General features: G+C 69.7%; 51 protein-coding genes (1 of these 51 running past the window's edge). 16 read left to right on the top strand and 35 right to left on the bottom strand.

Annotated elements, in window-relative coordinates; all coding sequences use genetic code 11:
* From N798_RS05120 to N798_RS05055, 14 genes are all read right to left on the bottom strand, one after another.
* Window positions 1-880 carry the 5' portion of a CaiB/BaiF CoA transferase family protein gene (locus N798_RS05120; RefSeq protein WP_035946787.1) on the bottom strand. Its footprint begins 293 nt before the window's first position, so 880 of the gene's 1,173 nt are visible here — the first part of the coding sequence; the start codon lies at window positions 878-880; its stop codon lies off the left edge, out of view.
* Between the two features lie 134 nt (window positions 881-1,014).
* Window positions 1,015-1,623, bottom strand: coding sequence for an HAAS signaling domain-containing protein (locus tag N798_RS05115; protein WP_035946785.1), 609 nt, complete (start codon window positions 1,621-1,623; stop codon window positions 1,015-1,017).
* Entirely contained in the window at window positions 1,620-1,964 is a 345-nt protein-coding gene (locus N798_RS05110; protein ID WP_035946783.1) for a PadR family transcriptional regulator, read from the bottom strand. Before N798_RS05110 ends, N798_RS05115 begins: the two co-directional genes overlap by 4 nt.
* A gap of 57 nt (window positions 1,965-2,021) precedes the next feature.
* Window positions 2,022-2,498, bottom strand: a complete 477-nt coding sequence (locus N798_RS05105; RefSeq protein WP_035946782.1) for a nucleoside deaminase — start codon at window positions 2,496-2,498, stop codon at window positions 2,022-2,024.
* Window positions 2,499-2,502: 4 nt separating this feature from the next.
* On the bottom strand, window positions 2,503-3,357 hold the full coding sequence (locus N798_RS05100) for an NmrA family NAD(P)-binding protein (protein WP_035946780.1): 855 nt from the start codon (window positions 3,355-3,357) through the stop codon (window positions 2,503-2,505).
* Between the two features lie 4 nt (window positions 3,358-3,361).
* Window positions 3,362-5,344, bottom strand: a complete 1,983-nt coding sequence (locus tag N798_RS05095; RefSeq protein ID WP_198030711.1) for a hydantoinase B/oxoprolinase family protein — start codon at window positions 5,342-5,344, stop codon at window positions 3,362-3,364.
* Window positions 5,341-7,440 (bottom strand): hydantoinase/oxoprolinase family protein, encoded by a 2,100-nt coding sequence (locus tag N798_RS05090; RefSeq protein ID WP_035946778.1) that lies wholly within the window; start codon window positions 7,438-7,440, stop codon window positions 5,341-5,343. Before N798_RS05090 ends, N798_RS05095 begins: the two co-directional genes overlap by 4 nt.
* 196 nt (window positions 7,441-7,636) lie before the next feature.
* On the bottom strand, window positions 7,637-8,569 hold the full coding sequence (locus N798_RS05085) for a carbon-nitrogen hydrolase family protein (protein ID WP_035946777.1): 933 nt from the start codon (window positions 8,567-8,569) through the stop codon (window positions 7,637-7,639).
* On the bottom strand, window positions 8,569-9,237 hold the full coding sequence (locus N798_RS05080; RefSeq protein ID WP_035946775.1) for an SRPBCC family protein: 669 nt from the start codon (window positions 9,235-9,237) through the stop codon (window positions 8,569-8,571). Before N798_RS05080 ends, N798_RS05085 begins: the two co-directional genes overlap by 1 nt.
* On the bottom strand, window positions 9,234-11,627 hold the full coding sequence (gene cutA, locus N798_RS05075) for an aerobic carbon-monoxide dehydrogenase large subunit (RefSeq protein WP_035946773.1): 2,394 nt from the start codon (window positions 11,625-11,627) through the stop codon (window positions 9,234-9,236). Before cutA ends, N798_RS05080 begins: the two co-directional genes overlap by 4 nt.
* A complete protein-coding gene (locus N798_RS05070) occupies window positions 11,624-12,145 on the bottom strand; it encodes a (2Fe-2S)-binding protein (RefSeq protein ID WP_035946771.1) in 522 nt (173 codons plus the stop codon). Before N798_RS05070 ends, cutA begins: the two co-directional genes overlap by 4 nt.
* Entirely contained in the window at window positions 12,142-13,035 is an 894-nt protein-coding gene (locus N798_RS05065; protein WP_035946770.1) for an FAD binding domain-containing protein, read from the bottom strand. The genes N798_RS05070 and N798_RS05065 overlap by 4 nt, the downstream gene beginning before the upstream one ends.
* A gap of 84 nt (window positions 13,036-13,119) precedes the next feature.
* Window positions 13,120-14,631, bottom strand: coding sequence for a uracil-xanthine permease family protein (locus N798_RS05060; RefSeq protein ID WP_035946769.1), 1,512 nt, complete (start codon window positions 14,629-14,631; stop codon window positions 13,120-13,122).
* Between the two features lie 165 nt (window positions 14,632-14,796).
* Window positions 14,797-15,945 carry an ROK family transcriptional regulator gene (locus N798_RS05055; protein ID WP_035946768.1) on the bottom strand — a complete coding sequence of 383 codons (1,149 nt, stop codon included), beginning with the start codon at window positions 15,943-15,945 and terminating at the stop codon, window positions 14,797-14,799.
* 120 nt (window positions 15,946-16,065) lie between these two features.
* Between N798_RS05055 and N798_RS05050 the strand changes: the two genes are divergently transcribed.
* Window positions 16,066-17,352 carry a DUF1479 domain-containing protein gene (locus N798_RS05050; RefSeq protein WP_035946767.1) on the top strand — a complete coding sequence of 429 codons (1,287 nt, stop codon included), beginning with the start codon at window positions 16,066-16,068 and terminating at the stop codon, window positions 17,350-17,352.
* 116 nt (window positions 17,353-17,468) lie between these two features.
* Here the strand turns inward: N798_RS05050 and N798_RS05045 are convergent, their stop codons facing one another.
* Window positions 17,469-18,839, bottom strand: a complete 1,371-nt coding sequence (locus tag N798_RS05045) for a PucR family transcriptional regulator (RefSeq protein WP_035946765.1) — start codon at window positions 18,837-18,839, stop codon at window positions 17,469-17,471.
* A gap of 35 nt (window positions 18,840-18,874) precedes the next feature.
* Between N798_RS05045 and N798_RS05040 the strand changes: the two genes are divergently transcribed.
* The 4 genes from N798_RS05040 (at window position 18,875) to N798_RS05025 (ending at window position 23,655) form a co-directional block, all read left to right on the top strand.
* Window positions 18,875-19,570, top strand: a complete 696-nt coding sequence (locus N798_RS05040; RefSeq protein ID WP_084100137.1) for an oxamate carbamoyltransferase subunit AllH family protein — start codon at window positions 18,875-18,877, stop codon at window positions 19,568-19,570.
* Window positions 19,567-21,063 carry an FdrA family protein gene (locus N798_RS18640; protein ID WP_035946763.1) on the top strand — a complete coding sequence of 499 codons (1,497 nt, stop codon included), beginning with the start codon at window positions 19,567-19,569 and terminating at the stop codon, window positions 21,061-21,063. The genes N798_RS05040 and N798_RS18640 overlap by 4 nt, the downstream gene beginning before the upstream one ends.
* Window positions 21,060-22,502 carry a YlbE family protein gene (locus tag N798_RS18635; protein ID WP_052116935.1) on the top strand — a complete coding sequence of 481 codons (1,443 nt, stop codon included), beginning with the start codon at window positions 21,060-21,062 and terminating at the stop codon, window positions 22,500-22,502. Before N798_RS18640 ends, N798_RS18635 begins: the two co-directional genes overlap by 4 nt.
* A gap of 289 nt (window positions 22,503-22,791) precedes the next feature.
* Window positions 22,792-23,655, top strand: a complete 864-nt coding sequence (locus N798_RS05025; protein WP_035946826.1) for a bifunctional methylenetetrahydrofolate dehydrogenase/methenyltetrahydrofolate cyclohydrolase — start codon at window positions 22,792-22,794, stop codon at window positions 23,653-23,655.
* 190 nt (window positions 23,656-23,845) lie between these two features.
* On the opposite strand, the gene N798_RS05020 is transcribed toward N798_RS05025, so the two are convergent.
* The 5 genes from N798_RS05020 to N798_RS05000 all read right to left on the bottom strand — a co-directional run bounded on the left by N798_RS05020 (window position 23,846) and on the right by N798_RS05000 (window position 29,669).
* Entirely contained in the window at window positions 23,846-25,312 is a 1,467-nt protein-coding gene (locus tag N798_RS05020) for a S8 family peptidase (RefSeq protein ID WP_229708608.1), read from the bottom strand.
* A 204-nt stretch (window positions 25,313-25,516) separates the two neighbouring features.
* A complete protein-coding gene (locus N798_RS05015; protein WP_035946762.1) occupies window positions 25,517-26,560 on the bottom strand; it encodes a glutathione synthetase in 1,044 nt (347 codons plus the stop codon).
* Window positions 26,557-27,726: a flavohemoglobin expression-modulating QEGLA motif protein gene (locus tag N798_RS05010; RefSeq protein WP_052116934.1), complete on the bottom strand. Its 1,170-nt coding sequence runs from the start codon at window positions 27,724-27,726 to the stop codon at window positions 26,557-26,559. Before N798_RS05010 ends, N798_RS05015 begins: the two co-directional genes overlap by 4 nt.
* Complete coding sequence (locus N798_RS05005; RefSeq protein ID WP_035946760.1) at window positions 27,723-28,544, bottom strand: N-formylglutamate amidohydrolase; 822 nt, start codon at window positions 28,542-28,544, stop codon at window positions 27,723-27,725. The genes N798_RS05010 and N798_RS05005 overlap by 4 nt, the downstream gene beginning before the upstream one ends.
* A 135-nt stretch (window positions 28,545-28,679) precedes the next feature.
* The gene (locus N798_RS05000; RefSeq protein ID WP_035946759.1) at window positions 28,680-29,669 is read right to left on the bottom strand and encodes a malate dehydrogenase; all 990 of its coding nucleotides are present in this window, start codon (window positions 29,667-29,669) and stop codon (window positions 28,680-28,682) included.
* 96 nt (window positions 29,670-29,765) lie between these two features.
* On the opposite strand from N798_RS05000, the gene galE reads away from it, so the two are divergent.
* Window positions 29,766-30,779, top strand: coding sequence for a UDP-glucose 4-epimerase GalE (gene galE, locus N798_RS04995; RefSeq protein WP_035946757.1), 1,014 nt, complete (start codon window positions 29,766-29,768; stop codon window positions 30,777-30,779).
* 57 nt (window positions 30,780-30,836) lie between these two features.
* Entirely contained in the window at window positions 30,837-31,310 is a 474-nt protein-coding gene (locus tag N798_RS04990) for a GNAT family N-acetyltransferase (RefSeq protein WP_198030710.1), read from the top strand.
* Window positions 31,311-31,402: 92 nt separating this feature from the next.
* On the opposite strand, the gene N798_RS04985 is transcribed toward N798_RS04990, so the two are convergent.
* Together N798_RS04985 and aqpZ are read right to left on the bottom strand one after the other, a co-directional pair.
* Window positions 31,403-33,613, bottom strand: a complete 2,211-nt coding sequence (locus tag N798_RS04985) for an NADP-dependent isocitrate dehydrogenase (RefSeq protein ID WP_035946755.1) — start codon at window positions 33,611-33,613, stop codon at window positions 31,403-31,405.
* A 147-nt stretch (window positions 33,614-33,760) separates the two neighbouring features.
* A complete protein-coding gene (gene aqpZ, locus N798_RS04980; RefSeq protein ID WP_371870453.1) occupies window positions 33,761-34,597 on the bottom strand; it encodes an aquaporin Z in 837 nt (278 codons plus the stop codon).
* An 85-nt stretch (window positions 34,598-34,682) separates the two neighbouring features.
* Between aqpZ and N798_RS04975 the strand changes: the two genes are divergently transcribed.
* Complete coding sequence (locus tag N798_RS04975) at window positions 34,683-35,849, top strand: nucleotide sugar dehydrogenase (protein WP_035946754.1); 1,167 nt, start codon at window positions 34,683-34,685, stop codon at window positions 35,847-35,849.
* A 25-nt stretch (window positions 35,850-35,874) separates the two neighbouring features.
* Here the strand turns inward: N798_RS04975 and N798_RS04970 are convergent, their stop codons facing one another.
* From N798_RS04970 to N798_RS04935, 8 genes are all read right to left on the bottom strand, one after another.
* Window positions 35,875-37,185, bottom strand: coding sequence for an O-antigen polymerase (locus N798_RS04970; protein WP_229708745.1), 1,311 nt, complete (start codon window positions 37,183-37,185; stop codon window positions 35,875-35,877).
* Between the two features lie 249 nt (window positions 37,186-37,434).
* A complete protein-coding gene (locus N798_RS17225) occupies window positions 37,435-38,655 on the bottom strand; it encodes a lipopolysaccharide biosynthesis protein (RefSeq protein WP_188450429.1) in 1,221 nt (406 codons plus the stop codon).
* 59 nt (window positions 38,656-38,714) lie between these two features.
* Window positions 38,715-39,761: a glycosyltransferase family protein gene (locus tag N798_RS04960; RefSeq protein WP_035946748.1), complete on the bottom strand. Its 1,047-nt coding sequence runs from the start codon at window positions 39,759-39,761 to the stop codon at window positions 38,715-38,717.
* The gene (locus N798_RS17720) at window positions 39,758-40,921 is read right to left on the bottom strand and encodes a glycosyltransferase (protein WP_188450430.1); all 1,164 of its coding nucleotides are present in this window, start codon (window positions 40,919-40,921) and stop codon (window positions 39,758-39,760) included. Before N798_RS17720 ends, N798_RS04960 begins: the two co-directional genes overlap by 4 nt.
* Window positions 40,922-40,971: 50 nt before the next feature.
* The gene (locus N798_RS04950) at window positions 40,972-41,610 is read right to left on the bottom strand and encodes an acetyltransferase (protein WP_035946744.1); all 639 of its coding nucleotides are present in this window, start codon (window positions 41,608-41,610) and stop codon (window positions 40,972-40,974) included.
* A complete protein-coding gene (locus N798_RS04945; RefSeq protein WP_035946743.1) occupies window positions 41,610-42,221 on the bottom strand; it encodes a sugar transferase in 612 nt (203 codons plus the stop codon). Before N798_RS04945 ends, N798_RS04950 begins: the two co-directional genes overlap by 1 nt.
* Window positions 42,218-43,363, bottom strand: a complete 1,146-nt coding sequence (locus tag N798_RS04940) for a DegT/DnrJ/EryC1/StrS family aminotransferase (RefSeq protein WP_084100132.1) — start codon at window positions 43,361-43,363, stop codon at window positions 42,218-42,220. Before N798_RS04940 ends, N798_RS04945 begins: the two co-directional genes overlap by 4 nt.
* Window positions 43,360-45,060: a polysaccharide biosynthesis protein gene (locus N798_RS04935; protein WP_415751852.1), complete on the bottom strand. Its 1,701-nt coding sequence runs from the start codon at window positions 45,058-45,060 to the stop codon at window positions 43,360-43,362. Before N798_RS04935 ends, N798_RS04940 begins: the two co-directional genes overlap by 4 nt.
* Before the next feature lie 261 nt (window positions 45,061-45,321).
* Between N798_RS04935 and N798_RS04930 the strand changes: the two genes are divergently transcribed.
* Window positions 45,322-46,794 carry a tyrosine-protein kinase domain-containing protein gene (locus N798_RS04930; RefSeq protein WP_229708621.1) on the top strand — a complete coding sequence of 491 codons (1,473 nt, stop codon included), beginning with the start codon at window positions 45,322-45,324 and terminating at the stop codon, window positions 46,792-46,794.
* 6 nt (window positions 46,795-46,800) lie between these two features.
* On the opposite strand, the gene N798_RS17715 is transcribed toward N798_RS04930, so the two are convergent.
* Window positions 46,801-47,385 (bottom strand): arsenate reductase/protein-tyrosine-phosphatase family protein, encoded by a 585-nt coding sequence (locus tag N798_RS17715; RefSeq protein ID WP_084100130.1) that lies wholly within the window; start codon window positions 47,383-47,385, stop codon window positions 46,801-46,803.
* 294 nt (window positions 47,386-47,679) lie between these two features.
* Here N798_RS17715 and N798_RS04920 point away from each other — a divergent pair, with 294 nt between their 5' ends.
* Window positions 47,680-48,354 carry a NeuD/PglB/VioB family sugar acetyltransferase gene (locus tag N798_RS04920; RefSeq protein WP_035946741.1) on the top strand — a complete coding sequence of 225 codons (675 nt, stop codon included), beginning with the start codon at window positions 47,680-47,682 and terminating at the stop codon, window positions 48,352-48,354.
* Window positions 48,355-48,363: 9 nt separating this feature from the next.
* Complete coding sequence (locus N798_RS04915) at window positions 48,364-49,173, top strand: exodeoxyribonuclease III (RefSeq protein WP_035946739.1); 810 nt, start codon at window positions 48,364-48,366, stop codon at window positions 49,171-49,173.
* A 1-nt stretch (window position 49,174) separates the two neighbouring features.
* Here N798_RS04915 and galK read toward each other — a convergent pair whose 3' ends face one another.
* Window positions 49,175-50,329 carry a galactokinase gene (gene galK, locus N798_RS04910; RefSeq protein WP_035946738.1) on the bottom strand — a complete coding sequence of 385 codons (1,155 nt, stop codon included), beginning with the start codon at window positions 50,327-50,329 and terminating at the stop codon, window positions 49,175-49,177.
* Between the two features lie 31 nt (window positions 50,330-50,360).
* On the opposite strand from galK, the gene trpS reads away from it, so the two are divergent.
* From trpS to N798_RS04895, 3 genes are read left to right on the top strand one after another with little or no spacing between them, the layout of a single operon-like run.
* On the top strand, window positions 50,361-51,407 hold the full coding sequence (trpS, locus tag N798_RS04905) for a tryptophan--tRNA ligase (RefSeq protein WP_052116930.1): 1,047 nt from the start codon (window positions 50,361-50,363) through the stop codon (window positions 51,405-51,407).
* 10 nt (window positions 51,408-51,417) lie between these two features.
* Window positions 51,418-51,930, top strand: coding sequence for a 2'-5' RNA ligase family protein (locus N798_RS04900; RefSeq protein ID WP_035946733.1), 513 nt, complete (start codon window positions 51,418-51,420; stop codon window positions 51,928-51,930).
* 2 nt (window positions 51,931-51,932) lie between these two features.
* Window positions 51,933-53,105, top strand: coding sequence for a YihY/virulence factor BrkB family protein (locus tag N798_RS04895; protein WP_035946731.1), 1,173 nt, complete (start codon window positions 51,933-51,935; stop codon window positions 53,103-53,105).
* Window positions 53,106-53,124: 19 nt separating this feature from the next.
* Here the strand turns inward: N798_RS04895 and rfbD are convergent, their stop codons facing one another.
* Window positions 53,125-53,979 carry a dTDP-4-dehydrorhamnose reductase gene (gene rfbD / locus N798_RS04890; protein WP_035946728.1) on the bottom strand — a complete coding sequence of 285 codons (855 nt, stop codon included), beginning with the start codon at window positions 53,977-53,979 and terminating at the stop codon, window positions 53,125-53,127.
* Complete coding sequence (gene rfbB / locus N798_RS04885) at window positions 53,979-54,986, bottom strand: dTDP-glucose 4,6-dehydratase (RefSeq protein WP_035946726.1); 1,008 nt, start codon at window positions 54,984-54,986, stop codon at window positions 53,979-53,981. The genes rfbD and rfbB overlap by 1 nt, the downstream gene beginning before the upstream one ends.
* Window positions 54,987-55,050: 64 nt before the next feature.
* On the opposite strand from rfbB, the gene rfbA reads away from it, so the two are divergent.
* Together rfbA and N798_RS04875 are read left to right on the top strand one after the other, a co-directional pair.
* Entirely contained in the window at window positions 55,051-55,929 is an 879-nt protein-coding gene (gene rfbA, locus N798_RS04880) for a glucose-1-phosphate thymidylyltransferase RfbA (RefSeq protein WP_035946724.1), read from the top strand.
* Window positions 55,929-56,528 (top strand): dTDP-4-dehydrorhamnose 3,5-epimerase family protein, encoded by a 600-nt coding sequence (locus tag N798_RS04875; protein ID WP_035946723.1) that lies wholly within the window; start codon window positions 55,929-55,931, stop codon window positions 56,526-56,528. The genes rfbA and N798_RS04875 overlap by 1 nt, the downstream gene beginning before the upstream one ends.
* Here the strand turns inward: N798_RS04875 and N798_RS04870 are convergent.
* A partial coding sequence (locus tag N798_RS04870; RefSeq protein ID WP_035946813.1) for a D-alanyl-D-alanine carboxypeptidase family protein occupies window positions 56,519-57,671 on the bottom strand: 1,153 nt, incomplete at its 5' end. The genes N798_RS04875 and N798_RS04870 overlap by 10 nt on opposite strands.

Genomic DNA, 57,671 nt, shown 5'->3' with positions numbered 1-57,671 from the left:
CCTCGTTGAGCGTCGCGGTGACGCGGTCGCGGTTGGCCGTGCGCTCGCGGTTCGTCGCCATGCCGGGAGCGGCGGGGTCGATGCCGAACGCCTCGGCGAGCCTGACCCACAGCGACTCCGAGCCGCACGCGACCTGCACGTCGCCGTCGGCGCAGTGGAAGAGGCCGTAGGGCGAGAGGGCCGGGTGGTGGTTGCCCTGAGCGTGGCCGACGTGACCGGCGACCGTGTATGCCGTGCCCTGGAACGCGTGCGCCCCGACGACCGCCGCGAGCAGCGACGTGCGCACGACGCGACCGGTGCCGGTGGTGTTGCGCTCGTGCAGCGCGCTGACGACGCCGTAGGCGCCGTACATGCCGGCGAGGAGGTCGCCGATCGGCACGCCGATGCGCTGCGGCGAGTCGGCATCGGGCCCGGTGACGGACATGAGCCCGGCCTCGCCCTGCGCGATCTGGTCGTAGCCGGCGCGCCCGCCCTGCGGCCCGTCGTGCCCGAACCCGCTGATGCTCAGCACGACGAGGCGCGGGTTGAGCTCGTGGAGGCGGTCGTTGCCGAACCCGAGCCGGTCCATGACGCCGGGGCGGAAGTTCTCGATGAGGACGTCCGCGCGCTCGACGAGCCGGGTGAGGACGTCGCGCCCGTCGTCGGACTTGAGGTCGAGGGTGATCGACTCCTTGTTGCGGTTGGCGCTGAGGAAGTATGTGGAGATCGGGTCCTCGTCCGGGCCCACGAACGGCGGGCCCCAGCCGCGGGTGTCGTCACCCGTCGGCGACTCGACCTTGATGACGCGCGCGCCCATGTCTCCCAGCATCATCGCCGCGTGCGGGCCGGCGAGGGCGCGGGACAGGTCGACGACGATGACGTCCTGCAGGGGTCCACTCATGTGCCGAGCCTAGGGAGCCGCGTCCGCCGGGGGTTCGGTGCATCCGTGGTAAGACGCGGCAATCGTGGTGTCACCTTCTGCCAAAGCCCGTGCCCCGTATGCCGGCCCGCGCGGAGCGTGCGACCCGCACCTCCTCAGCGCAGTGCGCTACGACCCAGGCGGACGAGCACCCACGACGCGGTGCCGAGGATGGCAAGGGTCGGCACGAGGTTGACGATGTGCGGACCGATGAGAGCCATCATGAGCCAGACGACGAGCGAGAGGGCGAGGATCGTCGCCGGGAGGAGGCCGATCGCCGCCGCCTTCTCACGCGAGGTCCAGCGTGTGCTCGTCGCGGTCAGGACGGACACCACGACCCAGGGAAGCGCGACGATCGGCAACGCCATGAGGATCTCGGCGGCGTGGAGCGCGCCGAAGAGGACCGGCAGGAGCAGCAGCACGATGCAGAGCGCGTTGACCGCCACCGCGACCATCGCGGGCAACGGAGACCCGGGGTGACTCGGGGTGACGGCGAGAGGTGGGCGGCCGGCATACGCCTCGTCGGCGACCGACTCGGGTGACCCGAGGTCGGCGAGCACGCGGCGGACGTCGGCGTCGGTCGACCCGGGTGGCAGGGTCGCGTCGAGGTGCTCGTGCACCCCGGCGAGGACCTCGGCGCGCTCGCCCGGCTCGACGCCGTGGAGCATGAGCTCGAGGTCGCGCAGCCAGGCGGCGACGAGTGGATGCGTCGTGGCAGGAGTCATGCTGGGCCCCCTTGGATGGCGGAGTCGACCGCGTCCCGGAACGGCTTCCAGGTGCGGGTGAAGGTGTCGAGGGCGGTGCCCCCGTCGCGGGTGAGGGAGTAGTAGCGCCGGGGCGGTCCCTCGGCGGACTCGCGCCACGTTGTGTCGACGAGCCCGGCCTTGCGGAGCCTCGCGAGGAGGGGATAGAGCGTGCCCTCGCCGGAGAGGAGGATCCCGTCGGTGCTGAGCCGGCGGGCGATGTCGAGGCCGTAGAGCTCGTCGTCGCGCAGCATCGCGAGCACGCAGTACTCCAGCGCACCGCGTCGCAGGTGTGTCAGGATGGCGTCGTCGCCGGGTACCATGCGACACAAGATAGCGCACCAAGGCGAGGCGCGGCAGGGTCCTGCGGGGGAGTGGCGTCAGTAGTCGGTGCGGTCCGTGGTCCGGGCCCAGGCGTCGAAGGGCTCGTGCGACCGCGGCGTCGGCACGTGGAGCCGGCGCAGCGGCCAGGCGGCGAGGTCGGGCGTGGGGTCGAGGAGCCCGTGGAAAACGGCGTCGTCGAAGCCCGCCCCTGCCGCGGCGTGCCGGTCGGCGGCGTGGACGACGGCGTCGACCCGCGCCCACAGGGCGGCGGAGAGGCAGAGCGGACAGGGCTCGCACGACGCATAGACCGTGGCGCCGACGAGCGAGAAGTCCCCGGCAGCGCGGCAGGCGGCGCGGATCGCGACGACCTCGGCGTGGGCGGTGGGGTCGAGGGTCGCGGTGACGCGGTTGGCCCCCTCGCCGACGACGACGCCGTCCCTGACGACGACCGCGCCGAACGGGCCACCGCCGTCGGCGACGTTGGCGATCGCGAGGTCGACCGCTCGGTCGAGGAAGGTCTGGTGGTCGGTCACCGGCTCATGGTGCCACTGGCTCCGACGCGGCACGCATGAGGACCTCACGCCAGGTGTGCGGCTCGCGACCGAGGAGCGCGCGCAGGGCGGCCGGGTCGCCGACGAGCCCCTCGCGGTCATAGCTCCGGAACATCGCGGTCAGGTCGTCGCGGGCCTGCTCGGGCAGGGGAGCGCCGGCGCCCTCGAGCCACTCCCGCAGCGGCACGACCACTGCCTCGACGGGCCGCCCGAGAACCTCGCCGGCGACCGAGGCCATCTCGCGGACGGACAGCCGCTCGGGCCCGGCCAGCTGGTGGGTCGCCCCCTCGTGCCCGTGCCCCGTGAGCACCCGCCATGCGACCTCGGCGACGTCGTCGAGGTCGACGTTGGTGAAGGGCGTGTCGAGCGAGTAGGGGACAGAGATGCACCCCGCGAGGGCCGCGTCGACGAGGTTCTGGTGGTAGGCCGCGGGGCGCAGCACGGTGGCCGTCGGCAGCACCTCGCGGACGACCCGCTCAGCCTCGCCCTTGCGCACGTGGTGCGGCATCGACGCGTCGTCGGGGTGCAGCACGGAGTGGAAGACGAAGCGCGAGATGCCCTCTGCCGCAGCGGCTTCGACGACCCGGCGGGCCATGCCCACCTCGTCGGGGTGGACGTTAGGCGCGAGGTGGTAGACCGCGTCGACACCCGCCACCGCGACCGGCAGGCCGGTTCCCGACACGAGGTCGAGAGGCACGACGTGGACCGACGCGCCGGCATACGGCGTGCTCGTCGACCCGGGACGCACGGCAGCCCGCACGACGACACCACGCGCGAGCAGGGCCCGCGTCACGGCACGGCCCGTCTTGCCGGCCGCACCGATGACGAGGACCTCGCTCACGTCGTCACATCCAGTCGAACTCGCTGGCCGTCGCACCGTCCGGCGCGAGCTGCGCGTAGCCCGGTCCACGGTCGAAGAACGGCTCGTCCGAACGCTCCTCGCGCATCCGAGCGCGCAGATCCTCGCTCGCCTCGACGTCGATGCTCACGACGTCCTTCTCGCCGGACGCGACGACGCCGTATGCCGTCCGCGCACCCTCGAGGGACACCTTGCCCCAGCGCAGGTCGCGCTCGACCTCGTCGAGGGGACGGTCGAGGGGGTCGCCCCAGCCGCCGCCGCCGGTAGTGCGGATGCGGATGACCTGTCCGGCCTTGACCGGCTCAGCGTCGGCGAGGGCCTCGACGACGCGCTCGTCCGGCCCACCCACGTCGATGGTGACGTGGAACGGCATACCGGCCTTGCCGCCCTTGACGCCCCAGCAGGCGAGGATCGAGCGGTCGGCGATCGACATGAAGTGCGCGTCCTCGAGCATCCGGATGTGCTTCTCGTAGCCGAGGCCGCCGCGGTAGCGACCGGCACCGCCGGAGTCGACCGCGAGGCCGAGGCGCTCGACGATGAACGGGAAGCGCGACTCGGTGAACTCGGTGGGCAGGTTGCGCGAGTCGGGCACGACGTGGATGGTGTCCTCGCCGTCGGCGTAGTAGCGGCCACCGGAGCCGCCTCCGAGGACCTCGCGCATGAGGTAGTCGTTGCCGTCGCGGTCCTTGCCGTAGACGCCGGTGTAGCGGATCGTCTCCTGGTCGGCGGGCATCTGGCCGTCGACCGCCTTGGCGACGACGCCGGCGAGCACACCGAGCAGGCGCAGGATGACGAAGGTGCGGGCGTTGGTCGGTGCCGGGTAGATCGGCGTGAGGAGCGTGCCCTTCTCGGGGAAGCGCATCTCGATGAGCGGCACGATGCCCTCGTTGACGTCGAGCTCGGCCATCCGCTCGGGGGTGTCGGCGAGGTTGCGCAGGATCGGGGCGAGCCACTTCTTGAGGAAGTTGCCGCCGACGTAGTCGCCGCAGTGGTTGATGGGTCCCTTGGCCTGGGGCGCGGTGCCGGTGAAGTCGACGATGAGGCGCGGGCCGCCGCGGAAGTTCGTCTCAGGGTCGGCCGGGGCGTCGTCGACCTTGGTGAGCGTGATCCGCTGTGTGTGGAGCTGAGGCTCGTCGACGCCGTCGTGCTCGGCGTAGTCCTCCCAGACGTAGGTGCCGGCGGGGATCTTCGACAGGATCTCTCGGCGATAGGTCTCGGTCGTGCTGTCGAGGATCGCGTCGAACGCGGCCTCGACGCTGTCGCGGCCGTACCGAGCGAAGAGGTCCGAGAGTCGGCGGGCGCCCATGAGGCAGGCAGAGCACTCGGCGTCGAGGTCGGCGGCGAGGCTGTCGGGCATGCGCGAGTTGCGCGTCATGATGCGCAGCGCGGCCTTGTTGGGCACGCCGGCGTCCCACAGCTTGATCGGCGGGACCGAGAGGCCCTCCTCGTGGACGCTCGTCGCGTTGCTCGGCATCGACCCGGGGACGGCGCCGCCGATGTCGTCGTGGTGGCCGAAGGCCTGGACGAACGCGACGACTGCACCGTCGTGGAAGACGGGGACGGTGACGCAGAGGTCGGGCAGGTGGCCGATGCCGCCCTCGGACTCGTAGACGTCGTTGTGGAAGAAGACGTCGCCCTCGCGCATCTCCTCCAGCGGGAAGTCACGCGCGATGGGGTGGACGAGCGCGCTGTAGGAGCGGCCGGTGAGCTTGCGCAGCTGGCGGTCGTGGATGCCTGCGCGGAAGTCGTGGGCGTCGCGGATCATGGGGGAGCGCGAGGTCCGGGAGATCGAGGTCTCGACCTCCATCTCGACGCTGGCCAGGGTGCCCTGCACGATCTCGACGAGGATCGGGTCGACGGCGCTGCCGGGGTCGGTGAGCCGCTTGCCGTGCTCGTATGCCGTGGGCAGGCCGGCCGGGTTGACCGGCGGTCCCGACGGGGCCTGGGGCGCCTGAGCCGTGGTGCTCACTTGTCCTCCTTGGTGATGACGAGGTTGCCGTAGGTGTCGACGCGGACGACGAAGCCGGGGTGGACCGGCACGGTGGAGCCGAACTCCTCGATGATCGCGGGGCCGGTGACGACGTCGCCGGCGGCGAGGTCGGGGCGCCACCAGACACCGGTGTCGACGTAGCCGTCCTCGGCGTCGAAGCACACCTGACGGGTGGACCGGTGGGCGCGCTCCTGCGCCGATCCGCCTTCGGCAGAGGGCAGCTCGCGCAGCTCGGGCCGGGTGATCGGGCCGACCCCGGTGACGCGGAGGTTGACCCACTCGACCTGCTGGCTGGGGTCGTTCCTGAAGTCGTAGCCGTAGAGCTGGCGGTGCTCGTCGTGGAACGCCTCGGCGACCTTGGCGGCATACGCGTCGTCGACGGTCGCGTCGGCCGGTGCGGTGACTCGCACCTCGTAGGCCTGGCCGAAGTAGCGCAGGTCCACCGTGCGGGTGAACTGGTGCTCCTCGGCCGCGAAGCCCTCCTTGGCGAGGGCGGCCGCGGCGCGGTCGGTGAGCGAGGCGAAGGTCTTCTCGATCGCCGCGTGGTCGAGCGCGGTCTGCTTGGCGACCTGCGTCTGGACGTAGTCGTTCTTCACGTCGACGGTGAGCAGGCCGAAGGCGCTGACGTTGCCGGGGTTCGGCGGGACGACGACACCGGCGAGGTCGAGGATGTCGACGAGGCGGCAGGCGAGCAGCGAGCCGGAGCCGCCGAACGTCGTGAGCATGAAGTCACGGACGTCGAGGCCGCGCTTGACGCTCACCTGGCGCAGGGCGTTGGCCTGGTTCCACGCCGAGATCTCGAGGATGCCGGTGGCGCAGCGCTCGAAGTCGAGGCCGAGTCGCTCGGCGAGCGCGGTGATGCCCGCGCGGGCCGCGTCGACGTCGAGCGGGATCTCGCCGCCGAGGAGGTGCGGGGGGATGCGGCCGAGGGTGACGTGGGCGTCGGTGATCGTGGGCTCGGTGCCGCCCTTGGCGTAGCAGAGCGGTCCCGGGTCCGCGCCGGCCGAGTGCGGACCGACCTTGAGCGCTCCCTCGGGCGAGACCCACGCGATCGAGCCGCCGCCGGCGCCGACCGTGACGACGTCGATCATCGGGATCTTGCTCGGGTAGGCGCCCACCGTGCCCTCGGTCGTGAGCGTCGGCTCGCCGTCGAGGACGACGGAGACGTCGGTCGAGGTGCCGCCGCCGTCGCAGGTGAGGATCTTGTCGAAGCCGGCCTTCTGGGCGATGAGCGCGGCTCCGAGGGCGCCGGCGGCGGGACCGGAGAGGACGGTCGTGATCGGCTGGTGCACGACCTCGTCCGCGGAGAGGACGCCGCCGTTGGACTTCATGATGTAGAAGGGGATCTCGCGGCCGGAGCCCTGGGTGAAGCCGTCGAGCCGCTCGTGGATGTTGGTGACGTAGCGGCTGACGTTGGGCTTGACCGCGGCGTCGACGAGGGTCGTCATCGAGCGCTCGTACTCGCGGTACTCGCGCAGCACCTCGCTCGAGATCGAGACGACGGCCTCGGGGTGCTCCTCGCGCAGGATGTCGCGCATCCCCAGCTCGTGCTCGTCGTTGGCGTAGGAGTGCAGGAAGCAGACGCCGATCGTCGTGATGCCGTGCTCCTTGAACCAGCGGGCCGCGGCGACGGCGCCCTCCTCGTCGAAGGCGCGGATCTCGTTGCCCTCGAAGTCGAACCGACCACCGACGGTGCGCACGGCGTCCGCGGGGACGATCCGCGCGGGCTTCACCCAGAAGTAGGAGTTGCCGTAGCCGTCGGGCACGGCCTGGCGGGCGATCTCGAGCATGAACTCATAGCCCTCGGTCGTGATGAAGCCGAGCTGCTCGACCTTGCCCTCGAGAAGCTTGTTGGTCGCGACGGTCGTGCCGTGGCAGACGGCGGTGATGTCGTCCCCGCTCGCGCCGAGCAGGCCGAGAACCTTGTCGATCCCGTTGATGAAACCGTCGGCGGGGTTGCTGGGGGTGCTCGGCGTCTTCGTCGTGACGAGGTCGCCCGAGTCCTCGTCGAAGGCGACCACGTCCGTGAACGTGCCGCCCGTGTCGATGCCGATCCGAATGCGTCGCGAAGCCATGGCAGAGATTCAAGCCCGGTATGCCGGGGCCTCGCCTTGTCAATGAATGCCAACGGATCGCGGGTATCGCCTCAAACCCCGCCAACCGCCCCGCGGGTCCCCGGGAGCACCTCCCACGACTCATTGCGCAGGAGCGACGCGAAGGCCCCGGATCCGGGGTCCCTGGCGTCGCTCCTGCGCAATCAGTCGGGGTCGGTCAGTCGCCCTCGGGGACGTGGTCGGGGCGGGGGCCACCGTGCGGGAACGACGTCTTCGCCGGCGACTCGAGCTCCTCGCGGTGGCCGCGGATGAGGTCGAGGTTGCGGTCGCGCAGGTGGTCGAACCCCTGGTGGATGTTGGACCCCGGTGTGAGCGACGAGAGCGCCGTCTCAGGGTCGAGCCGCGCCGACACCCAGCCCTCGTGAGAGGCCGCCTTGGCGACGATCGTCGCGTTGGGCGTGACGATGTGGCTGTTGCCGAAGTAGATGACGCCGGCCGGGTCGATGCCGGTCGCGTTGGCGCCGATGACGAAGACGTGGTTGTCGTAGGCCCGTGCCCGCGACGTCAGCTCCCAGATGTCCGCCGAGCGCAGCAGCGCCGAGGGGCGGCAGATGACCTCCGCGCCCTGCACCGCCTGGATGCGCGACAGCTCGGGGTAGTCGCCGTCGAAGCAGATGATCATGCCGATGCGGCCGAGTGCGGTGTCGGACACCGTGACCGTGTCACCGGGGGTGACCCAGCCGCCGCCGGAGACGGCCTCGGTGCAGAACGGGTGCGTCTTGCGATAGACACCGAGCAGCGAGCCGTCGGTGTCGCAGAGGATCGAGGCGTTGTAGACCACCCCGCGCTCGGGTCCGCGCTCGTAGGTCCCGACGCAGAGGACGATCCCGAGCTCTGCCGCCAGGTCCTGGAAGGGCTGCGACATCGCGCCCGGCAGCTCGCTCACGAGGTCCCAGAGGTCCTCGACCGAGCAGTCGGGCGTGAAGCCGGTCGTCGCGGACTCCGGCAGGACGACGAGCTCGGCCCCGGTCTCGGCGACGCAGCGCCGCACGAAGTCGAGGCAGCGCTCGATGTTGGCCTCGACGACCTGCGGGGTGAGCGACCCGCGCACGGGCGCGACCTGGATGGCAGCAGCAGTGAACGCACGCATCAGCGCCGACCTCCGATCAACCAGCCGACGACGACGCCGGCGAGGGCGACGCCCGCTCCGAAGAGGGCGCCCTGGACGAAACCCGGTCCGGAACCGGCGCCAGCGCCGGAAGCCGCGGACCCGGCATACACCGCCGTATGCCGGCCGCCCACCTCCGCGGGCGCGGCACCCGGGGCGCCGACCGCGGAGCCAGCGACACCCGCTCCGACGGGTGCGGCGGCGGGGCGCTCGCCGGCGATGTCGGCGTCGAGCGCGGCGAACATCTGGCCGGCCATCTTGCGGGCGACCCCGGCGAGCATGCGCTGGCCGACACCGCCAACCGGGCCGCCGACGGTGGCGTCGGCCTCGTAGGCGATGGCCGTCCCGCCACCCTCACCGGGCGCGAGCGAGACGTCAACGGTCGTCGCGATGGTGCCCGGCGCACCCGCGCCCTCGGCGCGCATCGTGAAGGCACTCGGCTCGGTGACGTCGGTGACCTCGACCTCGCCGTCGTAGGAGCCCTTGATCGCGGCGACCCCGGCGACGACCGTCATCGCGTAGCGGCCGGGCGCTTGCTCACGCAGCGACTGGCAGCCGGGGATGCACCGGGCGAGGACGGCCGGGTCGTGGACCGCGGCCCACACCTGCTCGGGGCTCGCCTTCATCGTCGCGTTGCCGGTGATCTTCATGCGGTCTCCTGGTTGGTGCGTGCGTGCTGGCGCCTCAGGTCCCACAGCTCGGTGGGGCTGATCGGCATCGAGCGGATGGGGAACCCCTCGGCGTCCTCGATGGCCGAGGCGATGACGGCGCTCACGGGGATCGTGCCCGCCTCGCCCGCGCCCTTGATGCCGAGCGGGTTGAGCGGGGAGGGCGTCTCGAGGTGGTCGGTCTCGATGTGCGGGACCTCGGAGGCGTAGGGGATGAGGAAGTCCATGAACGAGGCGTTGAGCAGCTGCCCGGTCTCGTCGTAGGCCATCCGCTCGTAGAGCGCGCCGCCGACCCCCTGCGCGACGCCGCCGTGGACCTGGCCCTCGACGATCATCGGGTTGACCACGGTGCCGCAGTCGTGGATGACGCAGTAGCGCAGGATCCTGATCTCGGCGGTGACGGGGTCGGTCTCGACGATCGCCGCGTGCATGCCGTTGGCGAAGGTCGCCTGCGTGGGGGAGTAGAAGTCCTTGCCCTCGAGCCCGGGCTCGTCCTCGTCGGCGACCGGCGGCTTGTCGGGGTCGAACGCGCCGGCGAACTGCGTGGCCGCCTTGGCCGACTCGTCGAAGGCGTAGCGCAGCGGGTTCGACATCACCGCGACGGTGGAGAGCGCGATCGACGCGTGCGGCGCGCCCTTGACGCTGATCGTGCCCTCCTCGATCTGGAGGTCGGCCTCGCTCACCTCGAGCGCGTCGGCAGCGATCCGCAGCGCCTTGGCCCGCACCGCGCGAGCGGCCAGCGCCACCGCGTTGCCCGACATGACGGCGCCGCGCGACGCGAACGTCCCCACGGCATACGGCATCCGGCGCGTGTCGCCGGTCGTGACGTAGACGTCCTCGATCGAGACGCCGAGCTCGTCGGCGACGATCTGGGCGAGGATCGTCTGATGGCCCTGCCCCTGCGTGGTGAGGCCGGTCGCGACGTTGACGCGGCCGCTCGTCTCCACGTGGACGTGCCCGCCCTCGTAGGGGCCGACGCCGGTGCCCTCGACGTAGCAGCCGATGCCGAGCCCGACCTTGCGCCCCTCGGCCTCCGCCTGCTCCCTGTATGCCGTGAAGTCGTCCCAGCCCACGAGCGCCTTGAGCTTGGCGAGCGAGGCGGGGAAGTCGCCGGAGTCGTACTTGAGCGGGCGGCCGTCCTGGAAGAGCAGGCCCTGGTCGTAGGGCATCTCCTCGGGCTGGATGAAGTTGCGGGAGCGAACCTCGGTGCGGTCGAGCCCGAGCTCGGCGGCGATGGCGTCCATCGTCCGCTCCATCGCGAAGCAGCCCTGCGGCCGGCCGGCGCCCCGATAGGGCGTCACGAGAACGGTGTTGGTGTAGAGCGACCAGAACTCGACCCGGTAGTTCTGGGGCTTGTAGGGGCCGAGCAGCTGCGTCGCGGTGATGATCGGGACGATGACGCCGTAGGGAAGGTAGGCGCCGTTGTCGTGCCAGAACCTCACGTCGAGCGCGAGCAGCCGTCCGTCGTCGTCGAACCCGACGGTGACCTGCTGGAGCTGGCCACGCTCGTGCGCGCTGGAGGTGAAGTGCTCGCGCCGGTCCTCGGTCCACTTGACGTCGTGGTCGAGGCGGCGGGCGGCCCACGGGATGAGGACCTCCTCGGGCCACGGGTGCATGATCTTGACGCCGAAGCCGCCGCCGACGTCGGGGGCGATGCACTCGACCTGCGCGAGGGGGAGCTGGAGCTTCGCGGCGACGGCGGCTCGCACACCTGTGCTCGTCTGCGTGGACGAGTGGATCCGCATCCGCTGCTCGTCCGAGTCCCAGTGTGCGAGAACGCCCTTGCCCTCCATAGGCATGCACGCGCTGCGCTCGATCTCGAGGTCGAGGGTGAGGGTGTGAGGCGCCGTGGCCATGGCGACCTCGACGTTGCCGACCTCCTGGAGCAGGTGGGCGGCGACGTTGCCCGGGGCGTCGTCGTGGACGAGGTCGTCGCCGTCGCGCGAGGTGGCGATGCCGACGACGGGCCTGAGGGGTTCGTAGGTGACGACGATCCGCTGGGCGGCGTCCTCGGCGAGGTAGCGGTCGCGCGCGACGACCATGACGACCGCCTCGCCGACGTGGTTGACGTCCTCCTTGGCCAGGGCGTGGCCGGTGCGGCCGGCGACGATGCTCGGGTGGGGGATGAGCAGCGGCAGCCGGTCCGCGGCGGGCCCGTCGAGGTCCTCATGGGTGAAGACGGCGACGACGCCGTCCACCTCGAGCGCGCCGTCGACGTCGATGTCGACGATGCGCGCGTGGGCGTGCGGACTGCGGACGAACGCGACCTCGTATGCCGTGTGCCCCAGGTCGTCGAGGTAGCGCCCGTTGCCGGTGACGAGACGGGGGTCCTCCTTGCGGAGGACGGGCGAGCCGAACTGGCGGGTCGTCACCGCGCACCATCCTCGTCGGCGCGCTCCCGGGTGATCTCGGCGGCGCGGACGACGGCCTTGCAGATGTTCTGGTAGCCGGTGCAGCGGCAGAGGTTGCCCGAGACGGCCTCACGCGCCTCGTCGATCGTCGGGTCGGGGTTCTCGGCGATGAAGGCGGTGATCGTCGTGACGAACCCCGGTGTGCAGAAGCCGCACTGGAGGCCGTGGCACTCGACGAACGCCTGCTGCACCGGACCCATGGAGTCCTGGGTGCCGAGCCCCTCGACCGTCGTGATCTCGTGCTCCTGGGCCGACACCGCGAACATGAGGCAGGAGCGCATCGGGTCGCCGTCGACGAGGACGGTGCAGGCGCCGCAGACGCCGTGCTCGCAGCCGACGTGGGTGCCGGTGAGCCGCAGGTCGTGGCGCAGGAAGTCGGAGAGGAGCCGGCGTGGCTCGACGGTGCGGGTGTGCTCGACGCCGTTGACGCGCAGGGTGACGTCGACGGTCGCTGGAGCGGTCTGGTCGAGGTCGGTCATGCCGCTCCTCCGGTGGACTCGATGGTCTCGGTGGTGAGTGAGGTCAGGGCGCGGCGAGTGAGCTCGGCCGCGAGGGCGCGCCGGTAGTCGCTGCTCGCATGGATGTCGGCCTCCGGCGCGATGGCGGCCTGCACGAGGTCCTCGACCGCGCTCCAGTCCGGCGACGAGACCGGCTGTCCCGCAACGGCGTCGGTGAGGTCGACGACCACCGGGATGTCGGTGACGGAGACGTAGGACGCGCGAGCGCTTCTGACGACGGCGTCCGCGCCGGCGCCCTCGACGTCGACCGCGAGGCCCAGCCCGGCGAGGGCGTAGTCACCGTGGCGGCGTGCGGACTCGACGAACGTCGTGCGCGTCCCGGGCGCGAGGCGCCCGAACCGCACCGCCTCGACGAGCTCGTCGGCCTCGAGCACCGTCTGGAGCGGCCCCTCGAAGAACTCGCCGGCCGCGATCTCGCGTCGGCCACGGGGCCCGACGGCCTCGATGACCGCGTCGGTGACGACGGCCACTGAGGGCATCTCGCCGGCTGCGTCGGCGTGGGCGATCGAGCCGACGGTCGTGCCCCGGTTGCGGATCGCCGGATGGGCCACGTTGCGGAGCGCCTGACGCAGGAGGGGGAGGACGGCATACGCCTCGTCGTGCTTCTCGAGCTGCGCGTGCCGGACGATGGCACCGACCCGGACGTGCGTGTCCGTGACGGTCACGGTGTCCAGACCCGCCACCCGGTTGATGTCGACGAGGTGCGCGGGCTGGGCGAGCCGCATGTTGAGCACGGGGATGAGGCTCTGCCCCCCGGCGAGGACCTTGCCGTCGTGCCCCACCTCGGCGAGGACCGCGACGGCCTCGTCGAGGGCGCGCGGGGAGTGGTGCACGAACGGTGCCGGTTTCACGTGGAGGCTCCTACCTGCTGCTCGTTGGGGGGAATGGCGCCGCCCCGCCCGGGGTCGGGCCCCGGGCGGGGCGGCGGCGTGGTCTCAGACGCGGCGGTCGCGATCGGGGTCGCGACGACCCTCGTCGCCCGGGTAGCCCGACTGGTAGAGGTCGTCGATGCCGTCCTCGTCACCGTAGACCCGGTCGCCGGTGGCGATCGCCGTGCCTCCGGCGGGGCCGACGCCGTCTGCGCGATGGCGCAGGTCGGCGGGCGCGATGGCGCGGGCCAGGTGGAAGGCGCCGATGGCGACGATCGTGCCGAGGGCGATGCCGCTCAGGGTGAAGTCGTCGGAGAACTTCATCTTGACGTCACCGATGCCGATGACGATGCCGGCCGCGACGGGGACGAGGTTGATCGGGTTCGCGAAGTCGACGCCGTTCTCCTTCCAGATCTTGGCGCCGAGCAGGCCGATCATGCCGTAGAGCACGACGGTGATGCCGCCGAGGACGCCACCGGGCACCGACGCCACGAGTGCGCCGAACTTGGGCGAAAGGCCGAAGAGGATGGCGACGATGGCCGCCACGTAGTAGGCCGCGGTCGAGTAGACGCGGGTCGCGGCCATGACCCCGATGTTCTCGGCGTAGGTCGTCGTGGGGGAGCCGCCGACGGCGCTGGCGATCATCGTGCCGACGCCGTCCGCACCGATGGCGCGGCCCATGTCCTTGTCGAGGTCGGCGCCGGTCATCTCGGCGACGGCCTTGACGTGCCCGGTGTTCTCGGCGATGAGGGCGATCACGGCGGGCAGCACGAGGAGGATGGCAGCGGTCGAGAAGCTCGGGCCGTGCCAGCCGGCGACCTCGGTGCCGTCGCTGTTGAAAATCGTCTTGGCCGGGAAGCCGAACCAAGCCGCGTCGCCGATGCCGTCGGTGTTCCAGCGGAAGTGGTCGGTGGCCTCGGTCGCGCCGCCGAGGACGGAGTTGATCTGGCCGACGGTCCTGTCGAGGATCCACGAGAGGGCGGTGCCGAAGATGAGCGCGAGGAAGATCGCGATGCGGCTGATGAAGCCCTTGAACGCGACGGCGCAGACGATCGTGAAGAGCATCGTCGCCAGCGCCACCCACTGGTCCTGGGGCCAGTAGATGTTGGCGACGACCGGCGCGAGGTTGAAGCCGATGAGCATGACGACGGCACCCGTGACCACCGGCGGCAGCACCTTGTGCAGGACGCTCGACCCGACGAAGTGGATGGCGAGACCGACGAGGGCCAGCACGAGGCCCGCGACGAGGATCGCTCCGGTGACCTCGGAGGAGTCGCCGCCCTGGGCGCGGATCGCTGCGACTCCGCCGACGAACGCGGCGGACGTGCCGAGGTAGCTCGGCACTCGGCCCTGGACGATGAGCAGGAACGCGATCGTCGCGATGCCGCTCATCATGATGGCGAGCTGCGGGTTGAGACCCATGACGAGCGGGAAGACGAACGTTGCGCCGAACATCGCGACGACGTGCTGCGCGCCGAGGCCCACGGTGCGTCCCCAGTCCAGACGCTCGTCGGGCGCAACGACCTCGTCGAGTCCGAGCGCGCCCTCCTTGACCTTCCAGCCGAGCCCAAGTGCCATCTGTGCCTACTTTCTTCAGCGGACGACGGGCAGGGAGTCACGTCGTCGTGGTTTCACAGGACGCTAGTTGGGCGGTCCTGCGGGGGCATTCGTCAATTCGTGACAGGGGAGCCCGTGAACCGTTGGCAACTCGGGGTGGCACGTGTCACACGGCTGTCACAGGCGTCATCGTGGCACGCCGCCCGGCTCGGCGGACCAAGTCGCGAGCAACTCGCCGAGGGCGAAGATTCGGGCTCCGGTGAGGGGCGCGTCGTCGGTCACCTGCGCCACTGCGACGGTGGTCGCCACCCCTCCCGCGTCGCCGAGCACCGTGGTCACCGCCTCGACGATCCCGGTATGCCGTCCCCAGCGTCCGCTGAGCACGACCAGTTCGGGGTCGAGCAGGTAGGCCTGGGCGAGTGCCACCTCGGCGACCGCGCCGGCGAGGGTGCGGGCCTGGCCGGTGCCGCGGTCGAGGTCCTCGAGGAGTGAGGCGACGTCGATGGACTTCGCGCCGTCCGTGAGGTAGCCGAGTGCCGCGACGCACTCCATGAGGGTGCCGCTCCTGGTCGTGCGGCTGGTTCGGTCGCGGACAAAGGTGCGGGAGTAGGCGATCTCGCCGGCGAGCCCACGGGCGCCGTGGAGGGGGCGGCCGCCGGCCCACATCGCGGCGCCCATGCCCTCGTCGAGATAGAGGTGGAGCACGTCGTCGACGCCCTGCGCGGTGCCCTCGGTGCGCTCGGCGAGCAGGGCCCAGCTCACGTCGTTGTCGACGACCGGGCGGACGGGGAGGACGTCGGCCAGAAGCCCGACCGGGTCGAGCTCGCCGACGAGGAACGGGCTCTCGGGCAGCTCGACGACCCGGCCGGTGCGCCGGTCGACGGGGTCGGCGACCGACACTGCGGCGGCGCGAACCGGGCCGGGGGAGTCCTCGGTGAGCGCACGGCATACGGCGGTGAGGGCACGGCCGAGTGAACCCGGGGTGACGGGTGCGTGCAGGGCGCGGCGACGGGTCGCGAGGATCCGGCCGTCGAGGGCGAGGACCTCGCCGACGACGCCCTCGGGGCCGGCCTGGACGGCGAGGGCGCATCCGGCGGCGTCGTTGACGGTGAGGTAGGTGCCGGCCCGGCCGCGCCCGCCCGCCGTGCGCTCGCCCTCGACGAGGACGCCGAGATCGAGGAGGCGGGCCACGCTCTGCGAGACGGTGGGCTTGGACAGGCCCGTGGTCGTGGCGGCACCGGCCCGGGTGAGCCGACCCGCGGCGGCGACGGCCGCGAGGACGTGCCGGTCGCTGAGCGAGCGGAGCAGGTCGAGCGAGGGCAGGTCGGTGGGCACGGGCCGTCCTTTCGTTAGGAGTCCTTGCAAAATAGCAGAGGCTGCCGCTACGCTCGGCGGACCGAGTTCACGTCAGGACTCCTTACCAATGAACGAGCGAGCACAGAGGAGTGGTCGAGGATGACCGCGAACGTCGAGACCCAGCCGCTGCCACACTGGGAGACCAAGCCCGAGGACGTCACGGGCGCCACGGTCGAGATCAAGCGAGCGCTGCGCGCGCGTATCGCAGCGAGCGGCCGCTCGGTCGAGGAGGTGTTCGCCGACCTCGAGGCCCGCATCGCGCGTCGCGTCGAGACGATCAAGGCCGAGCGCGAGGCCGGCGAGCAGGTCTGGCCTGTCATCGACTTCGCCGACATCGAGGCGGGCACGGTGCCCGCGGATCTCGTCGCCAAGGTCAAGGAGCGCGGCTGCGCCGTCGTGCGCGGCACGTTCCCGCACGAGCAGGCGCTCCAGTGGGACCGCGACATCGTCGACTACACGACGCGCAACAACTTCTTCGAGAAGTACACCGGCCCTGCCGACGACTTCTTCGCGAGCGTCGAGAGCACGCCCGAGATCTACCCGATCTACTGGTCGCAGCCGCAGATGGAAGCGCGCCAGAGCCCGCGCATGGCCGCGGTCCAGGCCTTCCTCAACAGTCAGTGGAAGCACGAGTCCGAGGGCCGGCAGTGGTTCGACCCCGAGCGCGACTCGCTCTACCCCGACCGCATCCGTCGCCGCCCCCCGGGCACCGACTCCGCGGGCCTCGGCACCCACCTCGACACGGGGTCGATCGACCTCTACATGACGCAGGGCTACCAGCAGGTGTTCCGGCACCTCTTCTCCGGCGACGTCGAGAGCTACGACCCCTGGGACGCCGCCCACCGCACCGACGCGGTGAACTACCCGGCGTCGACGATGTGCTCGGCCTTCCGCACCTTCCAGGGCTGGACCGCGCTGTCGGACATGGGCCACGACCAAGGCGTGCTCCACACCGTGCCGATCCCGGAGGCGATGGCCTACCTCATGCTGCGCCCGCTGCTCGACGACGTCGCCGACGACGAGCTCTGCGGCATCGCGCACAACCAGACCTTCCCCATCTCGTGGAAGTGGCACCCGCTGCTCATGGAGGCCGTCTCGGGCATCCCGGACGTGCAGGCCGGCGATACCGTCTGGTGGCACTGCGACCTCATCCACTCGGTGGCCGAGGTCGAGGACCAGGTCGGCTGGGGCAACGTCATGTACATCCCCGCCGCGCCGTGGTGCCCCCGCAACGAGGCGTATGCCGTGTCCGTGCGCGAGGCCTTCCTCACCGGTTCCAGCCCGGGCGACTTCCCCGAGGAGCACTACGAGCGCGACTGGGAGGGGCGGTTCCAGCCCGAGCAGCTCAACGAGATCGGCCGCCGCGGCCTCGGCCTCTCGGACTGACCCGCCCCACACCCGCGCTCGCACACCCCGACTTATTGCCCAAAAGCGACACTTTCGCGGCCTTTCGGCCGCGAAAAGTGTCGCTTTTGGGCAATAAGTCGCAAAGGGGGTGGGGGTCAGACGCCGCGCATCTGGCGGATCCGGAGGGCGAGGGCGAGCGTCAGGCGGAGCTGCGGGTCGGTCGTGAAGGGGCCGAGCATCTGCTCGAGCTTGGCGATGCGGTAGCGCAGCGTGTTGTAGTGGAAGAAGAGGATGCGCGCGGTCTCGGCGACGTTGAGGTTGGTGTCGAGCAGGACCTGGAGCGTCTGGCGCAGGTCCGCGTAGGACGTCTGGTCGTCGGTCGCGAGATCGCCGAGTGCCTCGTCGACGAAGGCCCGCAGGTCCGCCGAGTCGGGAATGAGCGAGAGCAGCCGATAGATGCCGAGCGCGTCGAAGTGCATGACCGCAGACTCGCCCTGCATCTGCCGCCCGACGGCGACCGCACGCAGCGCCTCGGAGTAGGCCCGCGGAATCTCCGCCACCGACTCGACCGGCCGCGACACCCCGGTCGAGAAGGAGCGCCGCCCGCCGCCCCCGTCGCCGCGCACGACCTTGATGACCTCGCCGACCGACCGCATGACCGCGTCCTGCTCACCGTCGCCGCCACACGGCGCCGGCATGAGCGCGACGACCTCCTGCGAGAAGCCGGCGACCGGGGCCTTGGGCTCGCGCGTCCGCACCGCCTGCACCCAGGCCCTCACGAACCGGTCCTGGAGCGAGCGGACCTCCTCGCTGGCCCGCGAGGTGTGCGAGTCGTCCTCGTCGGTCTCCGCGACGACGACGACCATCCGGCGGTCGAGGTCCCACCCGAGCGAGGCCGCGTGGGCCACCGCCTCGGCCGGCGCCCCGACACGCCCGACGAGCGTGTCGCGCAGGAACTCGGCGCGGTACTTGCCCTCGACCGCCGAGACAGCCTGCTCCTTGGTGATGGCGAGCGCCGCGACCGTCGCCGCCCGCTCGAGCCCGTGCACGTCGGTCGTCGTCAGCACCTCACCGGGCGTGAAGACCGCGAGCAGCCCGTGGTCGGACGTGCCGGCGACGATCCGGACCATCGTGCGCTCGGACCTCGCGACCCCGGGCTCGCGCACGCCCACCGGCTCGTGCTCGACGATGAGCCGTCCGGTGCGGTCGAAGCAGTCGAGCCCGAGCACCGTCTCGACGTCGGCCTCGGCACCTGCGGTCGTGAGCACGCGACCGTCGGTCGTCGCCACGAGCGCGACACCGCCGAAGAGCTCGACGAGCGACTCGCACAGGTCACCGAGGGACCCGCCGCGCAGCACGGTCTGGACGAGGATTCGGTTGACCTCGTCCTCGCGACGCAGCAGCTCGGCCTGGTGGTCGACGACGCGCCGCAGCGACTCGACGGTCGCTCCGTCCTCGACCGTCCCCGGCCCTGCGGATGGCAACTGCTGGGCCTGAGCGGCCGGATCGTTGGCAACTTTCACCATCCGGTCAGAGTAGCCGCGCTGGCTAGCGTCGGAGCGTGCATCCCCGAATCCCGGCCGCGGCCTCACCGCTCACGCTGGGACTCCTGACCGGGACCCCGCGCCCGGCGGTCGTGCTCGCGGCCTTCCCGACGGCGCTCTACCTCGGCCTGCCCGAGCACGCGACCGTCCTGCCGGTCGTCACGAGCGACGCGCTCGTGCTCCCGACCGCGGTCCGCCTGCCGACACCGGGTCCGCGCGACTGGGGTGTCGCCGTCGGTGACGTCGTCAACATCGGTGGCTACGTCATCTCGCTGCCGTCCCACGGCATACGGGTCGTGCGCTCGTGGCGACCACGTCAGGTGACCGCGGCACGCCTGCTCCCCGACTGTTACGACTGGTCCGCCCTCCTCGACGAGGTGGGTCTGGGGGAGGGGCTCACCCCGCGCGCGGACGACGTCCTCTGCGGGGCGTTGCTCGCCGCACGCGCACTCGGCCTCGACCTGCCCACCGAGCTGCCCCTCACCCGCACGACGAGCCTCTCGGCTTCCCTCGTGGCCGCCGCAGCCAAGGGGTATGCCGTGTCCACCGTCGTCGACCACGTCACCGCCGTGGCGGCGGGCTGCCCAGACCTGGCACCCACCCGGGCGGCGGTGCTCGGCATCGGGCACACGTCCGGCGAGGCCCTCCTCGAGGGCGTCGACCGCATCCACGATTTCGTCAACAGCCCTCTGCCGGAAGGAATCCCGTCGTGAGCGTCACCCACGTCGACGTGCGCCGAGGCGCCTACCACGACTCCGTCACCCTCCTCCAGGTCTCGCGCACCGTCGCCGACGTCGACGGCGTCGAGGCGGCGCAGGTCGCCATGGCCACCGAGCTCAACGTCGAGGTCCTCGGCAGCATGGGCTTCGACGTGCCCGAGGGCGCAGGCGCCAACGACCTCGTCGTCGCCGTCCGCGCTGCCGACGACGCGGGAGTCGCCGCGGGCATCGCGGCCGCCGAGTCGGCGCTGGCCGCGAGGTCCGCGACGCAGAGCGGAGGCTTCGGAGACGCCCCTGCACCCCGGACGACCGCGGCCGCCGTCCGGGCCGGCGATGCCGACATCGCGCTCATCTCGGTGCCCGGCCGCTTCGCCGCGGCAGAGGCGCTCGACGCGATCGCGACCGGCGCCTCGGTCATGCTCTTCTCGGACAACGTCCCGGTCGAGGACGAGGTCCGGCTCAAGGACGCGGCGGCGGCCGCCGACGTCCTCGTCATGGGCCCGGACTGCGGCACGGCCGTCGTCAGCGGCGTCGCCCTCGGCTTCGCCAACGTCGTCGGCGCCGGACCGATCGGCATGGTCGCCGCCTCGGGCACGGGCGCCCAGCAGGTCATGTGCCTCCTCGACGCCGCGGGCGTCGGCATCTCGCACTGCCTCGGCGTCGGTGGTCGCGACCTCAAGAACGCCGTCGGCGCACGCTCCACCCGACAGGCCCTCGCGGCCCTCGCCGCCGACCCGTCGACGACCTCGGTCGTCGTCGTCTCGAAGCCCCCGGACGAGGAGGTGCTCACCGACCTCGAGGCGTATGCCGGTGGGCTGGGTCTCCCGGTCCGCTGGGCCACGCTCGGCGCCGGGCGCCCCGACCTCACCTCGGCGGTCGAGGCGCTGCTCGAGGCCGAGGGGCACGAGGTGCCGCAGTGGCCGGCGTGGGTCGCGGACGGTGATCCTGCTGCGGGGTCGGTGGAGGGCAGCCTGCGCGGCCTCTTCTGTGGTGGCACCCTCGCTGACGACTCGATGCTGCTCGCCGCCGACGCGCTCGGCGACATCCGCTCCAACATCCCCCTGCGCGACGACCTCGCCCTCGGCGCCGACCTGCGCGACGACGGCCACCTCGTCATCGACTTCGGCGACGACGGTCTCACCCAGGGCCGGGCGCACCCGATGATCGACCCCACCCTCAGGATGGAGCGGATCGCCGCGGAGGCGAGCGACCCGACGTGCGGGGTGCTGCTGCTCGACCTCGTCCTCGGCCACGGCGCCCACCAGGACCCCGCCGGCGAGCTCGCCGACGCGATCCGCGAGGCCAAGCACACGGCGAGGGACGGGGGCCGCCACCTCCCCGTCGTCGTCTCCGTCACCGGCACCGAGTCCGACCCCCAGGGCCTCACCCGCACCGCCGAGACGCTCGCCGCCGCCGGCGCCTCGGTCTTCCTCTCCAACCGCGATGCCACCCGGCACGCCCTGTCCTTCCTCGGGAGCGCGCGATGACGGCGTCCACCTCCACCGCGGCCAACGGCGGCGCGGCACCCCTGCGCGGGCTCCTGTCGGCCGAGTCCCCGACCGTCGCGACCGCCGGTGTCGGCCTCTTCGCCGACGCACTGCGCGGACAGGCGGTCACCGTCGTCGAGGCCGACTGGCAGCCGCCGATGCCCGGCACCGAGGGCGACCTCGCCCGGGTCCTGGCCGACACGCGCCGTGCGGAGGCCAACGCGACGGCATACGCGCGCATGGTCGCCGCGGGAGCCGAGCTCTGCGACGTCAAGCAGGCCAAGGACGCGCTCGGCCTCGAACGCGGCACGTTCCTGCACGCCGGGCCGCCGATCGAGTGGGAGCGCATGTCGGGCCCGCTCAAGGGCGCGCTCATCGGTGCGGTCCTCTTCGAGGGGCTGGCCGACAACGCCGAGGAGGCCGAGAAGGCGCTCGCTGCAGGGCAGTTCGCGTTCGAGCCGTGCCACCACCGCGACGCGGTCGGCCCGATGGCCGGTGTCGTGTCGCCGTCGATGTGGATGTACGGCCTGCGCGACGAGGTCCACGACGCCTGGTCGTGGTGCTCGCTCAACGAGGGCCTCGGCAAGGTCCTGCGCTACGGCGCCTACGGCCCCGAGGTCGTCGACCGGCTGCACTGGATGACCGACGTCCTCGGGCCGATCCTCCAACGCTCGGTGCGCGCGACCGGTCCTTTCGACATCCGGTCGATCCTCGCCCAGATGCTCCAGATGGGCGACGAGGGCCACAACCGCAACCGCGCCGGCTCGCTCATGCTCCTGCGCGAGCTGCTGCCGGGCATGATCACCGCCAAGGCGTCGTCGGACGACATCGCCCAGGCGGTGCGCTTCTCGGGCGCGAACGAGCACTTCTTCCTCAACCTCGGTATGCCGGCCTGCAAGCTCGCGACGATGGCCGCCCACGGCGTCCCCGGGTCCTCGCTCGTCACGACGATGGCCCGCAACGGCACCGACTTCGGTATCCGGGTCTCGGGCACCGGCGACGCGTGGTTCACCGGTCCGGCGAACACCCCGCAGGGGCTCTTCCTCGGTGACTACGGGCCGGACGACGCGAATCCCGACATCGGCGACTCGGCGATCACCGAGACGGCCGGCATCGGCGGGTTCGCGATGGCCGCGGCCCCGGCGATCGTCAAGTTCGTCGGAGGCGACGTGCCGTTCGCGCTGCGGGCGACGCAGACGATGTACGAGATCACGTTCGGTGAGCACCCGATGTACCAGGTGCCCATCCTCGACTTCCGCGGGACGCCGACGGGGATCGACGTCGTCTCCGTGGTCCGGACCGGGATCCTGCCGCAGATCAACACGGGCATGGCCGGCCGCGTCGCCGGCACCGGTCAGGTGGGGGCTGGACTGGTCACGCCGCCGGCCGAGTGCTTCCCCGCGGCCCTCGCCGCACTGGGTCGGGCCGTCCCCGCATAGGTCGGTCCGCCCGGCGCGATGGGTCGGGCGGTCCCCGCAGAGGTCCGCCCGCCGCGTTGGGGCGGGCCGCCCCGGCACAGGTCCGCCCGGGAGGGTGTCTTCGCTCCCTCTGGTGACGCACAGGCACCACACCCCACCTGCGTCGCCACCTGATGCGTAGGCCGCGTGCGCCGAGGGACGCAGCGAAGGAGGTGGCCTTGCGTCCGGAGATGGAGCGAAGACACCCCACCGGTGGGGGTGATGGGTGGCGCCCCCCGCCGGCGGACTCCGCTCTGGGAGGATGGCGGTCGTGACGGCTCAGATACTCGACGGCAAGGCGATCCTCGCGACGATCAAGGAGGAGCTGCGCGGTCGCGTGGCAGCCCTCGCGGAGCGCGGCATCACCCCGGGGCTCGGCACCGTGCTCGTGGGCGACGACCCGGGCAGCGCCTGGTATGTCGGCGCGAAGCACAAGGACTGCGCCGAGATCGGTCTGTCGAGCATCCGCCGCGACCTGCCCGCGACGTCCACGCTCGACGAGGTCCTCCACGTCGTCCGCGAGCTCAACGCAGATCCCGCGTGCACCGGCTTCCTCGTCCAGCAGCCCACCGGGCTCGACGAGAACCGCATCCTTGCCGAGGTCGACCCCACGAAGGACGTCGACGGCCTGCACCCGATGAACCTCGGCTGGCTCGTGCTCGGCAAGGACGCGCCGCTGCCCTGCACGCCCGTGGGTGTCGTCGAGCTGCTCCGCCGCCACGACGTGCCGATCGCGGGCGCGCGGGTCGTCGTCGTCGGGCGCGGCATCACCGTCGGTCGCCCGCTCTCGCTCATCCTCACCCGTCGTTCCGAGAACGCGACCGTCGTCCAGTGCCACACCGGCACGGTCGACCTCGCGGCCGAGGTGCGCCGGGCCGACATCGTCGTCGCCGCCGCGGGCGTACCCGGCCTCGTCACGGCCGACATGGTCAAGCCCGGTGCCGCCGTCCTCGACGTCGGCGTGAGCCGGGTCGTCGAGGACGGGAAGTCGGTCATCGCCGGCGACGTCGCCGCGGACGTCGCCGAGGTCGCGGGGTGGGTCAGCCCCAACCCCGGCGGGGTCGGGCCGATGACCCGCGCGATGCTCCTCACCAACGTCGTCGAGATCGCCGAGAAGCAGGCCGGCATCCGCTGACCGAAGGGGCGGGCTCAGCGTCAACTCCTGCACGGCATACCGCATCGAAAGTGCTGTGATCGCAGCACTTCCCACGCGGTAGCCGTGCGGCTGCGCACGGCAGCCCGCACACAGCACGAGGCCCGTGTCCCTCAGGGAGGGAACACGGGCCTCGTGGTCTCAGCCGCGAGTCAGCTGCTCAGGAGCGTCGTCACGGGGTGACGGCGTCGAGGGCGTCGACGAGACCGGCACCGTAGTAGCCGGCGCCCTTGGCGCCACCCTCGCAGGTGGCGTCGTTGACGCCGTCACGGTTGGCGTCGTAGAACTCGGGGCAGGCCAGCGTGTCGGCCTCGCGCTCGAGGGTCTTCATCGCCTGTTTGGCCTTGAGACCGGTGTCGGTGCCCCGGATGAGCGCGACCACGCCGGCGGCGTGCGGGGACGCCATCGAGGTGCCCTGCTTGTAACCCCAGCCGCCACCGACGACGGTCGAGAGGATGCGGCCGTTCTTGTCGGGGGTGTCCGCGGCGACGCGCGAGTCACCACCGGGCGCGGCGACGTCGACGACGTTGCGACCCCAGTTGGAGTAGTAGGACTTGACCGCCGTCGGGCCGACCGAGGAGGTGGTCACGGTGTTGCCGACCTCGGTCGGCATGTCGTAGCAGCGCTGGTCGGTGTCACGCGGCGTCGGCTCGGGCGTGTTGTTGGGGCTGCCAGTGTCGGTGATCGGCTTGGAGAGGTCCCACGCCGAGTTGCCGGCGGCGGCGACGTTGACGACGTCCTTCTTCTCGCTGTACTTCAGCGCGCGCTCGACGGCGAGGATCGCGGCCTTCTCGTCGAGGTTGGCCTTGCACCACAGGGCATAGGGGTCGATGTAGTAGGAGTTGTTGGTGACCTCCATGCCCTTGTCGGCGGCCCAGATGAAGCCACAGATGGCGTACTCGGGGTAGATGTAGCCGGCGTCCTCGACGACCTTGACCGAGGCGAGCTTGACGTTCGGGGCGACACCGACGATGCCGACGCCGTTGCGGGCGGCGGCGATGGTGCCGGCCACGTGCGTGCCGTGGTCGGAGGTCGTGGGCTGCCACTTCGTCGGGCTCGTGTTCGGGACACCGCGGTCGGTGCAGTCGACCGACTGCGACGCGTCGACGTTGGCGGCGAGGTCGGGGTGGTCCGCCTCGATGCCCGAGTCGAGAACGCCGACGGTGATGTCGCGGTTGCCGTCGGTCTTGAGGTGGGCCTTGTCCGCACCGATCTGGCGCATGTCCCACTGGTTGGCGTTGAGCGGCTCCTTGGTGTCGTCGCCACCGGTGGTGCCGGGGCCGAGGCCCCTGACCGCGCCGTCGGGGACGATGGCCGAGGCCGGCTCGTAGGCCTGCATCGCGCGCGACGGGCCCGCGGCGACGATGCCGGGCGCGGTGCGCGCCTTGTCGTCGAAGGTGTCGTCGCTCGCGCTCGCGACGACGACACCGATCTGCGGCCACTCCTGCACGACGGTGCCGCCTGCGGCCTCGACGGCGGCAACGGCCTTGTCGGTCCCGGTGCCGCCCTGGGCGACCAGGAACGAGGTCTCCGCGATCGGGGCTGCTCCGGCGGGAGCGGTCGTCATGGCGGTGGCGGCAACGGCACACGTCGCGGTGGCGGCGATGGCTGCGGCCTTGCGCATGAAGGTCGAGTTCACTGTTTCCTCCTGGTTGTGGACCGCCCCTTCGCGGTCCCACCGGCAACCCTGCCGACCCGACCGGAACAGATCAATAGCTCTGCACAAGATTTTGTGCAATCCATACCTTGGGGTGGTCGACGACGCCCGTATGCCGGCCCACGCAGAGCGTGGGACCCGCGCCCGAGGTGGGCGCACGGCATACGGGAGGGCTCGGGACCGGCGTCAGAGGGTGGCGAGGCGCAGGTTGGTGAGCTCGTCGGGGTAGTGGCGCTTGATGGCGAGCTTGCGCTCGAGGTCCTCGATGATCGGCGGGGCGTAGTCGTGGCCGTAGAGCTGCTCGCACGACCCGAGGCCGCCCGGGCTGAAGACGTTGACCTCCATGAGCTTGTCGCCGACAATGTCGAGGCCGACGAGGAACATGCCGTCGGCGACGAGCTTGGGTCGGACCGCCTCGACCAGCTCGAGCATCTCGTCGGTGACGGCGACCTTGCTCGCCTTGCCGCCGGCCGACATGTTGCTCCGCAGGTCGTCACTGCTGCTCTTGCGGCGGAAGGCGGCGATGCGGCCGTCCACCTCGAGCGGCCGACCGTTCATGACGAACATCCGGACGTCGCCGTCCGCGGCTGCAGGGAGGTACTCCTGGGCCACGACGTAGCCGTCGCGCGCGATCGCCTCGATGATCTGGCTGAGGTTCGGCGACTCGTCGTTGTTGACGAGGAAGACGCCGCTGCCGCCGCTGCCTTGGAGCGGCTTGAGCACGGCACGGCCACCGAGGTCGGAGATGAAGGAGGCGATGCGGTCCTCGTCGCGGGAGATGAGCGTCTGCGGACGCACGGCCTCCGGGAAGTGCTGGAAGTAGGCCTTGGACAGCGCCTGGGCGAGGTTGGTCGGGTCGTTGACGACGAGGACCCCGGACGCGGCGAACAGCTCACCGAAGGCGACGGCCGCGGTGTTGGCCCAGGGACGGTCCTCGGCGTCCTCGGCCGGGTCGTTGCGGAGCATGACCACGTCGAACTCGCCCAGCGGGAGCCGCTCCTCCACGTCCGGCTTCTGCACGTCGTCGAGGTAGCGCTCGAGGGAGCGGTAGCTCTTGGCCTTGCCGCCGCGGGCTCGAGCCGTGAGCGACCCGTCCGGCTCGTAGGCGAAGTCGCCGATGCCCATGAGGTAGGCCTCGTGGCCCATCTGGGTGGCCGCCATGGCGAGCCGCGTCGTCGTGTAGACGGGCTTCTCGCTGAGGACGTCGTTGACGACGAATCCGATCTTCATGCTGCTCCTTCGATGAGGCCCGCCACGTCGTCGGCCCGGTCGGCCGCGGCGGCGAGCCGGGTCTGTGCGGCGGCGTCCTCGAGGTAGCGAGGGCGCAGCCGGGGTGGGTTGAGCACGCCTCGGTCGTCGAGGTCGCGGATGAGCGGCAGGTCCTCGAGCGAGAACTTGCCGAGCCAGAGCAGGTCGAGCTCGCCGCCGTCGCGCAGGTGGACGAGGAGCTCGACGAGGCCGCGCAGGTAGATCGCGTCCTTGCTGAGGCCGCCCGAGCGGAACGCGCGCATCGTCGTCGTGAACGCGCTGTTCTCGGGGAATCCCTCGTCGACGAGGGCCCGCCACGCCTCGACGAAGTCGGCGCCGGAGTGCATGCGATGCACGGTGAGCACGCGGGCGGCGAGCTGGCGCAGGCGGAACGGCGTGAGCTGCCCGCACCCGATCTCGGCGAGGACGGCGAGGCCCTCCTGCGTCTCGTCGTAACCGGCGAGCCCGGACCCGAGGACTCGCACCGGCTGGGCCGTGCCGTTGACCTGGGTGACGAGGTGGGTGCCGACCTCGTGCTGGATGAGCGCGTTGGCACGCGAGACCTGGACTGCGGAGTCGGTGTCGATGAGCAGCGTGTTGCCGCTCACCATGACGCCGTTGACGTCGTCACGCATCTCGGCGTGGATGTCGATCTCGGGGTCGATCTCGCGGTAGTGGTCGATCTCGGCCTGGGCGAGGGCGAGGAACGCCGGTGCGTCGAGGCTCTCGCCGGGGCCTTCGGTCCGGTGGACCCGCTCGAGGATGCTCTCGGCCTGGGCCTGCAGCTCGGGTGAGGCCGCGCCGTAGAGCTGGATGCTCAACGCGCTGAAGTCGTCGGTGTCGCGGGCCTTGAGCATCTCGATCTGGAGGGCGAGCTCGCGGTGCTTGGCGCGCAGGAGGTGACCGAGCGTGGGGTCCTCGACGGACGCGACGTCGATGTTGTCGAGCGCCTTGGCGAGCACCTCCGGGGCCACCTCGAGCGGCCGGTAGGTGAACTTCGGCGGACCGACTCGTCCCTCCGCGAACTCCTGACGGACGTGGTCGGCGTTGACCGGCGTGACGTCGAGCAGGAACTGCATGCTGCCCGCCGTCTGGGCAAGCGTGTGGTCGATCGCGAGGTCGGCGACCGACAGCTGGGTGCGGCTCATCCCCGCGCGAACTGGCCAGAGCCGCCGGTCGCGGCGAGCGCGCGCAGCACCGGGTCGACCGTCTGTCCCAGCGCACGGGCGAGGTCGGCGATGCGCGCGCGGTCCGGCTGCCCGGTCCACTCGTCCATGTAGGTCTTCTTGAACTCGAGGGCGAGGGCCACGCCGTGGTCGGGGTAGCGCTCGTGCACCCAGGCGCAGAGGTTCGCGCCCTTGAAGCGCACGTTCTCGCGCACGTCGATCTCGCCGCCCGCGGTGTCGGTGCCGGCGAGGGTCGACATGAAGACGTCGACGACGTCGCCCCAGCGGTCGCGGTCGAGCGAACCGGTGCCGACGTTGACCTCGGGGTTCTCCCCACCCGGGGCCTCGGGCTCGTCGGCGCCGTCACGGCGGTGGTTGTAGGAGTGCACGTCGTAGAGGACGAACGGTCCTCGCGCGGCGACGGCGTCGAGGCGCTCGCCGAGGGCGGCGTAGAAGGCGTCGTGGACGGCGAGCGAGCCCTCGGTCAGGTCGTCCGGCAGCTCCGCCTCGCGCCACACGTGCAGGTCCCAGGCGTCCTCGGGGCGGCGGTAGACCGCCTCCTCGCGGGGACGGTTGAGGTCGACCTCGAAGCGTGACCGGTGGACGACGACCCGGGCCGGGCACTCGGCCCCGATGAGGTCGGTGAAGGGGTCCTCCTCACGCAGCCGCGTGTCCTCGTCGAGCACGAGGTGGGAGGCGATGTCGTCGCGGAGGTCGTGGCCGGTGTGGATCGCGGTCGCGACGAGCTGGCCGCTCCAGTCGCCGGAGAACGAGAAGGCATCGGTGCTGGTCGGGGGCATGGCGTCATGTCTACCCGACTCCGGTGGCGAGATGGGGCCAAGGGGTGTATGGGCACGGACGCGAGCACCCGGCATACGAACGACGTCGTATGCCGGGTGCTCGCGTCGCGCGCTCGCGCGCGGCTCAGGGGTGTGTCAGATGAGACCCAGGCCCTTGACGGCGTCGCGCTCCTCGGCGATCTCGGCCACGGAGGCGTCGATCTTGCCGCGGGAGAACTCGTCGATGTCGAGGCCCTGGACGATGCTCCACGCGCCGTCCTTGACCGTGACGGGGAAGGAGGAGATGAGCCCCTCCTCGACGCCGTAGGAGCCGTCGGACCGGACGGCCATCGAGACCCAGTCGCCCTCGGCGGTGCCCTCGACCCAGGTGCGGGCGTGGTCGATGGTCGCGCTCGCGGCGGAGGCGGCCGAGGACGCGCCGCGTGCCTCGATGATGGCCGCGCCGCGCTTGGCGACGGTCGGGATGAACGTGTTCGCCAGCCACTCCTGGTCACCGACGGCCTCGGCGGCGTTGCGGCCGCCGACCTCTGCGTGGAAGAGGTCGGGGTACTGGGTGGCGGAGTGGTTGCCCCAGATGGTCATCTTCGTGATGTCGGTGACGGGCACGCCGAGCTTGGCGGCGAGCTGGCTGATCGCGCGGTTGTGGTCGAGGCGGGTGAGGGCCGAGAAGCGCTCGGTGGGGATGTCGGGGGCGTTGCTCATCGCGATGAGCGCGTTGGTGTTGGCCGGGTTGCCGGTGACCGTGATGCGGATGTCGTCGGCCGCGACCTTGTTGAGTGCCTTGCCCTGCGGGGCGAAGATGCCGCCGTTGGCCTCGAGGAGGTCACCGCGCTCCATGCCGGGGCCGCGGGGGCGCGCGCCGACGAGGAGGGCGTGGTTGACGCCGTCGAAGACCTTCTCCGCGTCGTCACCGATCTCGACCTTGGCGAGCGTCGGGAAGGCGCAGTCGTCGAGCTCCATGACGACGCCCTCGAGCGACTTGAGCGCCGGGGTGATCTCGAGCAGGCGGAGCTCGACGGGGGTGTCGGGGCCGAGCAGGGCGCCGGACGCGATGCGGAACAGCAGGCTGTAGCCGATCTGACCGGCAGCGCCGGTGACGGCCACCTTGACGGGGGTCGGGCTCACGATGGGTACCTCTTCATGCGGGGACGAGAGTGGTCGTTCGTGACGCTATCAGCGCCCGGACAGGGAGGGCACAGAGCCCGCACCTAGGCTGGCACCATGCACGTTCTCGTCTCCGGAGGAGCCGGCTACATCGGCTCGCACACCGTCGTCCAGCTCCTCGCCGCAGGCCACGAGGTCACCGTCGTCGACTCGTTCGCCAACGCGAAGCCGTCGGTGGTCGGACGGCTCGAGACCCTGACCGGGAAGCGGCTCGACGTGCGGTCGTTCGACCTCACCGACCGCGACAAGACCGAGGCGACCTTCGTCGACACCCAGATCGACGCGGTCGTCCACTTCGCCGGGCTCAAGGCCGTCGGCCAGAGCGTCGCCGAGCCGCTGTCCTACTACGAGAACAACCTCGACACGACGCTCTCGCTGCTGCGCGCCATGGACCGGCACGGCGTGCGCAAGCTCGTCTTCTCGAGCTCGGCGACCGTCTACGGTGCCAACCCGGTGGTGCCGATGACCGAGGAGGCGCCGACCTCGGCGACCAACCCCTACGGCTGGACCAAGGTCATGAACGAGCAGGTGCTGCGCGACATGGCCGTGGCCGACCCGACGTGGCGGATCGCGCTGCTGCGCTACTTCAACCCGGTGGGCGCGCACCCGAGCGGGACGATCGGCGAGGACCCGAGCGACGTGCCGAACAACCTCATGCCCTTCCTCGCGCAGGTCGCGGTGGGCCGGCGCGAGAAGCTCTCGATCTTCGGCGGCGACTACCCCACGCCCGACGGCACGGGGGTCCGCGACTACATCCACGTCGACGACCTCGCCGCGGGGCACATCGCCGCGCTGCACAAGCTTGCGTCGACCGACACCCCGCTCAACACGTGGAACCTCGGCACCGGACGCGGCACCTCCGTGCTCGAGCTCCTCCACGCGTTCGAGCGCGCCGTCGGCCGCGAGCTGCCGCACGAGATCGTCGACCGCCGCCCCGGTGACATCGCCCAGTCCTATGCCGACCCGCGCAAGGCCGAGGCCGAGCTGGGCTGGAAGGCGACGCGCACCATCGACGACATGTGCGCCGACACCTGGCGGTGGCAGAGCGCCAACCCCGACGGCTACCCGTGATGCAGCTGATGGTGGTGCGACTTCTTGCCCGGCTGGGACACACTCGCTGGCGCTCGCATGTCCCAGCCGGGCAATAAGTCGATGGTGCGGGTCCCGCGAGCGACTCGCGGGGACGTCCCGGCCATCGTGGCCCTGCTCGTCGACGACCCGCTCGGGGCGACCCGCGAGTCGGCGGGTGAGCACACGGCATACCTCGCGGCGTTCGACGCGATCGACGCGGACCCGGCACACGAGCTCGTCGTCCTCGACGACGACGGCGAGGTCGTCGGCACGCTCCAGCTCACGCTGCTGCCCAGCCTGTCCCGCGGCGGCGCGCTCCGGGCGCAGATCGAGGCCGTGCGCGTCGCGTCGAGCCGGCGTGGGCAGGGCCTCGGCGAAGGGCTCTTCCGCTGGGCCATCGACGAGGCGCGCAGCCGCGGGGCGGTGCTCGTCCAGCTGACGACGGACGCGACCCGTGTGGACGCCCAGCGGTTCTACGAGCAGCGCCTCGGGTTCACGCCCAGCCACGTCGGCATGAAGCTTTCGCTCTGACGCTCGACCTGCAGCGGTGCCGCACCCAGTAGCACGTATGCCGTGCGCTCCCGGGAAGGGAGCGCACGGCATACGTGCGTGGTGCGGCCCGGTCAGGACAGGGAGGCGAGGGCCTCGTTGAAGGTGGCCGAGGGCCGCATGACCGCCGAGGTCTTCTCGGGGTCGGGGCGGTAGTAGCCGCCAATGTCCGCCGGCGAGCCCTGCACGGCGAGCAGCTCGTCGTTGATCTTCTGCTCGTCGCGGGTGAGCGACTCGGCTACGCCTGCGAAGGCGGAGGCCAGGTCGGCGTCGTCGGTCTGCTTGGCTAGCTCCTGCGCCCAGTAGAGGGCGAGGTAGAAGTGGCTGCCGCGGTTGTCGATCTGGCCGACCTTGCGGGCCGGGCCCTTGTTCTCCTGGAGGAGGGTCTCGGTGGCACGGTCGAGCGTCTCGGCGAGGACGCGGGCCTTGGCGTTGTCGGCCCGGTCCGCGAGGTGGCGGAACGACTCGGCGAGCGCCATGAACTCGCCCAGGCTGTCCCAGCGCAGGTAGTTCTCCTGGACGAGCTGCTGGACGTGCTTGGGCGCGGAGCCGCCGGCGCCGGTCTCGAAGAGGCCGCCACCGTTCATGAGCGGCACGACCGAGAGCATCTTGGCCGAGGTGCCGAGCTCGAGGATCGGGAAGAGGTCGGTGTTGTAGTCGCGCAGGACGTTGCCGGTGACCGAGATCGTGTCCTCGCCGCGGCGGATCCGCTCGATCGAGACCTTGGTCGCCTCGACGGGGGACTTGATCGAGATGTCGAGGCCGTCAGTGTCCTCGTCCGCGAGGTAGGTCTTCACCTTGGCGATGAGGTTGGCATCGTGCGCACGGGCCTCGTCGAGCCAGAAGATCGCGGGGGTCTGCGAGGCGCGGGCGCGGGTGACGGCCAGCTTGACCCAGTCGCGGATCGGGGCGTCCTTGGTCTGGCAGGCGCGCCAGATGTCACCGGCGGCGACCTCGTGCTCGAGGAGCACGTCGCCGGCGGCGTTGACGACCTGCACGCGACCGGCCTCGGCGAGCTCGAACGTCTTGTCGTGCGAGCCGTACTCCTCGGCCTTCTGCGCCATGAGGCCGACGTTGGGCACCGAGCCCATCGTCGTGGGGTCGAAGGCGCCGTGGGCGCGGCAGTCGTCGATGACGGCCTGGTAGACCCCCGCGTAGGAGCTGTCGGGGATGACCGCGAGGGTGTCGGCCTCCTCGCCGTCCGGGCCCCACATGTGACCGGACGTCCGGATCATCGCGGGCATGGAGGCGTCGATGATGACGTCGCTCGGGACGTGCAGGTTGGTGATGCCCTTGTCGGAGTTGACCATCGCCAGCTCGGGCCCGGCGGCGAGCCCGGCCTCGATGTCGGCCTTGATCTCGTCACCGTTGGGGAGCGCCGACAGGCCGTCGAGGATGGCGCCGAGACCGTTGTTGGGGGAGAGGCCGGCGGCCTCGAGGGCGGCGCCGTGCTTCTCGAAGACCTCGGGCAGGAACGCCCGCACGACGTGGCCGAAGATGATCGGGTCCGAGACCTTCATCATCGTCGCCTTGAGGTGGACGCTGAAGAGGACGCCGTCGGCCTTGGCCTTGGCGACCTGCTCCGTGAGGAAGGTGTCGAGCGCGGCGGCCCGCATGACGGTGGCGTCGACCACCTCGCCCTCGAGGACCTTGAGGCCGTCCTTGAGGACGGTGGTGCCCGAGTCGGTGACGAGCTGGATCGTCAGGGTGTCGGCCGAGTCGAGCACGACCGACTTCTCGTTGCTCGCGAAGTCGTCGTGGCCCATGGTCGCGACATTCGTCCTGCTGTCGGCTGTCCAGGCACCCATCGAGTGCGGGTGGGCCTTGGCGTAGTTCTTCACCGAGGCGGGGGCGCGGCGGTCGGAGTTGCCCTCACGCAGGACCGGGTTGACGGCGCTGCCCTTGACCGAGTCGTAGCGGGCCTTGGCGTCGCGCTCGGCGTCGGTCGTCGGCTCGTCGACGTAGGCCGGGAGGTCGAAGCCATGGCCCTGCAGCTCCTTGATCGCGGCCTTGAGCTGCGGCACGGAGGCGCTGATGTTGGGGAGCTTGATGATGTTGGCCTCGGGCGTCTTGGCCAGGTCACCGAGCTCGGCGAGCGCGTCCGCGGTCTTCTGGTCGTCCGGCAGCTGGTCCGCGAAGGCGGCCAGGATGCGCGCCGCGACGGAGATGTCGCGGGTCTCGACGTCGACACCGGCGGTGGAGGCGAAGGCCTCGATCACCGGGAGGAAGGAGTAGGTCGCGAGGAGCGGCGCCTCGTCGGTGAGCGTGTAGATGATCTTCGCCATGCGGCGAATCTACCCAACGACGCAACGGCGTCCGTATGCCGTCCGCCCACCAGCGACGTATGGCCACCAGCGACTTATTGCCCGTTCGCGCCGCACCGCGGACCGGAACCTGACCGCGGACGGGCGCGAACGGGCAATAAGTCGACCTCAGACTGTCGTGCGTGGGGCGTCGGGGTCGACGCCGTCGGGCACGACGACGTCCTCGACCCGCACCTGGCCGGTGATGTCGCGGTCACGGCGGTCGACGCCAGTGATGAGGTGGAAGGTCGCACCCGCGATGGCGGCGCCGATGACCGGTGCGAGCCAGAAGAGCCACAGCTGCCCCGGTGCGCCGTCGCCGTTGAAGAACGCGACCGCCGTCGAGCGGGCGGGGTTGACCGAGGTGTTGGAGATGGGGATCGAGATGAGGTGGATGAGCGTGAGGCAGAGGCCGATGGCGAGCGGCGCGAAGCCGGTCGGGGCGCTCTCGCGGGTTACGCCGAGGATGACGTAGACGAAGAACATCGTCAGCAGCACCTCGGCGCACAGGACCGCGAACATCGAGTAGCCGCCGGGGGAGTTATCGGCGAAGCCGTTGGCGGCGAGGTTGCCGGTGACGACGAAGCCGTCGCGGCCGCGGGCGATGGCCCACAGTGCGCCACCGGCGGCGAGACCGCCGAGGACCTGCGCGACGACGTAGAGCGGCACGTCCTTCCACTCGAACCTCTTGGCGACGGCGATGCCGATCGTCACGGCCGGGTTGAAGTGCGCACCGGAGACGTGCCCCACGGCATACGCCATCGTCACGACCGTGAGGCCGAAGGCCAGGGCGACGCCGACGAAGCCGATCCCGAGGTGCACCGGAGCGCCGGAGCCGAGCGTGGGCGTCGACAGGAAGCCGGCGGCGAAGATGGCCGAGCCGCAGCCACCGAAGACCAGCCAGAACGTGCCGACGAACTCCGCAAGCAGGCGCTTGGACATCTCAGGGATCAGCATGGCGCCCATTGTTGCCCAAACGGGGGTCGGGAAGGGCGATGGTGCGGGACCACCGGACCGTGTCGGCAGCGAGCGGCCCGGTAGGTTGGCGGCCGTGAAGATCTCCGTGGTGGGCCTCGGCTACGTCGGCCTCTCCAACGCCGTCGTCCTCGCCCAGCACCAAGACGTCATGGCCGTCGACCTCGACCAGGAGCGCGTCGACCAGGTCAACCGGCGCGAGTCACCGCTCGTCGACCCCGAGCTCGAGGACTACCTCGCGCACCACGAGCTGTCGCTCACCGCGACGACCTCGGCGGACGAGGCGCTGCCGGGCTCGGCCTACGTCGTCGTCGCCACCCCCACCGACTACGACCCGGAGCGCGACTTCTTCGACACCTCGTCGGTCGAGTCGGTCATCGCCTCGGTGGAGCGCCTCGCGCCCGAGGCGACCGTCGTCGTCAAGTCGACCGTGCCCGTCGGCTTCACCGAGCGGATGCGGGCCGCGCACTTCGGCCTCGACATCCTCTTCTCGCCGGAGTTCCTGCGCGAGGGACGCGCGCTGCACGACAACCTGCACCCGAGCCGGGTCGTCATCGGTGGCTCCAGCGACGCGGCCCGACGCTTCGGCGAGCTTCTCGTCGAGGGCGCGCTCGACGAGGACGTCCCGGTCCTGCAGACGGAGCCGACCGAGGCCGAGGCGATCAAGCTCTTCGCCAACACGTTCCTCGCGATGCGGGTCGCCTACTTCAACGAGCTCGACACGTATGCCGTGTCGCACGGTCTCGATACCCGCGCGATCATCGACGGGGTCGGGCTGGACCCGCGGATCGGGTCGCACTACAACAACCCGTCGTTCGGCTACGGCGGCTACTGCCTGCCCAAGGACACCCGCCAGCTGCTCGCGAACTACGACCAGGTGCCGCAGAACCTCATCCGGGCGATCGTCGACTCGAACACGACGCGCAAGGACTTCATCGCCACCGACATCCTCCGGCGCAAGCCCCAGGTCGTCGGGATGTACCGGCTCATCATGAAGGCCGGCTCGGACAACTTCAGGGTGTCGAGCATCCAGGGGATCATGAAGCGGATCAAGGCCAAGGGGATCGAGGTCGTGCTCTACGAGCCGGCGCTCGAGGACGACCGCTTCTACAACTCCGAGGTGATCCGCGACCTCGACGAGTTCAAGGCCCGCGCCGACGTCATCGTCGCCAACCGGCTGAGCGCCGACCTCGACGACGTGGCCGACAAGGTCTACACCCGCGACCTCTTCGGCCGCGACTGACGAGCCGCTTGCTCGCCAGAGGTGTTCAGAGCGGTCTCGTCAAGCGCCCACTGCGCGATGTCCGACGTCGTGTGGCGCTGGATCGGACGCTTTCTCGCATCTCACGCGACCGTCTCGCACGCCCAAGAAATGCGAGCAGCAGGTAGAGGACAACGGACATGACCGCCATGTAGCGGTTGATGAATGTGGCCAACCCCGAGAACCCAAGCAGGAGACCAGCGAGAAGGAGTGCCTCCGGCGAGGCGTGCCGGTGGCGTACCGCCAGCCCGATGATGAGGCCTGCCAGGAGGCTTCCCAGCACCACGCCTGGCATTCTGAAGTCGCGATACCACGGCTCTAGCCATGTGTAGACGTTTGTGGGGACAGGGAGGAACGTGAACGGCGAAACCTCTTCCCAATGAGTGATGCCTGGGACGAGCTTGAGCGGACCCACAAATGTTGCGCGTCCCCACGTTTGTGGGTTGTAGTCGCCGATGATCAGCCCGGTTCCACCGACTGGAGGCCAAGAGCGATCTTTCGACTCGGTGAGGGCGCCGAAGGCAGGGACACCACTTGAGGCGTAATGCAAAACACTTGTGTACTGGCTTCCGCGAATGCGCGGATCCACCACCGAGTCGATGGCGGTGTTTGTGTTTCCGGTCTTGCCCAGCGCGACCGCGAGTCCTTGGAATATGGCAAAAGCGAGCACGAGGGCGCCGACCAGTCCCATGAGACGTCGCGCACTCACGCTCTGCTTCCCGTTCGCGCCCCGCTGAATGAGTCGGAGCACCAAAACCCCGCCCACCCACGCGATGCACACAAAGATATTCGTTCGCTGCAGCGTGAGTACCTGGGCCCCGCTCACGAACACCAGGAGTGGCAGCCGGTACCACGCCCCACGCAAGCCCGTTACAAGCTCGGGAAAAATGGCCAACACAAAACACAGCGGACCAAAGTAGAAGAGCACTTTGCCGTAGAGGGGGAACGCCTCCAGATATCCGACAGCACTGTACTCGCGGATGCTCGTCGGGTCACTGATGATCGTTGCTAGACCATAGTTTTGGGCGATGGTTCGGAGGTAGATGAGAACACCTACGCTGAAGGCGCCGATGAGCAGCCAGAACTGACCTAGAGTGACGAGCGGTCGAGTGCCCGACGCTGGCTGGGGGGAAGTCCGCTCGCCAATCAGGAGAATGCCGAGATTGAAGGCGATGAGTGACGTTGCAATGAGCGACCATGCGTACCAGCTGAGCGGATCGTAATTCATGAGACCCGATCCGATGATCAACAGTGCAATAGCCCAGACTCCGTTGTGGAGGGTAGCTGGGAGACCGATTCCACGCTTGGAAGTCAGCATTGCGATCGTGGCGCAGGTCATGAGGAGACCTAGCGTCAGGGCGACATTGTCGGAAGTCACACGATCACCGACTCAGGCGCCGTGCCAGGGGGCAGTGGGGTAGGCACTGCACCAAGGTACAGTCGCCGTTGTCCTGCCTTGCTCGGGCAGATTTGTCGCCTTTGTGGCGGGCGCACAGGGAAGGCCCGTGTGCTGACGTGGAGGAACGGTACTTAGCCATCGTGCAAGGGCCCAAAAATTTCATGTCGCCTACTCCCCTCGTGCCGTCGGAACGCCCGCCTCAGTCGCTTCCGCGACGACCCACGAACGGTGAATCCGGCGAAGGTGAATCTTGCAGGCTGCCGCGAGGAGGGTGTACGCGACCACCGATCCCCAAGCCGCCCCCATTGCTCCCCACCGGGGGACCAGGGCGAGGCATAGAACGATGAGGACAGCCGATGAGGCAACTGTCGCAGTGCTGACCTGTTTCAGACGGCCGAGTCCATTCAGCACTCCGGCGTCGAGCTGATAGCTGGCCATGGGAATCGACGCGAGGACCAGGACGGCGATGAGAGGTTTTGCTGACGCGTATGCCGGGCCGAGCAGGAGGTCAATGGCCCACGGTGCGATGCCCACCAGTGCCAGGCCGAGCGCGGCAGTCAGCACGAGGGTGAGGCGCCGGACGCGCCGCCCATCGGTGACCGATGAGGAGATAGAGGCGCGGCGGAAGGCGACCTGCGCGACAGCACCCGGAACGATCCACAAGATCTCCGTCAGGGTCGCGGCAGCTCCGTAGACACCGACGGCCGACGATCCGGCAAGGGCGCCGAGGATGAGGCGGTCACCCCGAATGACAAACGCCTGGCCTAGTGAGGCGAACATCGCTGGCAGGCTGAAATCCAGGACCCCGCGCAGCCCCCAGTCCGCAGTGACCTCCTCGCGTGGCAAGCGGTGTACCTGGACGAGTAGGAAGACCGTCTGGCACGCGACTCCCACGACGAGAACAATCATGGTGATGCGGAGAGTCAGGTTGCCAGTGGCGTAGATGAGCCCGACGAGCGCGGTCTGAACGACTGCTGGCACCACGTCGCTGACCACGGCCATCCGGTGATGCCCGCAGCCGTGGAGGAGCTCTCTCATGAGATAGCACCAGAGGAGCAGCGCTGCGTACGCGACGAAAAGTGCCCCTGCCCAAATTTCTGGTAGGCCGCCGCTGAGCGCCAAGACCCCGAGACCGAGGGTTGCGGACGTTACGAGGTGCGCGATCGACAGGTTGCGCGAGTGGCGCAGGTAGGTGTCGATGCCCAGGGGAGGGTCCTGGTTGACGAGCACACGACCGCCGGTGCCCATCCCCAGCGACCCGATGAGCATCAGGAAGGACGACGTCGTGAGGAACACCACGACGACGCCTCGATCAGCCGTTCCCAACCAGCGTGCGGTGAGCACGGCAAAGAGCGAGGCGCTCGCCGCGAGCACACCTGTCCACAGCACGACCTGTGCCTCAGCGCTCCGGACCAGGGCCCTGCCAAGGCTCGACAACGGCTGGGGTGTCACGGAGTTCCCACTGCGAGGCCCATCGCCGCGCACCAGACGTCCCTCCATGCCTCGAACGCGTAGTGCTCGCGCACCCTGCCCAGTCCGGCGCGTCCCCGCTGCTCTCGCCGTGTCGAACTCTCGGTGAGCAGCTCGTCGAGACCGTCCGCCCACTCAGCAGGTGACGTCGCCGCCACGCCATCGAATCGCTCCAGCGCCAGAGCATTTGCCCCGACAGGTGAGCCGATCATGGGTAGTGCCGTCGCGGCATACTGCAGCAGCTTGTAGGCGCACTTGCCGCGAGCGAAGGCGGTGTCGGTCAGGGGTGCGATCGCGACGTCGGCACCGGCCAGGTCATGCGCATACCCGCTCAGGCTCCATGGAACCCGCTCGAGGACGGGGTCGAGGCTCGACAGCGCGGGGTTGTGGGAGGGCCCGCTGATCAGGCGGATTCTCGCGCCGTGCTTCTGAGCCACCTGCAGGAGAGCTGGCGCGATGGGCTCCAGAAACACTTCGGTGCTGGGTGACCCCAGCCACACGATGACCGGTTCGCCCTCCGGCAAGTCCCACGAGGTGCGGGGGACGTAGTCGTCCGGCTCGACGCACGACGGAATCACGCGCACGTCCCTGTGGTGCTTCTCCGCCCAGTCGGCCAAATACTCGTTGCCCGCGACGACGACGTGGGCCGCGGCGACACTGCGACGAGTCTTCTCCTCAGGCCTGAACCACGATCGTGGACCACCGCTGTCGACGTAGATGGCGTCGTCGAAGTCGAAGACGGAGTGTGCGGCGGTTCCCAGGATCCTCTCTTCGGTCTTACCTCGCCCGAAGGGGCTTGCCTCGCGGGACATGAGCACCGTGTCGCCCCGAACGTCGAGTCTGCGCAGGTCGTACTCGGCGCGCGCGACCTGACGAGGATGTCGAAGCAGGCGGTCGACACGGTTGTCGGGAAAGTCCGCATAGAAGTGCGTGTCGCCGTCCAGCCGAACGTGAGCCAGCCAGTCGAGGATCCGCACCCGAGTGCTTGATCCGTCGGCGCCGTACGGGGCCACGACACGGATCATGATGGCCTCTTCCTCGCGCCTGCCGAGCTCTCACGAATCGCCGACATCTCCCGCTCCGGGTTGTCGGCTCCCGACACCCGTCGGTCAGGGAGCGCGCGCTCGAGAATCTGGCTGACGATCCTGGACGGATCGAAGTTCTCTTCGACGTAGGCGCGAGCGGCTGTGCCCATAAGGCGACGATCGTCCGCGGATGTGATCATTCGGGTCAGGGCTGTTTCCAGAGCGTCGACGTCGTCAACGGGAACCAGAAGGCCGGTCCTCTCATGGATGACGCTATCGATGGCGCCCACTGCCTTGGTGGTCAATGTCGGTACGCCCATCGCTGAGGCCTCGAGGACCACATTCGGAAAACCTTCGCGCCGGGTGGGGAGGACCAAAAAGTCCATCTGTGACATATGCGGTCGGATATCGTCCACGGGCCCATGCGCGGTGAAATTCACATTCGCGCCACGAAGGGCAGCGAGCATCTCCTCTGAGTCCGGCTCGTCGTGCGAACCGACCACGGTGAGATGGTACGTGCCAGCCAAACTTGGTCTGCCGAGGGCATCTGCGAGGGCGCCAATGCCTTTGTCGGCCGTGACGCGGCCAACGAAACCGATATTGACCACGCCAATTGGCGGAGACGACGCGCCCGCGGCGCGAGGTTGCGGCATGAAATGGCGGGTGTCGACCCCATGGTCGCTGCCGGGATCGGTGTGCGAGAGCTTGCTCTCGGATGTTAACCGCAGTTCGAGATATCGGTGATGGAGCGAAGGTGAGTTAGCAATGACATCGGTTGCGCAGGCACTCGTGAGCCGCTCCAAGACCGTGAGGAGTTTACGCTTGATGCCGACCTCGCCATCCAGTCGCAGACCAACAAGTAGATAGGTGCGATGGGGGACACGCGTGACTTTCGCTGCGAGCAACGCCAGCAGACTCGCCTTGGGTGTGAGTGCCACGACAAGAAGCGGTCGACGCTTCAACAACAGCACGACCCAGTGCACAAGCGCGATGGTGTCAAGTAGAGGCGATGGATCGCGAGGCATCGACACGGATACCGCTTCGACCCCGGCGGACTCCAGTTCCTTCAGCTCGGGACCCTCGGAACTGACGACTAGGACGGGTTCCACTCGTCTTCCCAATTGCCGCAACATCTCACGGCAGAACACGTGTGCCGTCACCGGAACGGTCGTGGTGACGATTGCTCCATCTCGACCAGATTTCCTCCGGGTCATCGGGCGGGCACGCCCTTCACGGTGATTCCTTCATCGACGTCCTTCACAACCAGGGCCGAGCCACCGACCACCGAATCTGGACCCAGGTCGAGACCCTGAAGAATTGCGGCGTGCGTCCCGATCATGCTTCGCGCGCCGATCCGAACATTGCCCGAAACGGCGACCAAGGGGTTGATCGACACGTAATCGTCGACGTCCACGTCATGTCCGATGGTGGTGTTGAGGTTGAGGTGCACGTGTCGCCCAAGACGAATATTTGTTGTCAAACGGACGCCGGCGCACACGATCGAGCCCGGCCCCAAAGTGACGTCCCGGCCCATGCTGGCAGTGGGGTGCACAAGCACGCCGGCCGAGAGCCCCAAACGGGTGAGTTGTGCGTCGATGTTGGCTTTCACCGATCCGGTGCCAATACCGATGAAGACGTGAGTCTCCTTGGGTGCGTCCTCCAGCCACTCCATGCCACCGAGGACTTTGTCCTGTGACCTTGCGACTGCCGCGTGGTGGGGCTCGGAGGGGTCGTCGTCGACGTAGCCGAGGAAGTCCCAATCCTGGCCGCTGGCAATACACGCATCGATCACGTCGCGCACTTCGCGGCCGAAGCCGCCGCATCCGACGATGACAACTGGTCGAGCCATCAGGTGGTCCTCTCGGGGGGATCGAACTCAGGCATGGTCGCGTCGCCCTCGGCAGCGATGCCGTCGCGTCTCAGGACGGCGGCCACGGTACGACCGATGATGGCAAGGTCGCCACGGAGCGTGTGTGTGTCGACGTACTCGACGTCGAGGGCGAGCCGCTGGTCCCAGCTCACGGCGTTCCGGCCGCTCACCTGCGCCAGACCGGTCAGGCCCGGACGTACCTCGTGACGACGCGCCTGCTCCGGGGAGTAGCGGTCGAGGTATCGCACGAGCAGTGGCCGAGGGCCGACGACCGACATGTCGCCGCGCACGATGTTCCAGAGGGTGGGCAGCTCGTCGAGACTGGTGGAGCGCAGGAAGATGCCGAACGCCGTGAGGCGGTCGGCGTCGGAGACGAGGCCCTTGGCCGGGTCAGGCTCGAGCATCGTGCGGAACTTGCGCATGACGAAGATCCGGTCGTCGAGTCCGGGTCGCTCCTGCTCGAAGAGGACCGGCGACCCGAGCTTGACGCGGACCGCCAGTGCGAGCACGGCCTGCACTGGGAGGGACAGCACCAGGGCTGGCGTGGTCACGATGAGGTCGAAGACCCTCTTGCTGTCGATCCGGGTCATGACGCGCGCAGGACCCGTCGGGTTTCTGCTATCACTCGGTCGATCTGCTCGTCGTTGAGCTCGGAACCGGAGGGAAGGGTCACCCCTGTGGCGAAGAGTCGCTCGCTGACGCCGGTGAGCACCGCGCGACGGCCTTCATGGACCGGCTGGAGGTGCATCGGCTTCCAGAGATGACGCGCCTCGATGCCGGCGGCGTCGAGACCCGACATCAGCGTGGCCGGGTCGATGTCGAGCTGGTCAGGGTCCAGCGAGATGCACGTCAGCCAGTGATTGTCTTCGGACTCAGCCGCCCCGTCGCCGGGCCCTCGGCCCAGGAACGTCAGCCCTCGGATGTCGGCGAAGCCAGCTGTGTAACGACGGCGGATCTCGCGGCGGCGCGAGATCATCGAGTCGAGGCGCTCCAGCTGGCCGACACCCAACGCTGCCAGGACGTTGGACATCCTGTAGTTGTAGCCGACCTCGGTGTGCTCGTACCAGGCCGCGGGCTGCCTGGCCTGAGTCGAGAGGTAGCGGGCCCGGTCCAGCAACGCGAGGTCGTCGCTGAGCAGCATCCCACCGCCGGACGTCGTCATGATCTTGTTGCCGTTGAACGACAGTGCGGCGGCCCGGCCGAACGACCCAGCGCTGCGTCCGCCATGGGTGGCGCCGAGCGCTTCGGCGGCGTCCTCGACCAGGGGCACGCCGAGGTCGTCGAGGCGCCGGCCCAGTGCGGTGTAGTCGCAGCATCGGCCGAAGAGGTCGACCGTCATCACGGCAGCGACCGTGAGGCCCTCGGACAGAAGCACCTCGACGGTCTCGACCAGGAGGTCGATGTCGACGTTGGCGTCCTCGGCGGAGTCGACGAAGACGGGCTCAGCGCCGGTGTACGCAACAGCGTTGGCGGAGGCCGCAAAGGTCATCGAAGGGAGAACGACGACCGTGCCTGGGCCGGCCCCGAGCTCGAGCAGGGCCAAGTGAAGGGCGGCCGTTCCAGACGCGAGCGCGAGCGCCCCGGAGACACCGCATCGCTGGGCCACTTCGCGCTCGAAGCGGTCGACCATCGGCCCCAGCGGTGCCACCCATCCCGAGCGGAGCGCCTCCAGGACGTACTTCTCCTCGATGTCGGTGACATGTGCACGCGACAGGTGGATCCGTTCGTTCACGACTGCACCACCTCCTGCACCGATTGACTGAGCATCCACTGGCGGGCATCCTCCGGTTGGGCGACGTCAGCGTTGGCGACCTGGTCCACGGACATCGCCGGGACCTCGACCTTGTTGATGAGCGAGTGGCCCGCCGAGATGACCTCCTCGCCGGGTGCGAAGAGCTCCTCGGACATCTTCTCGCCGGGACGCAGCCCGGTGAACACGACCTCCACGTCGGACTTCCCGGAGAGGTCGATCAGGGTGCGGGCCACGTCGAGGATCTTCACGGGCTGGCCCATGTCGAGGACCATGACGTCGCCGTTCGCCCCGATTGCAGCGGCCTGGAGGACGAGCTGGCTCGCCTCAGGGATGAGCATGAAGAACCGCTCGACGTCCGGGTGGGTGATCGTCACAGGTCCACCCTGCTCTATCTGAGCCGTGAAGGCGGTGATGACCGACCCGCGCGAGCCGAGGACGTTGCCGAACCGCACGCTCACGAACATACCCTTGTGGCCATCGGCGAACTCGGCCGTCAACCGCTCCGCCAGGCGCTTGCTGTAGCCAAGAACGCAGGTGGGGTTCGCAGCCTTGTCCGTGGAGATGTTGACGAAGGTCTCGACGTCTGCCGCCTCGGCGGCCGCGAGGACGTTGGCCGTGCCGAGCACGTTTGTCTGCCATGCCTCGAGGGGGAACTGCTCGAGCAGGGTGAGGTGCTTGAGGGCTGCAGCGTGGAAGACAACCTCCGGACGCTCCCTCTCGAAGACCCGCTGGAGGGCGTCCTTGTCCCGGATGTCGCAGAGCGCGAGCGTGCCGTCGTCGAGGAGGGCCCGTCCCGTGAGGCTCATCTGCGTGCTGTGGAGGGCGGACTCGTCTCGGTCGAGCAGGACGAGCTTGGCGGGGCTGAACCGCGAGATCTGGCGGGCGAGCTCGGAGCCTATGGAGCCACCTGCACCGGTGACGAGAACCCGCTTGCCGGTGATGGACGCTGAGATCGATGCGGGATCCATGGTGATCCGCTGGCGACCGAGCAGGTCCTCGAGGTTGAGCTTGTGCAGGTCGGCGCCGCTTGCCGGCCCGAGGAGACGGCCGACGGGCGGCAGGACGAGCAACTCGAGCTGATGGGCGCGCGCGAGGTCCCGGATCTCGCGCAGTCGCTCTGCGGGCAGGGACGGCATGGCAACTGCCAAGGTCGTTGCGTCCGTGCGGTCGACGACCTCGGCGAGCCGGTCCGCACCCCCGACGACCCGCAGACCGTCGATGTGCATACGTCGCTTTCGCGGGTCGTCGTCGATCACCGCGACCGGGACCAGCTTGCCGCTGGTGGAGGTGTCGCGGGTGAGCGCACGGATGAGCTGGCGACCGCCCTCGCCAGCCCCGTAGACGATGACCGCCTCATCGTCATCGTTCATCCTGTGCCTGCCCCACCGGTAGGAGCGGACGACGAAGCGCAGAGCGAACATTCCGACGAGTGACACGACTGGAACGATGAAGGGGAGGCTTCGCGGCACCGGGAACCAGTCGGTGACGATCCGCACTCCGACCAGGGCCAGACCCACGACCAGCGTGGACCAGGCGACCTGTGAAGTCTCCTCGAACGAGCCTCTTCTGTGCTGATGCTGAACCAAGCCGGCTGTGAGACCGACCACGAGCTGCACCGTCGCGGCCACCCCAGCAAAGGCGAGGATCGACGACTCCGTGGCCAAGGCAATGTCCATGTCGAAGCGGAGCCAGGCTGCGGCCATCACCGACACGCCGACGATCGCCGCATCCACGGCTGCCCAACCCCCACGTACGACGACGTCCCGCCGTCCAACCCTCGTCGACATGACTGACAGTGCTCCCCGGGGTAATTTGCGACTTGATCGGAGCGGGCAGCGGATCGCTGTGCTGGGTCAGAAGCCGCTCTGTCTCGACAGCCCCCGCTCGCGCTCGGGAGTCTAGTCCAGTAGACAGGTAGGCTGAACCGAGGAGCACTCTTGCGCCCTGAACCGAGGATGAGGACTGAGTCGTTGGACCTGATGGGATATCTGCAGATCCTTCGACGTCGTTGGCGCACCCTGACGGTCGTCACGTTGCTCGTCGTCGCGGCCGCCGCTGGGATGACCCTGATGGTCACACCGCAGTACACGGCGAACACTCAGTTCTTCGTATCGACTGCTGACTCGTCCGACAGCAGCCAGCTCGCTCAAGGTGGGACATTCACCCAGCAGCGGGTGAAGTCCTACAGTCAGCTTCTGAAGGCACCCAAGCTCCTCGACCCGGTCATCGCCAAGGCAGGCATCGACGAGCAGCCCAACACACTCGCCAACCGGATCACCGCGACGACGCCCCCCGACACGGTGCTGATCGACGTGGTCGTCACTGACCCTGAGCCGGGCAAGGCGCGAGATATCGCTCAGGCGATTGCAGAAACATTTCCCACTGTCGTCGCAGACCTGGAGCGGGTCACGCCGAGCGCCGACAGTCCCGTGAAGGTCACGCTGTTGCGTGAGCCCACAATGCCTGACGCGCCGGTGAGCCCGAACCCCGTCCGGAACATCGCTCTCGGTCTCGTCCTCGGACTCCTCGCCGGCTTCGCCGCCGCGGTTCTCAAGCAGCTCCTCGACACCAAGCTGCGCACCAAGGAAGACGTCGAGTCGATGACCGAGGCGGTCGTCCTCGGCGGGATTCCCTTCGACGCCGATGCGGAGAAGCACCCACTGATCATCCAGGCGGACCCCTTGGCTGGCCGCGCCGAGGCGTTCCGCGCCCTGCGCACGAACCTTCAGTTCGTCGATGTCGCCAACCACCCACGGGTCATCGTCGTCACCTCGTCGATCGCGGGGGAGGGCAAGTCGAGCACGACCGCCAACCTGGCCTTGGCCATGGCCGAGTCCGGGGCAAGCGTGTGCGTGGTCGAGGGCGACCTCCGTAGGCCCCGCCTCCTGACCTACCTCGGACTCGAGGGGTCCGTGGGTCTGACCGACGTCCTCATCGGCCGCTACGAGCTCGACGACGTCCTCCAGCCGTTCGGCGCTCATTCGCTCACGGTGCTCGGCGCGGGCGCGACGCCCCCCAATCCGAGCGAGCTGCTTGGTTCGACCTCGATGCGCAACACACTCGACGAGCTACGGCGCCGCTTCGACTACGTACTCATCGACGGCGCGCCGGTGCTTCCGGTCACCGACTCGACCGTGCTGACACGCCTCGCCGACGGGGCGATCATTGTTGCGGGCAGTGGTGTCGTGAACAAGGACCAGTTCGAGCACGCCCTCGACACCTTCGAGACGGTCAACGGCACGGTGCTCGGGGTCGTTCTCAACCGCGTTCCGCGACAGACTCGCGGCGGCTACTACGACTACAGGTACGAGTCCCCGCCCGAGGGGGTTCCCAACCGGAGTGCCAAGGGTGGTCGCCGCCGTCGCGCCGAGGACACGACGCGTCCGCGTCGCGATCTCGTGGGTAGCTGACCAGCCTCAGCCACGCAGAGCGGTGACGACAACCGGCAGGGAGGCTGCGATCTCCTGAACCATCTGGTCGAAGACTCTCGGGTCGCGACGGAAGGGGTCGACGATCCCGGACTCCTCGGGGAGCCGGGGGTTGACGATGCCGCGCTTTGTGATGGCGGCGGCGGCCACCTTGGCCACCCGGTTGTCCCCGGGGGCCGCGAAGATGTCGCTCTCGGTGACGACCGAGAGCAGGTCGCCGAGATCATGCAGAGCGAACGCGTAGCGCAGTGCGCGTGGATGCAGGGGGACGACCGCCGAGAGGTGCTCGCGGGTGGCGCCGATGACGAGGTCAGCCCGCGCGACGATCTCAGGGGTCACCTGCCGCGCTGCGAACCCATCGGCATCGGCTCCAGCGGCGCGTAGGCGGCTGACGGACTCAGGGTCGATGGGGGCGTCGACGAGCGCCCCCGTGCCCGCACTTTCCACCGTGATGCCAGTCCCTGCGAGCTCATGTGCCAGGAGACGTTCGATGTAAGGCGATCGGCAGATGTTGCCCGTGCACACCACCAGAATGCGGCCGTTGGGGCTTTCAAGGTCGCTGTCGGGTGGCATGACTTCACCCTATGCGGAACACACGGTCCGTTCGTGATGAATCAAATCCTGGGCCCAGGCAAGCACACAGCCCGCCGATTTGCACGCTGGCCGAGCAGTCGCGTCCGACCTCCGCCTGGTGCCATGTGATCCCCCTTCATGCCATCAATTCTTGCCCCGCCAGTTCCAGGAGGGCTGGTCCGATGGGGCCATTGTTGATCAGATTTGACCGATGCCGCGCAACCGAAAGGTAGGTCCAGCCACGATCATTTGGACGGACGTGTAGCGCGCACGACGAGGATCCAGGAGGGCCGCATGGGGGCTGGCACGACCACCGAAATAGTCGTCGTCGGGGGCGGAGGCTTCGGCCGCGAGGTGGTGGCCATGATCCAGGAGCTGAGTGCGCGAGGAGCGGGTGTCACCGTCACAGGTGTCGTCGATGACAGCCCGTCACGTGAGAACCGTGAACGGCTGTATCGGCTGGGTGTGCCGCTCCTTGGGCCGATCGACCGTGTGTCCAGCCTCGGGACGGAACTGAACATCGTCGTGGGAGTGGGTTCCGCCTGTTCGAGGCGGCAGCTCGTGGCCAAGCTGACGGACTTGGTTCCCGGCGTTCGCTTCCCTGCCCTCATCCACCCGACGGCATGGGTGGGACCTGATGTCACCCTCGAAGAGGGAGCGATCATCTGTGCCGGTGCCAGGCTCAGCACACAGATCACTGTTGGTCGCCATGTTCAGATCGATCAGAACGCGACGATCGGTCACGACGTCACGCTCGGCGACTATGCACGGGTCAACCCGCAAGGGTGCGTATCCGGGGCTGTGAACATCGGCTCAGGAGCGACAGTGGGTGCGAGCGCAACCGTGCTCCAGGGTCTGTCGATTGGCTCGGACAGCATCGTCGGGGCGGGTTCGGTGGTTACCCATGACATCGGTCCCGGTGTCAGTGCCTACGGGGTGCCGGCGAGGGTCCATCAACTCGCTGTCTAGGCTCCCGGTGTGCGTCTCATCTCGGCCAACGTCAACGGCATTCGCGCGACGGCTCGCAGGGGAGGGCTGACCTGGCTAGGAGCGCAGCATGCCGATGTCATCACCCTGCAGGAGGTCAGGGCCTCGGACGACCAGCTGCACAAGGTCCTCGCCGACACCGGCCTCGGGGACTGGCACGTCACGTCTGCTCCCGGTCGCACCAAGGGCCACGCAGGGGTCGCCGTGCTCACCCGCCTACCCCCGGTGCGGACGTCCAGCGACATCGGTCCGGTCGAGTTCACCGACGCGGGCCGGTGGCTCGAGGTCGACCTGCGCGGGCCCGACGGCCCGGTCACCGTCATCTCGACCTACGTCCACACCGGTGAGGCGCTCACGCCGCGGCAGGACGAGAAGATGCGCTTCCTCGACGCCGTCGGCTCGCGTCTCGAGACCCTGGCGGCGAACGACGGGTATGCCGCCCTCACGGGCGACCTCAACATCTGCCACTCCGCGGACGACCTGAAGAACTGGAAGGGCAACGTCGGCAAGTCGGGCTTCCTCCCCGCGGAGCAGGCCCACCTCGACCGTTGGGTGTCCGACCACGCCTACGTCGACGTCCACCGGGCGCTGCACGGTCCCGGCCCGGGTCCCTACACGTGGTGGTCCTGGCGCGGCAAGGCCTTCGACAACGACGCCGGCTGGCGGATCGACTACCAGTTCGCGAGTGCACCGCTCGCCAGGCTGGCCACGCGTGCGGAGGTCGGCCGCGCGGCGGCATACGACGAGCGGTGGAGCGATCACGCGCCCCTTACGGTCGACTACGACCTGGACCTGCGCTGACTCAGTCGCGGTGTGCGGAGTCCGACGCGGTGACCGCGAACGACACCGGGGGCGCGAGTCGCGCCTGCGTGAAGGCCTCCTCGATCGCGGCCGTGACACGGTCGACATCGCCGGCGCGCACGAGGGAGATCGCCGACCCGCCGAAGCCGCCGCCGGTCATCCGGGCGCCGAGGGCGCCCTCCGACACCGCTGTGTCGACGACGAGGTCGAGCTCGGTGCAGGAGACCTCGTAGTCGTCGCGCAGCGACTCGTGCGACACGACGAACAACCGCCCCACCTCGGCGAGGTCGCCCTCGCGCAGGGCGTCGACGACGGAGTCGACCCGCTCGATCTCGGTCACGACGTGCCGGGTGCGGCGCCGCAGCTCGTCGTCGGGGAGTGCTGCGAGGGTCTCGTCGAGCGGTCGGCCGACGACCTCGCGCAGGGTCGCGACGCCGAGCAGGTCGGCTGCCTTCTCGCAGGAGTCGCGCCGCGCGCCGTACTGCCCGTCGGCGAGCGCATGGCTGGCCCGCGTGTCGGTGACGAGGAGGACGACGTCGTGGGCGTCGAGGTCGAAGGGCACCTGGGTCGAGGCGCCGTCGCGGCAGTCGAGCCGCAGCGCGTGGGCCGGCGTGCAGTGCATCGCGGCCGCCTGGTCCATGCCGCCGGTCGGTGCTCCGGCGATGTCGTTCTCGGCGCGCTGGCACGCGGCAGCGAGGACCTCACGACCCTCGGCCGACTCGAGCAGGCCCAGCCCGAAAAGCTCCGACGCTGCAGCGGCGACGGAGCATTCGAGGGCCGCCGAGCTCGACAGCCCCGCCCCGAGGGGCACCTGGCCGTCGACGAGAACGTCGAGTCCGCGGACGGCATACCCGGCTTCGCGAAGTGCCCAGAGGACACCCGCGACGTATGCCGTCCACCCGCTCGGGTGCCCGGCGCTCACCTCGTCGATCCGCACCTCGACCGACGACTCCTCCTGGAGCGAGGCGATCCGCAGGACGTCGTCGTCCCGGGCCGAGGCCGCGCACGAGGTGCGGTGCGGCAGGGCGATGGGCAGCGCGAGCCCGCCGTTGTAGTCGGTGTGCTCGCCGATGAGGTTGACCCGGCCCGGCGCCGACCAGACGCCGTCGGGGGCGTGGCCGTAGAGGTCGGCGAAGGTCTCCGGGAGGCTCGGCACGGTGCGAGTCTATGTGGGCCCACCTGACACAATGACGCGCATGTCCGCACCCGTGACCCCCCAGGCGGCTCCCCGGATCCTCTCCGGGATGCAGCCCACCAGCGACTCGCTCCACCTCGGCAACTACCTCGGGGCGCTGGTCAACTGGGTTCGGCTGCAGGACGAGTTCGACGCCTACTACTTCGTCGCCGACCTCCATGCGCTCACCGTGCCGACCGACCCGGCGGTGCTGCGCGAGCGCACGCGCAAGACCGCGGCTCAGTTCATCGCCGGGGGTGTGGACCCGGAGCGCTCAGCGGTCTTCTGCCAGAGCCACGTCACCGAGCACGCCGAGCTCGGCTGGGTCATGAACTGCCTCACCGCGGACGGCGAGGCCCGCCGGATGACGCAGTTCAAGGACAAGGTCGCCAAGGGCCAGAACGCCAACGTCGGGCTGCTCACCTACCCGATGCTCATGGCCGCGGACATCCTCATGTACGACGCCGCCTACGTGCCCGTCGGCGAGGACCAGCGTCAGCACCTCGAGATCACCCGCGACCTCGCCGAGCGCTTCAACACCCGCTTCGGCGGGGGGCTCGTCGTGCCCGAGCCCTACATCGTCAAGGGGGCGGCGAAGATCCAGGACCTCCAGGACCCGACGTCGAAGATGAGCAAGACGGGCTCGTCGCCCAAGGGCCTCATCGACCTCATGCAGGACCCGGCCAGGATCGCCAAGAACATCCGATCGGCGGTGACCGACACCGAGGCCGAGATCCGCTACGACGTCGACACCAAGCCCGGGGTGTCCAACCTCCTCGTCATCCACTCGATCCTCTCCGGCACACCGGTTGCAGACCTCGAGGCCTCCTTCGCCGGTCGCGGCTACGGGGACCTCAAGAAGGAGGTCGCCGACGTCGTCGTGGCCGCGATCGAGCCGTTCCAGGCGCGGATGCACGAGCTGCTCGACGACCCGGCCGAGCTCGACCGGATCCTTGCCTCCGGCGCCGACCGCGCCCGCGAGGTCGCGCGGGCCACGATGGCGCGCGTCCGGGACCGCGTCGGGCTGCTCCCGGCTGCCGCCCCGGTTCCCGCCCGATAGGGTCGGGAGCATGCCCACCCACGGAGTGGCCATCACCGTGCCCGAACCCCACGGCACGGACCTGCAGGACGCGCGCGAGCGCTTCGGCGACCCGCTGGCGAAGTTCATCCCGCCGCACGTCACCCTCCTGCCACCAACCGAGATCGACGCGCCGTCGCTCGAGGCCTTCGAGACGCACCTCGCCGTCGTCGCCGCCGCCCACGCACCCTTCCGCATGACGCTCTCCGGCACGGGAACCTTCCGGCCGCTCTCGCCCGTCGTGTTCGTGCAGGTGTCGTCCGGCATCTCGCAGTGCGAGCTCCTCGAGACGGCGGTGCGCAGCGGGCCGGTCGAGCGGCACCTCGAGTTCAACTACCACCCGCACGTCACGGTGGCGCACCACCTCGCCGAGGAGTCGCTCGACGCCGCCTTCGACGAGCTCGTCGACTACCGGTGCAGCTTCGACGTCACGTCGTTCGAGCTCTTCCACCAGACCGACGACGGCGTCTGGCGTCCCCTGTCGTCGTTCGCCCTGGAGGGCTGAGCATGGACCGCGTGAAGTCGCTGTGGGCTGCCGTCCAGCGGACCCGGCTCTGGCACGCCTGGAAGCGCTACGGCGACGCCCGCGGCAACCTGCTCGCCGGCGGCATCGCCTACTTCGCCTTCTTCTCGATCTTCCCCGTCTTGGCTCTGGCCTTCACCGTCTTCGGTGTCCTGCTGCAGGACAACCAGCAGTGGTTGGACCAGATCCGCGACTACCTCAACGAGACGTTGCCCGGCTTCATCAAGGACGGCGACAAGGGGCTCATCCCGCTTGAGACACCGGGCGACGCAGCCCTGACCGTCACCGGTCTCGTCGGCCTCGCGGGGCTCCTGTATGCCGGTCTCGGCTGGCTGGGTGCCCTGCGCGACGGCATCCGCACGATCTTCGGTGCCGAGGGTGCTCCCGGGAACGTCGTCACGGCGAAGCTGCGCGACCTGGGCGTCCTCGTCCTGCTCGGGCTGGCCATCGTCGTCTCTGCCGCCGTCACCGGTGTCGCGAGTGCCCTCACCGGCTGGATCGCCGAGGCCATCGGACTCGGTGGGCAGCAGTGGCTGCTGCGCGCCATCGCGCTCGTCATCGGCGCCGCGCTCGACGGGCTCGTGGTCCTCGTCATGCTCCGGCTGCTCTCGGGTGTGGACGTCCCATGGCGTGGTCTCGTCGGCGGAGCGGTCGTCGGCGGAATCGGGCTCACCCTGCTCAAGGTCGTCGGCACGAGCCTCATCGCCGGGACGACGGAGAACCCGCTCTTCGCCTCGGTCGCGCTCGTCGTCGGCCTGCTCGCGTGGCTCAACTTCATGTCGCGGATCATCCTGCTCTCGGCCGCGTGGAGCGCGAACTCGCTCGAGGCCGAGGCGGTCGCCGACCTCACCGAAGGCCAGCGGACGAAGATGATCGAGGGCCCGGAGGTGCCGGTGTCCGCGGCCGTCGACCCGACCGTTCCCGACCCGGTGTGGCTGGGTCGCGCGCCGGAGCCGCAGCCGGGGGCGCGGCACGCGGAGGCGGATGCGGGTCCTACGACGGGGGTGGGCCGGCATACGGACCGGGTCGTGGCACCGCGGGCGACGCGCGCGAACGACCGCATCAACCTCGCGATCGGTGCGGCGCTGGGTGCGTCGCTCGCAGCCGGTCTCGGCCTCGCTGGACGCATCTACCGCGGTCTCGGCGCTCGTCGCTGACCCAGCGGACCCGCTTGGCTCAGGCGGTGCCGAGCACGGACGGCGCCGCCCGTCGCAGGGCGTCGCGCCAGTCCGGCAGTGGCTCGAGGCCGACCTCGCTCCAGCGCTGGTGGCCGAGGACGGAGTAGGCCGGCCGTGGCGCGGGCCGGGGCAAGGCGTGGGTCGTCGTCGGCGTCACCCGCTCGGGGTCCAGACCGAGTTCCTCGAAGATCGCCCGCGCAAAGCCGAACCACGTCGTCTCGCCCGAGCTCGTGCCGTGCCACACCCCCCCGGGGGCGTCGGAGTCGATGAGCCGCACGAGAGCGTCGGCGAGGTCGACGGTCCACGTGGGCTGCCCGCGCTGGTCGTCCACAACGGACAGCGTCTCGCGCTCGGAGGCGAGGCGCGCCATCGTGGTGGCGAAGTTCGGACCACTAGCGCCGTAGAGCCAGGCGGTGCGCACGACGAGGGCCGTCGGGCAGTGCGAGAGGACAGCCCACTCGCCAGCCGCCTTGGTCCGCCCGTAGGCCGAGCGAGGAGCGATGGGGGCGTCCACGGCATACGGGGTCGTGGCGTCTCCGGAAAAGACGTAGTCGGTGGAGACGTGCACCATCCGGGCGCCGCTGCGGGCGCATGCAGAAGCGAGGTTGGCAGCACCGACGGCGTTGACGGCGAAAGCACCAGCCTCAGCGGTCTCGGCCTCGTCGACCGCAGTCCACGCGGCGAGGTTGGCGACGACGTCGTGACCCTCGACCGCCTCGGCGCACGCAGCCGGCTCGGTGACGTCGAGGGCGGCCCGGCGCAGCGCGGTCACCTCGTGTCCGGCCGACGTCAGCCGGGGGAGGAGGTCGGCGGCGAGCATGCCGCCGGCCCCCGTGACGAGCCAGCGGGCCATCAGCGCGGGACGACGGACTGCACAGCGGCGTACTTCGCCTCGGTCGCGTCCTTCATCGGGCGCCACCAGTCCTCGTTGTCGCGGTACCACTCGATGGTCGCGGCCAGTCCCTCACGGAAGCTGGGGTACTCAGGCTGCCAGCCGAGCTCGGTCCGCAGGCGCGTCGAGTCAATCGCGTAGCGGCGGTCGTGACCCGGCCGGTCGGTCACGTGGTCGTAGTCGTCCGCGTCGCGACCCATGAGCTCGAGCAGGTCGTGCACCACGGTCTTGTTGTCGACCTCGCCGTCCGCCCCGATGAGGTAGGTCTCGCCGATCTCGCCCTTGTCGATGATCGCCCAGACGGCGCGGTTGTGGTCGTCGACGTGGATCCAGTCGCGCACGTTGAGGCCGTCGCCGTAGAGCTTCGGCCGGGCACCGTCGATGACGTTGGTGATCTGGCGGGGGATGAACTTCTCGACGTGCTGCCGTGGGCCGTAGTTGTTGGAGCAGTTCGAGATCGTCGCTGCAATACCGAACGAGCGGAGCCAGGCACGCACGAGCAGGTCGCTCGCACCCTTGGTCGACGAGTAGGGGCTCGACGGGTTGTAGGGGGTCGCCTCGGTGAAGCGGGCCGGGTCGTCGAGCTCGAGGTCGCCGTAGACCTCGTCGGTGGAGATGTGGTGGAAGCGCACCCCGTGGCGTCGGACCGCCTCCAGCAGTGTGTAGGTGCCAACGACATTGGTGTGCACGAAGGGCCACGGATCCGCGAGCGAGTTGTCGTTGTGCGACTCCGCGGCGAAGTGGACGACGAGGTCCGACTCGGCGACGAGGCGGTCGACGAGCTCGGCGTCGGTGATGTCGCCACGCACGATGTCGATCTGGCCCTCCGCCCCGGCCAGGGACGTTTCCGACCCCGCGTAGGTCATGGCGTCGAGAACGGTGACCTCCACCTCCGGACGAGTCGCCAGGGTCAGGTGGACGAAGTTCGAACCGATGAAGCCGGCACCGCCGGTGACAAGTGTGCGCACGCAGGCAAGGCTACTGATGATGTGGGCGACCGGGTCTCACGCCCGACTCGCTAGGGTGGCGCCCATGAAGGGGATCATCTTGGCGGGGGGCTCGGGGACGCGGCTTCACCCGATCACCCGGGCCATCAGCAAGCAGCTCATGCCGGTCTACGACAAGCCGATGATCTACTACCCGCTCTCCACGCTGATGATGGCGGGCATCCGCGAGGTCCTCATCATCACGGCACCTCAGGACCTCGAGCAGTTCGAGAGACTGCTCGGCGACGGCGCGGAGTGGGGGATCGCAATCTCGTATGCCGTGCAGCCACGTCCCGACGGTCTGGCCCAGGCGTTCATCATCGGGGCCGACTTCATCGGGTCGGATCCGGTCGCCCTCGTGCTGGGGGACAACATCTTCTACGGGACGGGACTCGGGCGCTCACTCGAGAACCTCACTCACGTGCGCGGCGGGCACGTCTTCGCGCACCATGTGCGCAACCCCACGGCATACGGCGTCGTGGAGTTCGACCCGGACGGCAAGGTGCTCTCGATCGAGGAGAAGCCCACGGAGCCGAAGTCGAGCTATGCGGTCCCCGGGCTCTACTTCTATGACAACGACGTCGTCGAGATCGCCCGCAACCTCACACCGAGCGAGCGCGGGGAGCTCGAGATCACCGCCGTCAACGACGCCTACCTGCGGCGTGGGGACCTCGCGGTCACGGTCCTGCCGCGCGGAACCGCCTGGTTCGACACGGGGACATTCCAAGGCCTGATGGATGCAAGCCATTTCGTCGCGGTCATCGAGGCCCGGCAGGGCACGAAGATCGGGTGTGTGGAGGAGATCGCTTGGCGAGCGGGGTGGATCGATGACCACCAATTCGCCGGCCTCGGGAACGCGCTCGTCAAGAGCGGCTACGGCGACTACATACACGCCTGCCTCGAGCAGGGCAAGGAGCTGCCCTGATGCTCATCGAGCCACTCACCGTCGAGGGGGCGTTCGTCGTGACGCCGCGACAGATCGCCGACGAGCGAGGGCGCTTCCTCGAATCCTTCCGGGGGGACCTGCTCGCCCAGCAACTCGGTCACCGGCCCGACATCGTCCAGACCAATGTGTCGGTCTCGTCGGCGGGGACGCTGCGCGGCATCCACTTCGCCGACATCCCGCCGGGTCAGGGCAAGTACGTCACGGCGCTCACGGGTTCGCTGGTCGACTACGTCGTCGACGTGCGCGTGGGCTCGCCGACGTTCGGGCACTGGGACTCCGTCCTCCTCGACACCGTGGATCGGCGCGCGGTGTGGATCAGCGAGGGCCTCGGGCATGCCTTCCGCGCGCTCGAGGACGACACCACCGCGATGTATCTCTGCACGGCGACCTACAACCCCACGGGCGAGCACGGCATACATCCCCTCGATCCAGCCGTGGGTCTCGACCTGCCCGCCGACCTCGAGTTCACGCTGTCGGCCAAGGACGAGGCAGCGCCCACACTCGACGAGGCGCGCCGCTCCGGCATCCTGCCCACGTATGCGGCGTGGCAGGCACACATGACGTCGCGTCAGTCCTGACGACGAGTTCGTCGGCGGCGAAGGCTGTGGAGGAGCAGCACCGCGACGGGGACGGCCCCGCCCACCCAGGGCAGCGGTGACGGGGTCCTCGGGTCGCTCGACGAGGTGGGGGCCGCTGCCGTGTCGCCGAGCCTGGCGTCACTGCCCGCGTCGTCGTCACCCGTGCCGTCGCTGCCGGCATCGCGTCCGGTCGGCGGGGCGGGCGGCACGGGGACCTCGCCGCGCTCGACGAGGCGTCCGATCGGCGTGACCTTGTCGCCGTGGGCGAAGGCCCAGTCGAGGAGGGAGGCGGCAGGGCGCCACCTGCTGCCGGTGCCGTACATCTCGGTGACGAGGTAGGTCCGACCGTCCCGTCGAGCGGCGCCGATGAAGGTCCGGCGGGCGGCCTTGGTGAACCCGTTCTTCACACCGAGGGTGCCGGGGTAGTTCCACAGCAGGCGGTTGTGGTTGCCGATGGCGTAGGTCGGTCGGGTGAGGCCGCCACGGACCCACCGGCCCGGGAACGTCGACGTCTTCGTCGTCGCGAGCCGCACGTAGTCGGGGTTCGCGATGGCGGCGCGCCCGATGAGCGCGAGGTCGTAGGCGCTGCTCTGCTGCCCGGGGGCGTCGAGCCCGCTCGGGTCGACGACGACGGTGTCGTGGGCCCCGAGCTCGTCGGCGAGCGCGTTGAGCTCGGTGACCGTCGCCGGGATGCCGCCGTTGAGCGCCGACAAGCCGTAGGCGGCGTCGTTGGCCGACGACATCACGAGGGCCTCGAAGAGCTGCGCGGCGGTGTAGGTCTGCCCGGTGACCATGCCCACCCGGGTGCCGTCGGCATCGGCCTCCGCCGCCGTGGCGGTGAGCACCGCTGCCCGGTCGAGCCGCGGCAGGAGGTGGATGGCCGTGAGCGCCTTGAGCGTGCTCGCGGGCAGCAGCGGGGCGTGTGGGTTGCGGGCGGCGAGCACCTCGCCGGTGTCGGCGTCGGCGACGAGCCAGGCAACGTCCGCCACCGCGGGCGGAGCCGGGACTCCGGCCGGCGCGTCGACGAGGACCGTGTCCATCTTGGCGAGGCCGGGCCCGCCCACGCTGCGCGCCGGGTCGAGGACCCGTGTCACGGCCGGAAGGCTCGGGCTGGGGCTCGGTGACGCCGCCGCGGGCGCGGAG

The sequence above is a fragment of the Knoellia flava TL1 genome, from assembly GCF_000768675.1.
Taxonomy (GTDB): domain Bacteria; phylum Actinomycetota; class Actinomycetes; order Actinomycetales; family Dermatophilaceae; genus Knoellia; species Knoellia flava.
The sequence above is the reverse complement of the archived record's forward strand: the minus strand, read 5'-3'. Positions and strand labels throughout refer to the sequence as shown.

What these genes read in the sequence shown, in the direction of transcription:
- N798_RS05090 (WP_035946778.1), bottom strand. Translation starts at nt 7,440, where the DNA reads ATGGCTTCGCGACGCATTCGGATCGGCATCGACACGGGCGGCACGTTC.
- aqpZ (WP_371870453.1), bottom strand. Translation starts at nt 34,597, where the DNA reads ATGGGCGCCATGCTGATCCCTGAGATGTCCAAGCGCCTGCTTGCGGAG.
- N798_RS04960 (WP_035946748.1), bottom strand. Translation starts at nt 39,761, where the DNA reads ATGATCCGTGTCGTGGCCCCGTACGGCGCCGACGGATCAAGCACTCGG.
- trpS (WP_052116930.1), top strand. Translation starts at nt 50,361, where the DNA reads ATGACGCGCATGTCCGCACCCGTGACCCCCCAGGCGGCTCCCCGGATC.
- N798_RS04990 (WP_198030710.1), top strand. Translation starts at nt 30,837, where the DNA reads ATGTCCCAGCCGGGCAATAAGTCGATGGTGCGGGTCCCGCGAGCGACT.
- N798_RS17715 (WP_084100130.1), bottom strand. Translation starts at nt 47,385, where the DNA reads ATGCCACCCGACAGCGACCTTGAAAGCCCCAACGGCCGCATTCTGGTG.
- galE (WP_035946757.1), top strand. Translation starts at nt 29,766, where the DNA reads ATGCACGTTCTCGTCTCCGGAGGAGCCGGCTACATCGGCTCGCACACC.
- N798_RS05050 (WP_035946767.1), top strand. Translation starts at nt 16,066, where the DNA reads ATGACCGCGAACGTCGAGACCCAGCCGCTGCCACACTGGGAGACCAAG.
- N798_RS04920 (WP_035946741.1), top strand. Translation starts at nt 47,680, where the DNA reads ATGGGGGCTGGCACGACCACCGAAATAGTCGTCGTCGGGGGCGGAGGC.
- N798_RS05060 (WP_035946769.1), bottom strand. Translation starts at nt 14,631, where the DNA reads ATGGCACTTGGGCTCGGCTGGAAGGTCAAGGAGGGCGCGCTCGGACTC.
- rfbA (WP_035946724.1), top strand. Translation starts at nt 55,051, where the DNA reads ATGAAGGGGATCATCTTGGCGGGGGGCTCGGGGACGCGGCTTCACCCG.
- N798_RS04935 (WP_415751852.1), bottom strand. Translation starts at nt 45,060, where the DNA reads ATGGACATTGCCTTGGCCACGGAGTCGTCGATCCTCGCCTTTGCTGGG.
- N798_RS04875 (WP_035946723.1), top strand. Translation starts at nt 55,929, where the DNA reads ATGCTCATCGAGCCACTCACCGTCGAGGGGGCGTTCGTCGTGACGCCG.
- N798_RS05110 (WP_035946783.1), bottom strand. Translation starts at nt 1,964, where the DNA reads ATGGTACCCGGCGACGACGCCATCCTGACACACCTGCGACGCGGTGCG.
- N798_RS05005 (WP_035946760.1), bottom strand. Translation starts at nt 28,544, where the DNA reads ATGCCCCCGACCAGCACCGATGCCTTCTCGTTCTCCGGCGACTGGAGC.
- N798_RS04900 (WP_035946733.1), top strand. Translation starts at nt 51,418, where the DNA reads ATGCCCACCCACGGAGTGGCCATCACCGTGCCCGAACCCCACGGCACG.
- N798_RS05045 (WP_035946765.1), bottom strand. Translation starts at nt 18,839, where the DNA reads ATGGTGAAAGTTGCCAACGATCCGGCCGCTCAGGCCCAGCAGTTGCCA.
- N798_RS05085 (WP_035946777.1), bottom strand. Translation starts at nt 8,569, where the DNA reads ATGCGTGCGTTCACTGCTGCTGCCATCCAGGTCGCGCCCGTGCGCGGG.
- N798_RS04970 (WP_229708745.1), bottom strand. Translation starts at nt 37,185, where the DNA reads ATGCTGACTTCCAAGCGTGGAATCGGTCTCCCAGCTACCCTCCACAAC.
- N798_RS05015 (WP_035946762.1), bottom strand. Translation starts at nt 26,560, where the DNA reads ATGAAGATCGGATTCGTCGTCAACGACGTCCTCAGCGAGAAGCCCGTC.
- N798_RS05080 (WP_035946775.1), bottom strand. Translation starts at nt 9,237, where the DNA reads ATGAAGATCACCGGCAACGCGACGATGAAGGCGAGCCCCGAGCAGGTG.
- N798_RS04945 (WP_035946743.1), bottom strand. Translation starts at nt 42,221, where the DNA reads ATGACCCGGATCGACAGCAAGAGGGTCTTCGACCTCATCGTGACCACG.
- N798_RS05115 (WP_035946785.1), bottom strand. Translation starts at nt 1,623, where the DNA reads ATGACTCCTGCCACGACGCATCCACTCGTCGCCGCCTGGCTGCGCGAC.
- N798_RS04985 (WP_035946755.1), bottom strand. Translation starts at nt 33,613, where the DNA reads ATGGCGAAGATCATCTACACGCTCACCGACGAGGCGCCGCTCCTCGCG.
- rfbD (WP_035946728.1), bottom strand. Translation starts at nt 53,979, where the DNA reads ATGGCCCGCTGGCTCGTCACGGGGGCCGGCGGCATGCTCGCCGCCGAC.
- N798_RS05010 (WP_052116934.1), bottom strand. Translation starts at nt 27,726, where the DNA reads ATGAGCCGCACCCAGCTGTCGGTCGCCGACCTCGCGATCGACCACACG.
- N798_RS18635 (WP_052116935.1), top strand. Translation starts at nt 21,060, where the DNA reads ATGACGGCGTCCACCTCCACCGCGGCCAACGGCGGCGCGGCACCCCTG.
- N798_RS05070 (WP_035946771.1), bottom strand. Translation starts at nt 12,145, where the DNA reads ATGACCGACCTCGACCAGACCGCTCCAGCGACCGTCGACGTCACCCTG.
- N798_RS04950 (WP_035946744.1), bottom strand. Translation starts at nt 41,610, where the DNA reads ATGGCTCGACCAGTTGTCATCGTCGGATGCGGCGGCTTCGGCCGCGAA.
- N798_RS04895 (WP_035946731.1), top strand. Translation starts at nt 51,933, where the DNA reads ATGGACCGCGTGAAGTCGCTGTGGGCTGCCGTCCAGCGGACCCGGCTC.